The following is a 57,671-nucleotide window of genomic DNA, read 5'->3' as shown; positions in this document are numbered from 1 at the left end:
CGCCAAGAACATCGAGGAACTGGCCACCGTCGTGCGCGCCCAGCTCGAAGAGGGTGTGGTCGACGGGTTCATCCGCACGCTGCGGGCACCCGCCGCAGGTTCAGGCGGGTCGTCGTCCCGGATTCCGCTGTTCGTCTTCCACCCGGCCGGTGGATCGACGGTGGTGTACGAGCCGTTGATCAAACGGCTGCCCGCGGACACCCCGGTGTACGGCATCGAGCGTGTCGAAGGCTCCATCGAGGAGCGAGCCGCCGAGTACGTGCCGAAACTGCTTGAGGTGCATCAGGGTCCGTTCGTGTTGGCGGGTTGGTCGCTCGGTGGCGCGCTGGCCTATGCCTGCGCGATCGGCCTCAAGCAAGCCGGCGCCGATGTGCGGTTCGTCGGCCTGATCGACTGTGTGCGCCCCGGTGTGCCGATCGACCAGACCCAGGCGGGCATGCGCGCCCGCTGGGACCGTTACGCACGGTTCGCCGAGCGGACCTTCAACGTCGAGGTGCCGGCCATCCCCTACGAGGAGCTGGAGAAGCTGGACGACGAGGGCCAGGTCAAGTTCGTCCTGGACATCGTCGCGCAGAGCGGGGTGCAGATCCCGGGCGGCATCATCGAGCACCAGCGGACGTCCTATCTGGACAACCGTGCGCTGGACACCATCGAGCTCCGGCCTTACGACGGGCACGTCACCTTGTACATGGCCGACCGCTACCACGATGACGCGATCGTCTTCGAGCCCGCCTACGCCACCCGTCAGCCCGACGGCGGCTGGGGCGAAGCGGTCAAGGATCTGGAGGTGGTGCCGATCGGCGGTGAGCACATCCAGGCCATCGACGAGCCCTATATCGCCAAGGTAGGCGCGCACATGAGCGAGGCCATCAACCGTATCGAGAGCGAAGCGACGGCTAGCACAGCAGAGAAGGACGCGAACAAGTGACCGAAACCTCCAGTGTCCCAGCGGTGACCACGGCGCAGAAGCTGGCCGAGCTCCGCGAGAAGCTGGCACTGGCCGCCGACCCCGGTGATGAGAAGGCCAAGGCCCGCCGCGACAAGAAGGGCATCCCGAGCGCCCGCGCCCGCATCCACGCACTGCTCGATCCGGGCAGCTTCCTGGAGATCGGTGCGCTGGCCAAGACGCCCGGGGACCCCAACGCCTACTTCGGCGACGGCGTGGTCACCGGGCACGGCACCATCGACGGCCGCCCCGTCGGCGTGTTCAGCCACGATCAGACGGTGTTCCAGGGCTCGGTCGGTGAGATGTTCGGCCGCAAGGTCGCCAAGCTGATGGAGTGGGTGGCCATGGTCGGCTGCCCGATCATCGGTATCAACGACTCGGCCGGCGCCCGCATCCAGGACACCGCGACCTCGCTGGCCTGGTACGCCGAACTCGGCCGCCGCCATGAGATGCTGCGCGGGCTGGTCCCGGAGATCTCACTGATCTTCGGCAAGTGCGCCGGTGGCGCGGTGTACTCGCCGATCCAGACCGATCTTGTTGTGGCGGTGCGCGATCAGGGCTACATGTTCATCACCGGCCCGGATGTCATCAAGGACGTCACCGGTGAGGATGTCAGCTTCGACGAGTTGGGTGGCGCCGATGTACAGGCGCAGCGCGGCAACATCCACAAGGTCGTCGAGTCGGAGGCCGCGGCGTACCAGTACGTCCGCGACTACCTGAGCTTCTTGCCCCCCAACCACTTCGACGATGCGCCCATCGTCAACCCGGGCCTGGAGCCCGAGATCACCCCGAGTGATCTGGAGCTCGACACGATCGTGCCGGATTCGGACAACATGGCCTACGACATGCACGAGGTCCTCCTCCGGATCTTCGACGACGGTGACGTCTTCGAGATCGCCGACCAGCGCAGCCCGTCCATGATCACGGCGTTCGCCCGGGTGGATGGTCGCCCGGTCGGGGTGGTGGCCAACCAGCCCATGCACATGTCCGGTGCGGTGGGTAACGAGGCCTCCGACAAGGCCGCCGGGTTCATCCGGTTCTGCGACTCGTTCAACCTGCCCTTGGTGTTCGTCGTCGACACCCCGGGTGCGATGCCGGGTGTGGAAGAGGAGAAGGGCGGCATCATCAAGCGTGGTGGCCGCTTCTTCAACGCCATCGTGGAAGCCGATGTGCCGAAGGTGACCGTCATCGTGCGCAAGGCCTACGGCGGCGGATACGCCGTGATGGGCTCCAAGCAGTTGTCCGCGGACCTCAACTTCGCCTGGCCCACCGCCCGTATCGCGGTGATCGGCGCCGAAGGTGCGGCGCAGTTGCTGGTGAAGCGCTTCCCGGATCCGACCGCACCCGAGGTGCAGAAGATCCGTGCCGACTTCATCGAGGGCTACAACCTCAATCTGGCGACGCCGTGGATCGCCGCCGAGCGCGGCTATATCGACGGTGTCATCGAACCGCACGAGACCCGTCTGCTCCTGCGCAAGTCGCTGCATCTGTTGCGGGACAAGCAGAACATCCACAAGGTGCAGCGCAAGCACGGCCTGACCCCGCTCTAACCCAAGACAGCGGTCCCGAACCACATGCAGGCCAGCAGCGCCATCTCGGTGTCGAGGCGGTCCTCGCCCAGCGGTCGGCCGCGGCGCTGCAGTGCCCGGCCGACCCGGTACTTCACCGTGTTGTAGTGGACGGTGAGTTCCTCGGCGGCAGCGGTGTAGCTGCCGCCGTGCTTCAGGAATACCCGCAGGGTGTCGCGCAGGCCGGCGTCGGTCGTGGTGTCTGCGGCCAGCTCACCCAACGTGTCCTGCACGAATACCTTGGTCTCGTCGAGGTTTTCGCCGAGCAGGGCGGCAGCGGCCAGGCCGGGAGTACTCGCGTCGACGACGCCCGCCGCGCCGGCTGCCATCGCGATACCGCGGGCGCGCAGCGCCTGGGTGTGTGAGCGCCGAAATCCTTCCACCCCCGGAAGGGGCCTGCCCAGCGCGACATTCGGCGGGTCGGTGGCCTGGGCGTGGAACTGACGCACCCGCTGGGCCGCCTCGTCCTGATTCGCCAGCGGTATCCAGCCCCAGCCGGTCACCTGGTCGGCCGGGACGAACAGGGGTGCACTCTGGGGTGCAACGGTCTCGGTCATCCCGCGCAGGAACGATTCCAGGCGGGCCAGCCCGTCGTCGCGGCCGGTGTCGCTGCCGGGATCGGGGGGCCACCACAGGATCAGGCCGAGGTGTGTGCGACGCATCGGGTAGCGGATGGCGGTGGTGATGGCATCCACGTCGTGGCCGGCGCCTGCCAGGATCTCACGGACCCGGATCGCTCTGGTGCTGTTGCGGTTGGTCAGCCAGCGGTCCCGCTCGTCCTCGTAGACGCCGACGACCTGCTGCGAAATCCAGTCGATGTAGCCGAACGTCATCGAGGTGATCCGTCCGTACAGGGCGAGGCTGGTGCGCGGGTCCAATGCGGCCGCGCCGATCTCGTCGGCGGCGACGTCCAGCACCAGGGCATGTCCCAGCCGGTAGGCCCGAACCAGGGCGTTCATCGGAACCCCGCGCTGGGCGAGGCGCCGGGCGTATTCGAGCGCTGCTGTCGGCGCCTCGATGTTGTCCAGGGATATATCGTGGCGCAACGCGCCGAAGATGGTGTCGATGTTGCTCTCGACGCTGGCGGTCAGCAGATCGAGGATCTCGGCGTCCCCGCGCAACTCGGCGATATCGGTTGCGAGCTGCCGCTGAACGCTGTGCGCCACCTCCACCTGGCGGCGCATCAGCGCGTCGAGGACTGCTGCATTGGCGTCGGCGACCGTGGGGTCCATGGGCCGACAGCTTAATGCCGGATTGTCTCCGGGGGACAAAGCGGATTCTGATGTTCATCGGGCGACGACAGTGTGTCCCAAGGCACATATTCCTACCGTCGTGACATGCACCTCGCCGCCCTGCCCGACCGCCGCGCCGAATCGGCGCCTGATCGCATGGCCGTCTCCGACGACCACATCGCCTACACGAACGCCGGGTTCCTGGACGCGGTGCGGCGGGCCGCCGCCGCCATGGCCGGCCGCGGCGTGCGTCCCGGCGCCGTCGTCGCGGTCATGCTGCCCAATCGCGCGGCCTTCGTGGTCGCCATGTTCGCGGCCTGGCGTCTGGGCGCCGTCGTCACCCCCGTCAGTCCCACGTTGGTCGCCGCGGAGCGGGAGCACCAGATCGCGGATTCCGGGGCTGTCGTCCTGCTGGCCGAGCGGGACGTGGACACGGATATCCCGGTGCTGTCGGTGGACGATCTCGATACCGATCCATGGGTGGCCGAACCAGCCCCCAACCCCGACGACGCCCTCGCGCTGCTGATCTACACCAGTGGAACCACCGGCAGGCCCAAAGGGGTGATGCTCGACCATCGCAACGTGAATGCCATGTGCGCCATGGTGATCGAAGGATTCGATCTGACCGCGGCCGACCACAGCCTGCTGATCCTGCCGCTGTTCCACGTCAACGCCATCGTGGTGAGCACTTTGTCACCGTTGATCGCGGGCGGGCGTACCACCATCGCGGGCCGATTCGACCCGGTCGGCTTCTTCGACCGCGTCGAGGCCAGCCGGGCCAGTTACTTCTCCGCGGTCCCCACCATCTACACCATGCTCGCGGCGCTGCCGACCGAGGTGGAACCCGATACCAGCTCGATCCGGTTCGCCGTCTGCGGTGCGGCGCCCGCGAGCGTCGAACTCCTGGAGAAGTTCGAGAACCGCTATGGCATCGGGATCATCGAGGGCTACGGCCTGTCCGAGGGCTCATGCGCGAGCACCTGCAATCCGCTCGACGGCAGGCGAAAGCCGGGAACCGTCGGAATTCCGCTGCCCGGTCAGCAGATCCGCATCGTCGACGGCGCCGGCGCCGAGGTGCCTGCAGGGGGTACCGGCGAGGTGATCATCAAGGGGCCCAACGTCATGCGCGGCTATCTGAACCGCCCGGCCGACACCGCGAAGACGGTGGTCGACGGCTGGCTGCGCACCGGTGACATCGGCCGGTTCGACGAGGACGGTTACCTGGTGCTCGTCGACCGGGCGAAGGACATGATCATCCGGGGCGGGGAGAACATCTACCCCAAGGAGATCGAGACGGTCGCCTATCAGATGCCGGAGGTCGCCGAGGCGGCGGTGATCGGGCGGCCGAGTGCGCTCTACGGCGAGGAGCCGGTGCTCGTGGTGTCCCTGCATGCCGCTGTCGGCGTCGATGCCATCGATGCCCATCTGCGCGCATCGTTGTCGAAATACAAAGTCCCCGTAGAGATCACCGTGCTGTATGAGCTGCCCAAGAATCCGGTCGGCAAGATCGACAAACCAGCACTGCGAAAAACATTCGCCGCCAGTCGGATCGACGCCTAGGAGCTCATCATGGGATTCGTCAAACCCACCCTGCCCGATGTCGACCTCGAAGAATTCCTGGGCCTGCCGCTGCGCGACCGCCTCCGGATCATGTCCCTCAAATGGGTGGACCACGGTTTCGGCGCGCCCCGCATGATCCATGTCATCTACATCGTCAAACTCGTGCTCTTCTATGCCGTCCTAGGCATCTTCATCGCCACGGCGACATCGGGTCTGCCCGCCTTCTGGCACGGGATCGGCTGGTGGAACCAGCCCATCGTCTACCAGAAGATCATCCTGTGGACGATCCTGCTGGAGCTGCTCGGGCTGGCCGGGTCCTGGGGACCCCTGGCGGGCAAGACCAAACCGATGACCGGAGGGTTCCGGTTCTGGGCCAAGCTCAACACCATTCGGCTTCGGCCGTGGAAGGCGGTGCCCTTCACCGACGGTGACCGGCGAACCTGGTTCGACATCATCGTCTACCTGGCGCTGGTTGCGGGCGTCGTGGTGGCGATGGTTTCCCCTGGTGTGCGCAGCGATTCGCTGACGGCGGTGCTACCCGCGAACACCTCGGGGCTGGTGAACCCGGTATTGCTGATCGTCCCGATCGTGTTGCTGGTGCTGATCGGCCTGCGGGACAAGACCATCTTCCTGGCCGCCCGCGGCGAACAGTATCTGCCTGCGCTGCTGTTCTTCGCCGTGCTGCCGTTCACCGACATGATCATCGCCGGCAAGCTGCTGATCGGCACGGTGTGGATCTGGGCCGGGGTCTCGAAGTTCGGCCTGCATTTCACCAACGTCATCCCGCCGATGGTGAGCAACAGCCCGATGATCCCGTCCAGGTGGCTCAAACGCGCCCACTACCGGAACTATCCGGTAGATCTGCGGCCGTCGCACCTGTCCACCTTCATGGCGCACTGTCTCGGCAGCTTCGTGGAGATCGCGGCACCCCTGACCCTGCTGTTGTCCCCGTGGCCGTGGCTGACCATCACCGCCGTCGTGGTCATGGTCGGGTTCCACCTGTTCATCATCTCGACCTTTCCGCTGGCGGTCCCCGTGGAGTGGAATGTGCTCTTCGCCTACGCCACCGTGTTCCTGTTCCTCGGGTTCCCGAACTGGGACGGCTACGCGGTGGGGGACATGTCGTCACCCTGGTTGGCGGTCGCGTTGCTGGCCGGGTTGTGCTTCTTCCCGGTACTGGGCAATCTCCGGCCCGATCTGGTGTCCTTCCTGCCGGCCATGCGGCAGTACGCGGGCAACTGGGCTTCGGCAGTATGGACGTTCACCCCCGGTGCCGAGCAGAAGCTCAACAGGGTCACCCGGTCCTCGCCCAACACCGTCGACCAGTACATCGACTTCGGCTGGGACCCGGTCACCGCCGAAGTGTTCACCCAGCAGGTGACGGCCTGGCGGGCCATGCACAGTCAGGGCCGCGGGCTGTACTCGGTGCTGCTGAAATCGCTGCCCGATATCGACACCCGCACCGTCCGGGAGGGCGAGATGTCGTGCAACACCATCATCGGCTTCAATTTCGGCGACGGGCACCTGCACAATGAGGATCTGATACGGGCGATCCAGACCGAAGCCCGGTTCGAACCGGGCGAGTTCGTCATCGCCTGGGTGGAATCGCAGCCCATCCACAAGAAGACCCAGGAGTACAAGGTGATCGACGCGGCCCTCGGCGTCATCGAACGCGGCACCTGGAATGTCGCCGACCTGGTGAACGAGCAGCCCTGGCTGCCCAACGGGCCGATCCCGCTGAATGTCACCTGGCAGCGAGCCGGAGCCAGTCGATGACCAACGCGGTGGTGGTGGGCGGCGGGCCCAACGGGCTGGCCGCCGCCATCACCCTGGCCCGGGCCGGCGTCGAGGTCACCGTGCTGGAGGCCGCCGATGAGATCGGCGGGGGCGTGCGTTCCGGGGAAGCGATCGTCCCCGGCCTGGTGCACGACCACTGCGCCGCCATCCACCCGATGGCCGTCGGCTCGGCTTTTCTCGCCGACCTGGATCTGGCACGGCACGGATTCCGTTGGCGCTGGCCCGAAGTCGACTGTGCACATCCACTCGATGGTGGCGGCGCCGCGCTGCTGCACCGCAGCGTCGACGACACCGCCGCGGGGTTGGGGTCCGACGGTGCGCGCTGGCGCGCGCTGTTCGCCCGTCCCGTCGGCCGGTTCGACAGGCTGTCGCAGGACATCATGGGACCGCTGCTGCATGTCCCGAAACATCCCCTGACGCTGGCACGTTTCGGTGCGCCGACGCTGCTACCCGCCGCGGCGCTGGCCCGGGTGTTCCGCACCCCGGCGGCAGCCGCGCTGTTCGGCGGTGTCGCCGCCCACACCTTCCGTCCCCTGCACTACCCGATGACGTCGGCGATCGGGCTCGGCATCATCACCGCCGGGCACCGGCACGGCTGGGCAGTCGCCGAGGGTGGCTCGCAGTCGCTCACCGATGCCCTCGCGGCCACGCTGTCCGAGCACGGCGGCGAGGTCCGGACCGGGGTGCGCGTCACCTCGGCGGCTCAGCTGCCCGCCGCCGACGTGGTGCTCTTCGACCTGGCGCCGACCGCTGTCGCCGATATCCTGGGTGACCGGCTGCCCCGGCGCGCAAGCCGGGCCTTGAGCAAATTCCGTTATGGCCCAGGGGCTTTCAAGGTCGACTTCGCGGTGCAGGGCGGGGTTCCGTGGCGCAATCCCGACGCCGGGCGGGCCGGCACCGTGCATCTGGGCGGTGATCTCGGCGAGATCGCGGCCACCGAACGCGACATCCACGCCGGCCGCATGCCGGCGCGACCCTTCGTGCTCGTCGGCCAGCAGTATCTGGCCGACCCCGGCCGCTCGGTCGGGGACATCCATCCGGTGTACTCCTACGCCCATGTGCCGCACGGGTTCACCGGGGACGCCACCGACGCCATCATCGGTCAGTTCGAGCGGTTTGCCCCCGGATTCCGCGACCGGGTGGTCGGCATGGCGGTCCGCTCCACCACCGAGATGTCGGTACACAACCCCAATTTCGTCGGCGGCGATATCTGTACCGGCGCCAAGGACATCCGCCAGCTGGTGTTCGGACCGCGGCCCACCCTGCACCCGTACCGGCTCGGGGTGCCCGGCATGTACCTCTGCTCCGGGGCCACCCCGCCCGGCCCCGGCGCGCACGGCATGTGCGGGGCCAACGCGGCCACCGAGGCGCTGGCCCACCTGCGACGGTGATGCTCCTCGCACTGCCGGCGCACCCTCGCTGATCAGGTGCGCAGCCGCGCATATGGAGATGCGGCACACCATCTCTGATCGGCCATTACACTTCGCCCATGCCGCTCGAGGAAGGCCAGGTGATCGCCGGGTACACCGTGGTGCGGTCTCTCGGCGCCGGCGGTATGGGCGAGGTTTACCTGGCACAGCACCCGCGGCTGCCCCGGCGGGACGCGCTCAAGGTCCTCGGCGCCACGGTGTGCGCCGACTCCGAATATCGGCAGCGTTTCGAGCGTGAGGCGGATATCGCCGCCACCCTCTGGCATCCGCACATCGTGGAGGTGCACGACCGCGGCGATGTCGACGGTCAGTTGTGGATCGCCATGGACTATGTCGAGGGCACCGACGCCGGCGCGCTGCTGGCCGAGCGTTACCCGAGCGGGATGCCGGCCGATGAGGTGGTGCGCATCGTCACCGCCGTCGCCGAAGCGCTCGACTACGCCCACCAGAAAGGCCTGCTGCACCGCGACGTCAAACCGGCCAACATCCTGATCGCCAACCCGGACACCTCCGATGAACGAGTCCTGTTGGCCGACTTCGGCATCGCCCGTCGTACCGGTGAGACCAGCAATCTCACCGGCACCAACATGACCGTCGGCACCGTGGCCTACGCGGCACCCGAACAGCTGACCGGTGCCGAGATCGACGGTCGCGCCGACCAGTACGCGCTGGCGTCGAGCGCTTACCAGTTGCTCACGGGGTCCCCACCCTTCCAGCATTCCAATCCGGCCGTGGTGATCAGCCAGCACCTGACCGCCAGCCCGCCACCGATCGGGGACCGCAGGCCGGAACTCTCCGGTCTCGGACCGGTTTTCGACCGTGCCCTGGCCAAGCATCCCGCCGAGCGGTACGGCAAGTGCGTGGACTTCGCCCGCGCCCTCGAACACCGAATCGGCACCGCCGGACCCGAGGCCACCATGCTTGCCGTCACGGCCTCCGGGCCGCGGCACGCCAAGGCGCATCCCGCGCCGGCCAGGTCCCGGTCCAAGCTGGTGGTGCCCGCCGCGGCAGTGGCGCTCGTCGCCGTGATCGCGGCGGCGGTGGCGTTCGCGCTGGGCGCCTTCGGCCGGCCCGGTGGCACACCAGCACCCGCGCAGACCAAGACTTCCACCGCGACGGCAGCCCCGCCGCCACCAGCGCTTTCGTCGCCGGCGGCCTCCCAGGCGCCGGCCATACCCGTCGTCGTCATCGGGGCCACCTGTGCCACCCTGGGCGCCGCCGGCGTCGCGGAGTCGGGAGCACCCGCGTACTGCGCTGCGCTGCCGAACTCCGGCTCCACCATCTGGTCGCTGAGCCAGCAGGTCACCGAGCCGTCCGCGCCCAGCGCCACCCCCGCCGAGGGCGAGCAGACCTATGCCCCCGAAACCGAGGGCCCGGTACGGGTCTGTGTGGACCAGACGCATCAGACCCGGCTGCGCTGTCTGGAGGACATCGTGCGCGGCAACGGCGGAGCCTGATGCCCCCTGAGGCGCCGCGACCATCCGCCACGGTCGACATCGCGGCAGGTATCGCGGCCACCGCCGTCGGCGGCGCCGTCGCGGTCTATCGCGGTGCCGAACGGCTACCCCTCCTCGGCGGCCTGCTGTACCAGGCCCGCACGGGACTGGCCGCCCGCGGGGAGCGTGCCCTGGAACCGGCCAAAGCGGCGGTGGCCGGCATCGCGGTGCAGATCGTCGAACGCGTGCTCGACCAACTCGACCTCAACGAGTTGGTGCGCACGCGGGTGGATCTGGTCGGGCTGGCCAACGAGGTGGTCGACGGTATCGACCTGCAGGCCATCATCAGGCAGTCCACCGAATCCGTCACGGCAGAGGTGATGACCGATGTGCGCAGCCAGGGCGAGCGGGCCGACGACCTGGTATCGGGTTTCGTCGACCGCCTGCTGGGGCGCGACCGTGACTGAGATCCGTGCCGCCGGTGTGGTGAGCCGTGGCGTGGCCGCGGTGATCGACCTGATCATCGTCGCGACGGTGCTGGCCGCGATCTATCTCGGTCTCATCCTGACCCGGCTGATGTTTCACCCCACTGCGTTCCGCGCGCCGACCATGAGCGCTGTCTTCTCCACCGCCGTGCTGTTCGGTGTCGCGGTCTGCTACCTGACGGCATGCTGGGCGGTATCGGGCTGCACCGTCGGATCGGTGACCATGGGGTTACGGGTGATCGGCCGGCGCGGCCGCCGGCTGTCGCCGGCAGTGGCGCTGCTGCGGGCGGTGGCCTGTGTGCTGATGCCCGTCGGGCTGTTGTGGGTGGCCGTCGACCGGCACCGAAGATCCCTACAGGACATCGTGTTCGGCAGCCGGGTCGTTTACGCCCGGCCGTAGCGCAAACGGGGTTGGATGGCGGTATGTCCAATCATTTCACCGGGTTGTCCCTCGGCCCGCCGCTGGGCGATCAGCGGCTTGACCTGTGCGACCTGTACGCATTCCAGTCACCGGCCAACCCCGCCAACACCGTGCTGATCCTCAACGCCAACCCCAGTGCCGACGCCTTGCACCCCGACGCCATCTACCGGCTCGCCGTGGACAACAACGGTGACCTGCGTAACGACATCGCGTTCAGCTATGTGTTCTCCGAACCTGCCGACGGCCGCCAGACCGTCGATGTGTACCTGGCCGTCGGCGATGAAGCCGAAGAACCGGAAGCGGTGGGGGAGAAGATCTTCGAATCCGTCCCGGTGTCCTTCGGCAAGGAACCCGTCATTGCTCGCGAGGGCGACTACATGTTCTTCGCGGGGGCGCGCAGCGATGCGTTCTTCTTCGATTTCGACGGGATCAAGAACCTGTTCGACATCACCGGCGGCCGCAATTTCACCGCACCGCACCTCGGCAGCGAATCACCCTGGACCGGTGTGGATTCCAATACCGAAGCCAACGTGATGGCCTTTGTGCTGGAGCTGCCGACCGCCAGGCTGGGCGCCGCCCCGGACATCCGGATCTGGGGTCGCTGCAGCGTGCGCCGCGACGGTGAGCTGGTGCACGTGGACCGGGCCGGGCACCCGTCGGTGAGCAGCTTCTTCAACACCGATGAGACCAAGGAGGAGTACAACGCCAGCGAGCCCATCGCCGACCGTGCCCGCTGGTTGGGGCAGTTCGTCCACTTGCTCGGACACACCGGCGGCTACTCGCACGACGAGGCCGTAGAAGCGATCGACGCCGAGGGCATCCTGCCCGACATGCTCACCTTCGACCCGGCCGCACCCGCCAGATACCCGAACGGTCGGACGTTCACCGACGATGTCATCGATTACCGACTGGCCTCGCTGACCAAGGGGGACTGCCCGCCGAGCGGTCTGCGCCAGCACACCGACACCCTGGAGGTGTTCCCCTACCTCGGCACACCGCACTAGATCCGGCCCCGGGCGCCCTCGCGTCGACAACCCGTCGGGCCATTGAGTAGCCTGCTTGATGCAAATGGTAATCGTTTCCACTAGTGAGGAGTGGATCGGCGAGCGTGAGGCCGACGAGGACGACACATCCGCAACGGGGAAGGGCTGACCTGATGGTGTGGCATGCAGTGCTGACAAAAGCGGGAACGACGGTGGTGACCGGTGCGGTCGGAGCGGCCGCCTACGCGGCGATCCGCAAAGCGGCGGCGAAGGTCCCGGCGAGGGAGGCGACCGTGGCGGCCACCGCGTTGGGGCTGCGCGGCGTGCGCAAGGCGGAGGAGAGCGCCGAGCGCGCCCGGCTCGCCGTCGGCGATGTGGTGGCAGAGGCGCGGGAGCGGATCGGTGAAGAGGCTCGGCCACCAGCGGTCACCGGACACGATCACGAGCACTGAGGTGCACACGGTGCCGGCTGTTATATCGAATGCGGCCGGGCGACTCCGGTTGCAAGCCAACGACTTCCGTAACGACATGAGTCGCGCCGTGCTCATCGAGGACTCCGTGCTGCGCGTCAAGGGCGTGCGTGCTGCTCACGCCTATCCACGGACCGGCGCCGTGGTCATCTGGTTCTCGCCGGCCCGGGCCGAGGTCGAGGCCCTGGTCGCGGCGGTGACCGAAGCGCTGGCGATGCCGCCGGCGCTCGTCCCCGCCAGGACCCCGCATTCCGGGGACGTCAGCAACGGCGACGTGGTGCGAATGGGGCTCGGCGGGTTCGCGCTGGCAGCGCTTGGCGTCCGGCGGTACGTACTCGGCCGGCCGGCCATTCTGGGTCCCACCAGCCGGTTGTTCGCCACGGCGGTCACCGTCTTCACCGGGTATCCGTTCCTGCGCGGCGCGCTGCGGGCGCTCGGCGGCGGTCGGACGATGGGCACCGATGTCCTGGTGTCCGCGGCGACGATCGCCAGCCTGGTATTACGCGAGAACGTCGTCGCCCTGACGGTGCTGTGGCTGCTCAATATCGGTGAGTACCTCCAGGATCTGACATTGCGGCGGACCCGGCGTGCCATCGCAGACCTGCTGACCGGAAACCAGGACACCGCGTGGGTCCGGCTGCCGGACGGCACCGAGGTGCAGGTCGCCGTCGACACCCTCGCGGTGGGTGACGAGGTCGTCGTGCACGAACGGATCGCCGTCCCGGTGGATGGCGAGATCGTCGATGGAGACGGAGTGATCGACCAGTCGGCGATCACCGGTGAGACGCTGCCCGTCGCGGTGCGGACCGGCGATCGAGTGCATGCCGGATCGGTGGTGATGCAGGGTCGCGTCGTCGTCCGGGCCGGCGCAGTCGGCTCGGAGACCGCCATCGGCCGGATCATCGCCCGGGTCGAGGAGGCCCAGCATGACCGTGCGCCGATCCAGACCGTCGGGGAGAACTTCTCTCGTCGGTTCGTGCCGGGCTCGTTCCTCTTGGCCGGCGTGACGCTAGTGCTCACCAGGGATGTGCGCCGGGCGATGACGATGCTGCTGGTGGCGTGTCCGTGCGCGGTGGGACTGGCGACGCCCACGGCCATCAGTGCGGCGATCGGCAATGGCGCGCGGCGCGGAATCCTGGTCAAGGGTGGCTCGCATCTTGAGCTCGCCGGTCAGGTTGATGCCGTGGTGTTCGACAAGACTGGAACGTTGACGATCGGGCGTCCTGTCGTGACCAATGTGGTTGCTTTCCACAAGGATTGGCAACCGGACGAGGTGCTGGCATACGCGGCGAGCTCCGAGATCCACGCCAGGCACCCGCTGGCCCAGGCCGTGATCCGGTCGACCGAGGAGCGACACATCGTCATTCCGCCGCATGAGGAATGCGAGGTACTGGTGGGCCTCGGCATGCGCACCCGGGCGGACGGCCGCACACTACTGCTGGGCAGCCCGGTGCTGCTGCGCCAGGAGAAGGTGCGAGTCAGCAAAAAGGCGACGGAATGGGTCTCCCGGTTGCAGAGTCAGGCCGAGACGCCGCTGCTGCTGGCCGTGGACGGGGTGTTGGTCGGGTTGATCAGCCTGCGCGACGAGGTGCGACCGGAGGCGCAGGAGGTCTTGGCCGCTCTGCGGAAGGCGGGCATTGACCGGATCGTCATGCTCACCGGTGACCACCCGGAAACCGCGCGTGCGGTCGCGGAGGAACTCGGTATCACCGAGTGGCAGGCGGAGGTACTGCCGGAGGACAAGTTGGACGCGGTGCGCGCACTGCGAGAAGCCGGCCATGTGGTGGCCGTGGTGGGTGACGGTGTGAACGACGCACCGGCGCTCGCGGCCGCCGATATCGGGATCGCGATGGGACTTGGCGGCACCGATGTGGCCGTCGAGACGGCAGACATCGCGCTGGCCGGTGACGATCTCCGCCGACTCCTGGATGTGCGGATGCTCGGGGCGGGCGCTGTCACGGTCATCAAACAGAACTACGCCATGTCCATCGCGGTCAACGCGATCGGCCTGGCCGTCGGCGCGGGTGGGGCGCTGTCGCCGGTATTGGCCGCCGTGCTGCACAACATGTCCTCCGTCGCGGTGGTGGCGAACAGCTCCCGGTTGATCAGGGCTGAACTCGAGGTCTGACGGCGGGCAAGCATCCCTGCTACCGTGTCTGTAACGATCCTTACAGACACGAGGTGCCGGTGATGCGCGCACAGACCAAGCGCCAGCAGCAGGGCGAGAGCTCTCGCGGGCAGATTCTCGACGCCGCGGAGCGGCTGATGTCCACGCAGGGCTATGCGGCCACCTCGATCAGTCATATCCGTGCGGAATGCGGCCTGCCGGCGAGCTCCATCTACTGGCATTTCGGTTCCAAAGAGGGCGTGCTGGCCGCGGTCATGGAGCGCGGTGCCGAGCGGTTCTTCGCGCAGATCCCACGCAACCGGGATGTCGAGACCACCCGGGCGGCCGCGGCGAAGCTGCTCGCCGAGCATCCCGAATTCCTGAGATTGACCTACATCCTCTCGTTGGAGCGCAGTGCGGACCCCGCGGTCGGTGCGGCGGTCCGCCGGGTCCGTGACACCGCGATCGCAGGCTTCCGCGACGTGATCAGGCAGATGATTCCCACCGGGGTGGAGCACGAGCGCACCGAACGGGTGGTCGCCGAACTCGCGAGCTTTGCCACCGCGCTGTCCGACGGGGTGTTCTTCGCCGATCACCTCGAGCCGGAGTCCACCGACGTCGACCGGATGTACACCCGCATGTTTCAAGCCGTCGCGGCGCTGATTCCCATCCTCCTGGAGGAGAAATGACCACCAGATCCGTCATCATCACCGGAGCCAACGCGGGCCTCGGGCTGGAGTGCGCCCGGGCGATCCTCGCGGCCGATGAGTGCTGGCACGTCGTGCTCGCTGTACGCGACCCACAACGTGGTGCGGCGGCCGTCGCCGAACTCGGGACACCGGATCGATGCACGGTACTGCCGTGCGACCTCGCCTCGCTGCAATCGGTGCGGGCCTTCCCCGCCGTCTTCGCCGAAGCGGGTCTGCCCCCGTTGCATGCCCTCGTGTGCAACGCCGGTCTGCAGATCGTGTCCGGCTTGCAGCAGACCGCAGACGGCGTCGAGATGACCTTCGGTGTCAACCATCTCGGACATTTCGCGCTGGTCGACGGACTGCTCGAGCACCTCGTCGCGCCCGCCCGGATCGTGCTGGTGGCCAGCGGCACCCACGATCCCGAGAAGCTGACCGGGATGCCGCACCCCGCGTACACCTCGGCCGAGGAGCTGGCCCACCCGCAACCCGCTGCTCCCATCGACGGCAGGCGCAGATACACCACCTCGAAGCTGTGCAACGTGCTGTTCGCCTATGAGCTCGACCGCAGGCTCGGCCACGGTGACCGCGGCATCACGGTGACGGCGTTCGACCCGGGCTTGATGCCGGCCTCCGGACTGTCCCGCGACTACAGCCCGGCGCAGAAGGTGCTCTGGCGCATGGTGTCCCCACTGCTGCGCGTGCTGCCCAACGTCCACAGCGTCGCCACGTCGGGCGCAAACCTGGCCGCACTTGCCGTCGATCCGAGGTTCGCCCATGTCACCGGAGAGTATTTCGAGGGCGCCAAACCCATTCGTTCGTCCGCGGATTCGTATGACACCGCCAAGGCGCGCGATCTATGGGATACCAGCGAGCGGCTGGCTGCGCTGTAGTCGAGGACGGTGTCACTCAGATCGGGTCGAGGGTCAGCCAGTCATCGACCATGAAGGCATCACCACGGGCGACGATGGTCGCACCGCCGTGGCCCGGGTAGTGCGCGGGGATCACCATGGCGCGCCGGCGGGCCGCCTCGGTGAAGATGCGTTTGCGCGTGGCCACCGCTGCCGGCCCGTCGACATCGAACGCGCACGGGTCGGCGGGACGCGGAATCTGGATGGGGCAGTGGGTGAGGTCGCCGACGAACACCGCCGACTTACCCGCGTCCAGCCAGAGCACCGAGGAGCCGGGCGTATGTCCGGGCGCCGGACGCAGCCACACCGATTCGCTCAATTGATGTTCGCCGGAGAACAATTCGACCTGACCCGCCGCGTATACCGGGGCCACACTGTCGTCGAACACGATGGCTGCGGCCTCATCGGCGCCCGGGCCACCCGGCTCGAAGTGCCGGAAGTCCGCCTCGGGCAACAGATATCGGGCGTTGGGGAAGAACGGCACCCAGGCATCGGCGCTGCGCCAGGTGTTCCAGCCGACGTGATCGCTGTGCAGATGGGTGTTGATCACCACGTCCACACTCTCGGGTGGCACACCCGCGCGGGCGAGTGCGCCGGGGAAGTCGGTGTCCAGGTGGTCGAGCACCGCTACGGCGCGCCGGCGACCGTTGCCGACGCCGGTGTCGATCAGGATCCGCAGCCCGTCGACGTCGACCACCCAGGACTGCACGGTGACGCGCCAACGCTGCGTGTCCGGTTGGTAGAACGTGGGTACCAGCAGGTCGGCGTACTCACTCCAGGCTTGCGCCGGGGTATGGGCGAAGACCGCGGACGTCGGTTCGAACATCGTCTCCACCACGCGGGTGAGCACGGCGGCACCGAGGCGGACTGTGTCGGCCATACCCCGACCGTACGGTGATATCGGGTAGGTTGCGGTGAAGGCGCGCAGGAACGCCCGACGTCCGCTCGAAGGGGCTCAGCCCTCCTGCCGCAGCACCTGATCGAAGCCGACCTCTTCTCGGCCCGACTTCGCGGACACCGGGCTTGCGAGAGGAGGCCGTCATGGCCAGCACCCTGCCCGACAATCCGTCTCTGGATCGGCTCAAACGAGAGGCCCGCGCCCTGCAGCGGGCCGAGATCGCTTCTGGTCGTGAGCGCTACGCCTTGCACGAAGCCCAGTTGGCGGTGGCCCGTGGTTACGGCTTCGCCGGCTGGCCGGCGTTGGTGCGGTATCTGTTGGTCGCGGCCGGGCTGAGCGTCGACCCCGGCGCCGTCGAGGAGGACGGGCTCGCGCCGCCGGACCGGTTCTGCGCGTTGGCGTCATTGCGGTACGACGCCGACGACGCCCCGCCGCGGTGGCAGGCCGCGGCGGATCTGTTGACCGCGCGCCCCGAGTTGGTGCGCGACCACATCTGGGCCGCCGCCGCGGCCGCCGATCCGGACGCACTGCGGTACCACCTGCGCACCACCCAGCCCACCGCCAGAGGCGGACCCTATGGCTGGTCGCCGCTGATGTACCTGGCCTACAGCCGGGTGCCCGGCGACTCCGTCTCGGCTGCGCTGATCCTGCTCGACGCCGGAGCCGATCCCGACGACGGCTATCTGTGGCGCGGGATGGCCACCCCGTTCACGGTGCTCACCGGAGTGTTCGGGGAGGGCGAGCAGGGGACGCGCCGGCAGCCTCGACACCCCCACGCCGAGGAACTGGCCACCTTGTTACTGCAGCGCGGGGCGCACCCGGCGGATCAGCAGACCCTCTACAACCGGATGTTCGGCGCCGACGACGCGCACCTGCGCCTGCTGTTCGCCCATGGTCTGGCCGACGCGCCCCCGAGCCCGTGGGAACGCCGGCTCGGTGCGGCCATGGAAACCCGCGAGCAGATGTGGCGCAGACAGGTGGACTGGGCGGCCGCGCACGGATTCGCCGACCGCCTGGCGCTGCTCGGGCAGCACGGTGTCGACGTATCGACCGCCCAAGTGCAACCGGTGGGCTTCCCCGCCGACCCCAACCTGCGCGACGACGAGGGCGCCACGCCGCTGCACCACGCGGCGTGGGCCGGGAACCTCGAGCTGATCGCGCGGCTACTCCAGGCAGGCGCCGACCCGACCATCACCGACCTGAGATTCGGTGCGACACCGCTGGGCTGGGCCGAATACGCCTATCAGACCGAGGCCGCCGATCTGCTGCGCGGTACTACGGCTTGATCCGGATCTGCCCCGGCGAGTACAGCCCCGAGTGCGTCGCCGTGCCCAGTTCGACCTCGGCGGGCGCGGCATCGACGATGGTCTCGAACTTGCGCAGCGAACCCCAGTCCCGGCCCCAGTCCTTGTTCAGGTACGTCGCCATCAGGTGTGCCCGCAGCAGCAGGTCACTGATCCCCAGCAGGCCGCCGTTGATGCCGTCCTGCCAGGTGTCGGTGTCCTTCATCTTGGCGTTGTAGTCCGGCGTGATGCGGTACTTGGGCACATCGGTGACGCCGTTGGCGTGCAGCATCGGCTGCTGGCACGGGAAGGCCAGGCCGACCGCCCAGTCCATCAGCACCGGTTGCGCAGACCCGAGGTACTCCTGGATCGTCTTGACCTGCGGCACCCGCGGCGGGGTGATGGCGACCCAATCACCCTGGGACAGCGACTTGTCCTCGGCCACCACGCGAACGAACGTCGCGTCGGCCGGGATCTGGCTGCGGTCATAGCGCAGGTTGCGCCACGAGGGCAGCGGGCCGATGTCGTAGGGCACCACGCGCCCGGCGGGCACGGGAGCACCGTCGGGACCGGGGCGGCCGTACTCGAGTTCGACCGGCTGGCCCTGGGTGAGGCCGTTGAAGATGCTGTTGCCGGTGATGGTGCCTGCGGCGGTCACGACCACCAGCGGATGTCCGGCGTCCGGCGGCGGCAGCTGGTACCACGCCGAGGCCAGCCGGGCCTCCTGCTGGGCCGGGCCCTCGACGAAGCTTCCGGCCAGCGGCACCTTGGCCGGGTCCAGGCCGTAGGGCAGCGGCACGGTCGAGCCGTTGATCCCCGGGGTCTTCAGCTTGACCGGCGCATCCCAGTCGTAGTCGGTGCCGGGCATCGGTAGGGTCAGCCGGATCGCTTCGGCGACAATGTGATCCGGGACGCCGTTAGGGGTGAAGCCGACCGGCTTGACGCCGCCCAGCGGGCCGAGCGGACCGTAATCACCCGGCAGTGCCGTCAGGAATCCCTCGTTTGGATCCGGCTCGACCAACACGTTGTCGGCCAGCCCGCATCCGCCGGCGAGCGCTTCGATATTCGACGACGCGTTCGTGTAGGTGCCGTGCTGACGCACCACGCCGAACAGCATCGACGCCACGAATACCGTGACCATGAATCCGGCCGCGATCGGCACGGGTGCCGCCGTGAGCAGGCGGATCACCCTGCTCTCGCCGCGGTCGCGGGGCGCCAAATGCAGCAGGAACGCCCACACCGCGGTGATCACGAACAGCGCGAAGAAGATTGCGCTGACGGTGATTCCGCCGATCTGGGGCTTGTCGTTGTTGAACGGCACCCCGTAGCTCGACACGTACCACCAGCCGTTGGTGGTGGCGAAGCACAGCGCCAGCACGAACAACACGGCAGCCGTGAACGCCATCCGGTTCCGCGCCGAACGCAGCACCGCGCGCGAGGCGAGCACCGTCACCACCGCGGCCATGGCCGCGCCCACGGCGGCGAACAGGCCGAAGTGGTGCACCCACTTGGTGGGGGTGAACATCAGGCAGAACACCGTCGCGAAGATGATGCCCATCAGCCGCCATACCGGGCCGCGGGCCACGCCGGGAATCCGCTTGCGGCGCAACATGATGAACATCGAAGCGAACAAGCTCAACGCGGTGATCATGAAGCCGAACCGGCGCGACACCGAACCGTCCACGGTGGGCAGGATCAGGTAGTAGTAGCGCAGGTTCTCGGTGTACCACTCCTGGCTCGGCCCGATCGCGGTCCGAATCCTGGTGGCCTCCAGCACCGTTGCCAGCGTCTGGTCGGCGAACACCACGCACAGGATCACGGTGCCCGCGGCCAGCAGCGGCAGGATCAGCGGCCACAGCCCGACCCGGCGGCGGCGCTGCACCAGGATGCGTAGCACCGGCCGGCCACCGGCCAGCAGGGCCGCCACGGCGATCAGGCCGGTCGGCTGGATCCCGAGGGTGAACGCCGCGGAGATGATCGCCATGGCCGCCGGAGTGAGCCGGCCCGAGATGATCGCCCGTTCGATGAGCACGTAGGTGATCAGCGCGCCGGTGGCGATCTGGCCCTCCGGGCGCAGCCCGTTGTTGAACGGCATCCACGCGCCCATCAGCACGAAACCCGCCGCCCACAGCGCGGGCCGGCTTGCGATGACGGCGGGCCCCAGCCGGGGCAGCACCTCACGCGAGAGCAGCAGCCAGCACACCAGCGCGCACACCAGGTCCGGCAGCCGCATCCAGATGCTGGCATCGCTGACGTGGGTCATCAGGGCGAGCAGGTTGTAGAACCAGCCGAACGGATCCTCCGGGCTGCCGAACCAGCGGAAGTAGTTCGACATGTAGCCGGCATGGTCGGCGACACGGGCCATCTGCAGGATGTAGCCGTCGTCGGAGGAGTTGGCGCCGATCACGTGCCACAGCAGGAACCCACCGACCACGACACCGTCGACCGGGGTCGCGGTGCGCCAGCGGGTCGGGATGATCCGCTGCATCCGCCGGCCGTCGAGCTGATCCAGGCGCCACAACGCGAACAGCGCCACCACGGTGGCCACGATGCCGAGCACGATCGCGGCGAGCTTGAGGGCGGTGGGTTTGGTGGTGAACCGGGTGTCGATCGTCGCCGACAGCGAAAGGCCTTGCGGTGCAGGACCGGTCAGTTCGGTGAACACCCCGACTATGCCGGGGCGCAGATTCGGGTCGGCGAAGCCGCTGCGGATATCGCCGCCGGGCAACCCCACGAACGTCGCGAACGTCCCCTCCGCCGAGGAGGTGATCTCGATGCGCTGACACGCCTCGGCTTTGGCGCGCGGCACACTCGCGATCACCACGTTGCGGTCGGTGATATCGACACGCGAGCCGGTGACGTTGACGAACAAGGCGTTGAGCGCGGCCTGCTTACCCGACTTGGGGGCGGTGCCGAAGACCAGGGCCCCGGCCGGCGGCACCGACCTGATGACCTCACACGGCACGGTCGCCGTCATCTGCACCGGTGTCTGGGTGATCAACGGCGCGGTGACGCTGTTCAGCTGACCCGCCTGCGGCCAGTTCAGCGTCGCCGTGGTCTGCACCACCGGCAGCAGCGGTGTGGCCACCGCACACAGGAAACCGATGAGGCCGGCGATCATCGCGATCCATCGGGTGAGCTTCACGTCGTCTTTCAGGTCGCTCACGGCCCCGGTCATGGCAGCGCCCTGATCGGCCCGGACCTACTCCAGCCGAACACCCGCTGGGTGCCCTGGTCGATGGCGGCCACCGGCGCCTGGGCCGGCGGCACCACCGGGTCGTAGCGTTCCAGTGAGCCCCAGTCGCGGTACCAGTCGTTGTTCAGGTACGTCGGGATGGTCGACGTGCGCAACAACGCCTGGATGAACAGGAAGGGGCCACCCTTCTGGGCGGACTGCCACATGTTGGACGACACCACCACTTGTTTGACGTTGGGCAGGATGCGGTACTGCGGAAGCTCGGCTACGCCGAGGTGTTCGGAGAACGGCCGCTGGCACGGGAAGTTCGCGGCGGTGGCGATGTCCAGCATCACCGGCGTCTGCGAGCCGAGGAACTGTTGGGCGGTCTGCAGTTGCGGTACCCGCGGTGGGGTGAAACCGAACCACTGGTCGTCGGACAGGTTCGGGTCGTCGGCCACCAGGCGCGCGACGTTGGCCTCCGGCGGCGCCCACGCCAACGGGAAACGCAGGTTGCGCCATGCGTACTGGGCGAACACGTCGATGGGCTGGACCGCGTCGAGGGCCTGGTAGCTGCCGTCGGGACGGTGCACACCCCACTGCAGCTTCAGCGACTGCCCGTAGTGGAAGTCACCTTCCTCGTCGTAGTACCAGATGGCGCCGGCGGCGGCGACGGTCACCAGCGGGCGGTCCGCGGTGCGTGGCGGCAGCTGGTACCAGGCCGAGGTGGCCTTGGCGGCGGTGGAGTTCTCCTTATAGCTGCCCATCACCGGGGTGCGGGCGGGATCGAGCCCGAACGGCAGGAACACATTCGAGCCGTTCACCCCGACCGGCCCGTAGCCGCCGCCGGTGCCGGCCGCGTACGCGATCCCGACATTGGGCTTGTTGGGGGATCCGTCGGAGTTCACGGTGCCCGGGTTGGCCACCACCGGTTTCGGCGGCTCGAGGGTGTCGCTGATACCGGAGGGGGTGAAGCCGACCGGATTCTCGCCGCCGAGCGGTCCGTACTTGCCGTAGGTCTGGCCCGGAACCGGTTGCAGCATGCCGGCATTGGGGTCGGCCTCGACCAGGACGTCGTCGGCCATCCCGCAGCTGGCGCTCGACAGCCCGGAGGTCAGCGCCGACACGTTCGCCTTGGCATTGGTATAGGCCGGGTAGCGCTGCACGAATCCCTTTGCCATGGAACCGACTTCGAGCACCACCATGATGATGGCCACCACCAGCAGCGGGGTCGACGCGAGCACGCGGTTGCGCCGGGTGTCGGCCACCTCGGTGTGCCCGGCGTAGTCGATGCGGAAGTGCAGCCAGCCGGCCAACACCCCGGTGATGATCGCCAGCGCCAGGAACATCGTGGTGACCGGCTGGCCGGCCAGCACCGGCTGGCGGTCGAACCAGGGCACCCCGTAGTTGCCGGTGTAGAACCAGCCGTTGATACCGGAGGTCGCCCACGCCAGTACGAACAGCAGCGCGGTGACATACAGGGCGAGATTCCGGCGGCTGTGCAGACCCACCCGCGCGAACGTGAAGGCGGTCACCGCACCGAACGCGCCGGAGATCCCGGCGAACGCACCGAACTGCACGGCCCACTTGGTCGGTGTGAAGGTCAGCAACAGCAGGCCCACCGCGCATATCCCGATCAACCGCCACATCGGCCCGCCCGCCAGACCGGGGATCCGGCCCTTGCGCAGCAGCACCGCGATCATGCCGAACAGGCACAGCATCAACACCAGGACCGAGAACCGCCGCGTCAGGGAGCCGTCGGTGCTGTCCTCCACGGTGAGGAAGTAGTAGCGCAGGAATTCCTGGTACCAGGAGATGGTCGGGCCGACGGTGTACTTGATCCGTACCGCCTCGGCGACACTCGCCAGGGTCTGGCTCCGGAACACGATCACCGCCAGCAGCGACGCCGCGGCCGCGAACGCGGCCAGCGCGGGCAGCACCGCGCGCCGATCCCTCAGCACCGTGACGATCGCGCGCCCACCGACCAGCAGGGGGGCCAGCGCCAGGATGCCCTGCGGGGCCAGCGTCACGGTGAACACCGCGAGCACGACAGCGAGCGCCGCGGGCCACAGCCGGCGGGTGCCGATGGTGAGCTCGACGAGTGCCCACACCGCCAGGACACCGAAGGCGATCAGCGGTTCGGGGCGCAGACCGTTGTTGAACGGAAACCAGGCGGCCAGGAATACCGCAGCCGCCGTCCAGACCGCGATGCGATTGGTGGCCAGCCGGCGGCCCAACCGGGGAATGAGCCAGCGTGACAGCAGGATCCACGTCCCGATGCCGGCCAGGAGTGCGGGCAGCCGCATCCACACGCCGGCGGTGCTGAGGGCGGCGAAGTGGCTGAGCACCGACTGGTACCAGTCGAACGGGGCCTCCGAGGTGCCGAAATAGCGGTAGTAGTTGGCGACGTAGCCGGCGTCACCGGACACCCGGGCCATCGTCAGGTTGTAACCGTCATCGGAGGAGATGGCGCCGATCACGTGCCACACCAACAGTCCGCCGAGCACGGTGGCATCGGCGGCCCAGGTGGCCCAACCGACCCGCCAGAACCGTCGCCACACGTGCCGGATCCGGTGGGTGGCGCCGCGGTCCAGGACGGCCAGCATCACGATCGAGATCAGCACGCTCAGCACGCCGAGACCCATGACCGCGGCTTTGAGTGCCGTCGGTGTGGAGATGAACCGGGTGTCGATGTCCACCCGGGCGCCCAACCCCTGCTGCGGGGCCACCTTGAGATCGGTGAAGATCCCGGCGACCTGTGGCTTCTTCTCGATCGCCGCGGTACCCGCCGCGCCGGGGATCCCGATGAAATCTGCGCCGACGCCGCCGGTGTTGGCCCAGATGTGCAGCGTGCTGCAGGCGCCCGCGCTGACGGCGGCGCGCGGCGCGACCGCGGTGACGGTATCGCGGAAGGCCACGAAGACGGTGTCGGCGGTGGCGCGGGCGAACAGGCCGTTACGGGTGGCGTCGATACCCCCGGGCGGGATGGTGGCGAACACCAGACCGCCGGAGGCCGGAAGGGTGGCCACCGCCTGGCACGGGATCGAGACATCGAGGGCCAGCGGGGCACCGGACACCAGCGGCGCCGTCAGGTCCCCGACGAATCCGTCTGCGGTGGGGGCCTGGGGCCAGATGATGGTGGCGGTGGTCTGCTTGACCGGGAGGAGCGGGGTCAAGGCACACAGCAGCAGGCCGACGATGCCCGCGATGATGGCGACGAGTCGGGTAGTCCTGGCGGGCACGAGGCTCAAGAGTATGCGACGTAGCTATGGGCGCTGCCCGCCGACCCGCGGCGGTGTCCCAAGTTTTGTCCGCGCCTTATGCGCGTTGCGCGGCGGAACGGGATCGGGCGGGACCGAGCGCCGCCAGGGCGGCGTCGCCGCCGTAGTGGGCGAGCACCCGGGGGTCCATGGTCCGGCGCCACAGCGGCGTGCACCAGGCCAGCACCAGCATGGTGCCGTAGCCGTACGGCAACTGCGGTGCTTGGTCGGCGGGCCGCAGGGTCTGATACCGGCGCTGCGGATTGGTGTGATGGTCGGAATGGCGCTGCAGGTGGAACAGGAACACATTGGCGATCAGCGTGTCGCTGTTCCAGGAGTGCTGGGGCCCCACCCGCTCGTACCGGCCACTGGCCAGCCGCTGGCGGCGCAGCCCGTAGTGCTCCAGATAGTTCACCGACTCCAGCAGGCACACCCCGATGATGGCCTGACCGATCAGCCAGGGCGCGATGACGATGCCGAACCACACACTCAGCCCGAGGAACAGGGCGAGGGTCATTAGCCAGGCGTTGAGTACCTCGTTCTTGAGGATCCAGCGCAGGGACCATCTCGGTGTGCCGGCCCGGGCCAGCCGTTCGCCCTCCAGACGCCAGGCCGAGCGCACGCCGCCCAGGACCGAGCGGGGGATGAAGTGGACCAGGGGCTCGCCGAGGCGGGCGCTGGCGGGGTCCTCGACCGTCGCGACCCGGACGTGATGGCCCCGGTTGTGTTCGACGAAGAAATGTCCGTAGCCGGTCTGCGCCAGCGCGATCTTGCTGAGGCGCCGCTCAGCGGTCGCCCGACGGTGACCAAGCTCATGTGCGGCGTTGATCGAGATCCCGCCCACGATGCCGACGGTGACCATCAACCCGACTTTGTCCAGCGTGTGCATGGTGACCCAACCGCCGCCGCTCCACAGCCAACATGCGAACACCAGCGACAGATACTGGTTGGGTAGGTAGAGGTAGGTCACCCAGCGGTAGAAGGCATCGTCCTCTAGCCACTCCAGGGTCTTCTCGGACTCACGGGAATTATCGCTTCCGACCAGGTGATCGACGACAGGGATGATGATGAAGGCCATGAGCGGACCGACCCACCAGAACACCTCCTGGCCGGTCACATGGACTAGTAGCCACGCGAAAGGAACCAGGCCGGGGACAATGGCACCGAGCAACCAGAGGTATCGCTTCGCGTCACGCCAGGCCGGCGTGCGGATGCCCTCTTGATCTGCCACGTTATTCCTTGCCATTGATTCGAGTTCTTTGCTGTGGTGACTATTTAACCTGGAACTCGGCGGAACACAAACGCGCACGACGGCCAGGGAAGTATTTGCTGAGAGGGTATGTGTGACACTACCGCAAGATAAGTTGACAAGGCGTAAATTTCTGGGCGCCGCCACAGGGATCGCGCTCGGCGGCGTGGGCGCGGGTGCCTATCTCCTCTCTCGGACGGAACATCGTCCGGACTCGCGCCGGCATTACCCCGCCATCGTGATCGGCAGTGGTTATGGCGGCGGAGTGAGTGCCCTGCGCCTCGGCCAGGCCGGCGTCGAGACCCTCGTCCTGGAGCGGGGCAGGTTGTGGGACACCCCCGACGCGGACGGTAAGCGGTTCACCAAGATGCTTCCCGCCGACACCCGTGCGGGTTGGTTCTCCGACGTCCCGCCCAGCATCGTGTCGTCGTTCCGGGGAGTTTCCATCGACGCCGTCGCCGCCCATAACCCGTCCTCCCAGCCCAAGCAGGCCGGGATTTGCGAGAAGGTCACCCACGGTGCCCACCATGTGTTCCACGGCGTCGGGGTGGGCGGTGGCTCGATGGTGAACGCCGCCATCGCGGCGATCCCGACCCCGGACCAGGTGCGGGCGGCCTTCCCCGATATCGATCCCACGGAATTCCTCGGCACCTATATGGACCGCGCCAGGACGGCGCTGCGGATCAGCTACCGGAACATGGACTGGTTCGAGCAGACCCCGTACTTCCAGTACGCCAGGGTGGGTCGCGCGTACGCCCAGACCGCCGGCTACAAGGTGGACTACAACGGCAGCGCGTATTCGTTCGACTACATGATGCGTGAGGCCAACGGTGAGGTGCCGCTTTCCGCCCTGGACTGGGAGTGCCAGTTCGGCAACAACTACGGCCGCGACGGCAGTGTCGACCAGACGTATATCGCCGCGGCGATCAAGACCGGCAAGGTGACGTTGCAACCGCTGACCGAGGTCACCGGAATTCGGCGGGAGCGCTCCGGTGAGTACGTGGTGTCCACCCGGCGCATAGACCGGTGGGGCACCGAACAGTCCCGCGACGAATTCGGTTGTGACCAGCTCTATCTCGCCGCCGGTGTGCTGGGCACCAACCAGCTCCTGCTCCGCGCCCGCGATACCGGCACGCTGTCGGACCTGTCCGACGAGATCGGCCGCGGCTACGGCAACAACGGGGATCTGATGCTCGCGCACAACCTCAAGGACAGCGATCCGGCGGGCACCAAACAATCCCTGCTGGGCATGATCAATCTCGACGGCCGCGACGACCCGGTGAACCCGGTGTACGCCAGCATGTTCTCGTTGCCGCTGCCCATCGAGACGCACGCGCTGGGTTATTACGTGATGGTCAAGACCGGCGATCGCTCCGACATCACCTTCGACAAGGCGTCGGATTCCATTCGGATCGACTGGCCCCAAAGCCACACCGACCATCTGATCGAGCGGGCCAAGATCGTGTTCGACAAGCTCACCGCGGCCAACGGCGTCGACTATCGCGATGACCTATTCTCAGGAGAAGCCTTCGCCTCCAACACCGTTCACCCGCTGGGTGGGTGTGTGCGGGGTAAGGCCACCGACGCGTTCGGCCGGGTCAACGGCTATGACAATCTGTTCGTCAACGACGCGTCACTGATTCCGGGCTATATCGGCTGTAACCCGTACATGTCGATCACCGCACTGGCCGAGCGCAACATCGAGGGGATCCTGGCCGGCCGCCACTAAGGACTGGGCGGCGCCGCACCGGCTTCGGCGGGTAGCGGTGCCTCGGCGGGCGGAGGTGCCGCCTCGACCGGTGTTTCCCCTGTCGCTGCGCTCGCCCCGGTACTTCCACCCGTCGCTCCGCTCGCCCCGGTACTTCCACCCGTCGCTCCGCTCGCCCCGGTCGGCGCGCCCGGCGGCTGGTAGTACGGGCTGTCCGGCTTGGGCACGTTCACCCCGAAATGCGCATCCTCGTTCTGCCGGTCCGGACGCACACCGTCGATGATGTCGCGCAGCGGCGGCAGATTGATCGGCTTGTCGGTGACCGGCGGTACGGCCGGCAGGTCCACCGGCTGATCGGCGCGGTCCAGCGCCGGCGGGACGACTGCCTGGGCCACCTGGAAGGCGGCGTTGTTGAGCGCCGGGTCGCCCGCCGCCGGATTGGGCGGGAGGGCGCCGGGCGCCAACGCACTCAACGGGTTGACGCCGGGTGCGGTACTGCCGGGCATCGCTCCGCCGTGCAGCCCCTGGTTCAGGGCGGCGAGTTGGGGGCCGGCCACTGCGGCAAGCAGCTGCAGCGGATTGGGCGGAACGGCCGGTGCGGGCGGGGCGACGACCGTCACCGCGGCCGGGACCGCCGGTGCGACGGGTGCCGGGGGCAACTGCGGAGCGGCCGGCGGTGGTGGTGCAGCTGGTGCTGCGGCAGCGTCGGGTGCCGGGGCGGGCTGTGGAGCCGGCGCCTCCGCGGCGGCCGGGGCCACGTTGGCCGGGCGGGGCTTGGCTTCGGCGGTCTGCTCGTCGCTGGTGCGCAGCTGGCTGCCGACATACATCGACACCGCTGCGACGAACGCCAGTACGCCGCCGCCGACGACGGCGGTCAGCGTCCGCAGCTGGCGACTGTGATCGGCGGTGGTCACGGCGACGGCCGGTGCCGAGGCGGGCGTGGCGGCGGTGCCGACACCGGGGATGGCCATCAGCTTGGCGGTGCGTGGCACGAACAGGGTGGGCGCCGGCAGACTGATGCCGGACCCGCCACCTGCGGCCATCACGGACCGGGCGCCGACGACATGCAACCGGCGATGCGCGCCGGCATTGGTCAGGGCGGCGCCGCGGGCAAACGCCAACGCCGCGTTCTGCGGGATGGTCACCTGGGTGGACAGCGTCGAATTGAGTTCTCCGGCAAGCATTCCTGTGAGAACACCGGCGGAGCCGGCGGCGTACACCGCGACCTCATCGGCTTCGGCGGCGCACTCGGCGCAGGCACCGCGCACCGACAACGCCAATTGGCGGTGATCAGCGGCATCCACCACACGACTACGCATCCGGCGCACACCGCCGGCGGCGTGCATCACGGCGATATAGGCCACCGGTGCCTGAGTGCCTTCGATCAGGCACGCGGCGGCACAGCTCTCCCCGGCTGCCGAGGCCATCTGCTCGACGAAGGTCTCGGCGGCGTCACACCCTGTGATGGCAACGACATTCGGCAGCCCGACCTCGCCGAGTGCCTCTATCAGCAAATCGGCGTCCTCGGCGGCGTCGTCGGTCCACGTGACGGCGATTCGTTCGACGTGGTGCCCGTTGGCGGCGGCGACGCCGTAGGTTCCGAGCACCGCGTTGACGATATGTTCTGTGACAGTGGCACTTTCGACTCCGCCGCTGCGATCGACATCAAAGATGTCCTGATCGATGAGATCGCCGCCGCCGGATCCCTCGACCAGAACCAACCGAACGCTGTCGACCGTCAGCGCTATTCCAAGCACGACGTCCATTACCACTGATCCCTGTCTCATCTGTCTGTAAGCGTGGTGCGTGACGTCGTTGTCAGCAAACGTTGTCAGCAAATCAACCGACGCACCAGAAGTGCGGTCCTCACTCCACGATAGCGGGCAAGGCGGAGTGCGGCAGTTTCCTTATTGACCGCTTAAGGCGAGATAAGAAGACTGCCAAGGAAATACATGCCCGCGTCGGCCTAGGACGGTCGCAGGGGCGCCGGACTCCACAGTCCGCTGCGGGTCGCGGTACCCAGGTCGATGCGTGCCGCAACGGCATTGGGATAGAACGGCGTCAGTTGCTGCAGCGATCCCCAGTCGCGGAACCAGTCGTCCTTCAGGTACGTCGGCACAGGGTTGGCACGCAGCAGCAATTCCGTGATGCCGAGCGGCCCGCCGCCGAGATAGTCCATCACGGGGGAGTTTGCCTCGGCGCCGAAACGATCCGGCAGGATGCGCCACTTGGGCACCTCGGTCACGCCGTACTGATGCCCGAACGGGCGCTGGCAGGGGAACGCCAGACCGACCAGCCAGTCGAGCAGCACCGGGTCCGAGGAACCGACAACGTCCTGCAAACTCCGCAAGGTCGGGATCCGGGGCGGGGTGACCGCGATCCAGTGCTGTGGTGCCAGATCGTCATCTGTGGCAACCAGGCGCACCTGGGTGGCCTCCGGCGGAATCGCCGACATCGGGGCACGCAGATTGCGCCACGCCGGTGCCGCGCCGACATCCGCGAAGCCGAGGCTGCCGCCGGCGGTGCCCTTGGCGGCCTGCTCGTCGGTGGCCCACTGCACCACGACCTCGCCCGGATCGAACCGGCCCGCGGCGGCGACCACCAGCAGAGGGCCGCGCTCGCCGCGGGGCGGGAGCCGGTACCAGGAGGAGCGCAGCGCGGCCGGCTGCTGGGCGCCGGCGCGCCAGCTGCCCATCACCGGTGTGCGGGTCGGGTCGAGGTTGTAGGGCAGCCGCGCCCGCGATCCGTTCACGCCGGCCGCGGCGGTGGTGCCGCCTTCGGTGCCGGGTTCACTGCCGGTGACGGGGCCGGTGTCGTTATCGGCGAAGTTCGTGCCGCCTGGTTGTTCCATCACCGGGTCGGCGGACACGTCGGCGGGGATCCCGCTCGGGCTGAAGTTCTGCGCGGTCACCCCGCCCAGCGCTTCGCCGACCGGCTTGTCGACAGGAACGAGCAGGCCGACGTTCGGATCCTGTTCGACCATCACGTCATCGGCCAGGCCGCAGGTTTTGCCGGTGAGGGCGTCCAGGTTCGACCGCCCCACCGACCATGCCGGGTACTGCTGGGTGACGCCCAGTGTCAGGGACAGCACCTCGAAGATCACCACCGCCCAGGCCGCCACGGCCAGCGGAGCTTGGGTGAACCGGGCCCATGGCCGGGGCCGGTCCCGGCCGGAGAAGTGCAGCCACGCTGCGACCAACAGGGTGAGCACGGACAGCCCGAGCAGCATGGTGGTGAAGCCGAAGTGCCACTCCGGGAACTGATTCGACCACGGCACGCCGAAGTTCGAGACGTACCACCAGCCGTTCACGGTGGCGAAGGACAGCGCCGTCATGAACAGCACCACGGCGGTGAAGATCGTCCGGTTGCGTTTGGAGCGCATGGCGGTGGCGGTCACCGCGACCGCGGCGAGCGCGCCCAGCGAACCGGCCAATCCGGCGAACACGCCGAAATGGTGCGTCCACTTCGTCGGGGTGAACATCATCGCCAGGAACGAGATGATGGTGATACCGATGATGCGCCGCGCCGGTCCCATGGCGGTACCGGGAATCCTGCCCTTGCGCAAGGACATCGCGACCGAGATGACCAGTGCCAGAAGAAGAGTCAGCACGGCGAAGCGCCGGGCCACCGAGCCGTCAGGGCTGGTGGTGAACAACCGCTCGTACCTGATGTGCTCGTCGAACCAGCTCAGGCTGGGACCGACCAGGGACTTGAAGGTGCTGGCCTGGATCTCACCGGCCATCGTCTGGTCGCGGAAGATCAGCACGATCGTCACCGTGGCCGCGGCGGCGATCGGGGCCAGCAGGGCCCAGTGCCCGAAACGTGACGTGTGGGCAGCCACGATGGTTCGCAGCGGGCCGACCGCCACCAGCAGGGCGCCCACCGCGGCGATGCCGGTGGGGCCGGAGAACAGGGTCAGCGCGCCGATGATGATCGCGATGGCGACCGGCAGCAGCCGGCTGGTGGCCACCCCGCGTTCCACCGAACACCACGTCAGCAGGATGCCCAGGGCGATGATCGGTTCCGGCCGCAAGCCGTTGTTCAGCGGCAGCCAGAACGCCAGGAACATCGCCGCCGCCGTCCACGCGGCGGGCCGACTGTGCTTGACCGCGTGGCCGAGGCGGGGGATCACCTCGCGGCTGATCAGCCACCAGCAGGCCAGTGCCATCAGTAGGGTCGGCAGCCGCACCCAGACGCTGGCCGTGGAGACGTGCGTCCACAGCGCGAGCAGGTCGTAATACCAGCCGAAGGGCGCCTCCGGGGTGCCGAACCAGCGGTAGTAGTTCGCCATGTAGCCGGCATGCTCGGAGACCCGGGCCATGGTGAGGATGTAGCCGTCGTCGGAGGTGTTGGCGCCGACGAAATGCCACCACACCAGGAGCGCGCCGACAAGGCCGTCCAGCGCGGTCAGCGACCACCAGCGCTGCGGCAGGAACCGTCGGGTGGGTCTGCCGTCGGCGATGTCGAGGCGGTGCAGTGCGATCAGGGAGATCGCCGTCAGGGCCACCGCCATGATCATCGCAAGCATCTTCACCCAGGTCGGGGAGCTGCTGTAGCGGGAGTCGATGGTGGCCGAGAACGTCAGCCCAGGCGGGGCGGGGCCGGACAGGTCGGTGAAGACGCCGACGATCTGCGGACGGAAGTCATAGCCGCCCCGTTCGCCGCGCAGGGGTGCGCCCGGTTTGGCCGATCCTTCCTCGTCGGGTTCCTTTCGCAGGCCCACGAACTCTCCGGTGACCTTGTCGGCATGCGCGGTGAAGGTGATCCGCTCGCAGGCCGGGCTGAGGACCTGGGTCAGCGGTGCGCTGACGACGGGCGTGTTGCGCACGATCATCAGCAGCTCGTCGCCGACCCGCTCGATGAGCAAGCCGCGGTCGACCGCCTTGGGTGCCTGCTTGGGCACCGTCGACAGCAGGATGTTGCGGCTGCCGGTCAGGCCTTCGGCCGCGCTGCAGGGGATCGAGATGAACAGGTCGGTGGCGACGTACCCGATCAGCGGGGCGTCGACGCTGGTGAGCGTGCCGTTCTGGGGCCAATTGAGCTGCGCGGTGGTCTGGGTGACGGGCAGAAAGGGTGTCGCCACCGCGAGCACGGTGCCCAGCAAGCCCGCAACGATGGCCACCAGCCGCGTAGATCGGTGGTTGGTCACGGATGGTGATGCTAACGGCACGGTCCCTGCGGCCATCACCGTCGGATCGCCAGCGTGAACGGTCCGGCCGTCGAGACGTCCCAGCGTGGATCGTCGAACAGGGCCGAGTTCAGCTCGACCTGGTAGCGCTTGACGTTGGGCTGATTCGGGTAGACATCGGCCGCCAGCCGCAGGGTGTAGCTGTCCGGACCGCCGTGGCGCATCAGGAACACCGTGGGCGGTGTCCAGGGCAGTTGGTCGAGCGCACCGATCAACTGATCCGGCTTGGTGAACAACGCCCAGCTCTCGATGGCCGCCGAACGCTCCTTGAACTGTGCCAGCGGATTCGCGTAGTGCGAGGTGAGGCCCTGGAACCCGTAGTAGGGGTAGTACGACAGGAAGCTGTAGTCGGCGGTCAGCACCACGGTGTCGTGCGGGGGCCGGCCGGTGACCTGCTGGATGCGCGCGTCGATCTGGCGGTAGTACTGCTCGGAGCCGGGCGGCCGACGGTCGGCGCGCTGGCCGTAGCCGTCGGTGTCGGTGTAGGCAACATTGATGTCCGAGCGCAGCACATCCGGAACGTCCTGGGTGAAGGTGATCGCGCCGATCGCGCCGATGGTCGCGGCGATGGCCACCACATGCCGGCCGGGATGCTGGTAGCGCGCGGCGGCGGCCTGGGTCGCCGCGATGAACCCGAACGCGCCCGCCGCAGCGAGCAGCACGCTCAGGGTGGGCTGCAGCCGGAACGACAACAGTGTGGTGCCCACCAGGGTGGTGAGCATCGACAGCAGTGACCATGCGTACACCGCGAGCACCGCGATGGTCAGTGCTGGGGCTGCATTCTCTTCGCGCAAGGGCTCATCGCCAGCCCGCGTCGAGCTGCGGGCGTACATCACCAGCCACACGGTGCCGAGCAGGCACAACGCCCCCAGCAGGGTGGTCTGGAACATCGGGAATGTCAGGACGGCAGCATCATTGGGTAGATAGTGCTGCGCGGTGCCCTTGTCGGCGGGCGTGCCTTTGGCGGCCGCCAGCAGGTACGGCGCCCAGCCGGCGAGGGCGATCGCGCCGGAGATGACGGCGATGACCGCCAAGCGCAGCAGAGGTTCGAGGGTGCGCCTGGAGATGGCCAGCAACAGCGCCATCAACGTGACGGTGAACGCGGCGTAACCCAGCAGCAGGGCGTAGCTGAGCGCCGCGGCGCCCAGCACGATCCCGACGCCGAGGACAGCGCCCCATCCGTCGTTTCTGCTACGGCCGCCCAGTCCATTCCCCGGGTCGCTTCGCTCCAGCCCGCCGAGCCCGATCCACGCAAGCACGAACGCGGGCGGCAACAGCACGGTGATGACGGCGGCGTAGGGCTCGGTGGAGGTGTAAGCGAGCGTGACGACCGCGGTGGCGGTGGTGACCACCAGCGCCGCCTCGAACCGGATCATCGCTTTCCACAGCACGAAGGCGACCGCGATCGCGGCGGTGATGGAGAGGATCGACCACGGCTTGTACATCTCCCAGGCCGGGGTGCCGGTGAGGGCGGCCAGGCGGCCGCCGATCCAGAACCAGCCGGGCGGGTAGAACGGCGGCAGCCCCTGATAGGTCATATCGTGCAAGGCCGGGCTGTCGGCCAGCCGGGTCAGGTATTCGGTGCGGAACTGCTGATCGACCGAGATGCCGAAGAGGTACAGCTTGGTGGCCCCCAGTGGCATCGCCAGGGTGACCGCCGACAGCGCGGAGAGCATGAACACGGCTGTGATCCGGGCCAGCACCCGCCGGCCCCGCCGCCACAGCAGGCCGGCGCCGAAGATCCCGGCCAGGCTGATGACCTGGCCCACGGTGGTCAGGGCGTGCAGTTGGTTCGACGAGTTGTACGCCGGCCATTCGACGCGTTTGATCGCGATGAGGGCGACACCCGTCACCGTGGCCGACAGGATGACCGCGACCACCATCTGGCCGATCACCCGGGCCGGGCCGGCCAACATGCTGGGTTTCATCTCCCGGGTCGCTTCGCTCTCCCCCGCAAGCGGGCGGTGCCCCCTGCCCTCCGGACTCATTTCCCGGGTCGCTTCGCTCCTGCCCTCCGAAACATCAGAACGGCAGCTTGCGGAAGATCGGGCGCGGGATATGGCGCAGCACCGACATCAGCACGCGCACCTGTCCCGGTGCCCACACCAGGTCCTTGCCCTTGGCTGCCGAGGTCACCGCCAGGTCGGCGACAAATTCCTTGTCGACTGTGAACGGGGCCTCCTTGGCGCCGGTGGCCTTCCAGTGCTCCAGCGTGGTGGTGGTGCGCACCTGTCCGGGCCGGATCACCAACACGTGAACACCGAACTCGCGCAGGGCTTCTCCCAGTCCCAGGTAGAAGCCGTCCAATCCGGCCTTGGTGGAGCCGTACACGAAGTTGGAGCGGCGCACCCGCTCGCCGGCCACCGACGACATGGCGATGATCTGCCCGAAGCCCTGTGCGCGCATCTTCTCGGCGATCAGCACACCCACCGACACCGCGGCGACATAGTTGATCTGGGCGGTCAGCACGGCCTTTGCCTGGTTCTGCCACAGCTCCTCGGCATCGCCGAGCACCCCGAAGGCGACCACCGCGACGTCGACATCGCCTTGGGCCCAAGCTGATTCGATCACCGCGGGATGTGATGCGGTGTCCAGGGCATCGAAGTCGAGGTACTCGACCGACTTGGCCCCGGCGGCCTCCAGTTGCGCGATCGCGGCGTCGCGCTTCGGGGCGTTGGGCAGATCGGCCAGGATGATCCGGGCCTTCGCATTGCGCAGGTAGCGCTCGGCGATGGCCAGGGCGATCTCGGACGTTCCGCCCAGCAGCAGAACGGTCTGCGGGTTACCGGTGGCGTCGATCATGTTCGCGGGGTGTGCCTTTCTACAGCAGTTCGAGACGGCGGGCCATATCGGAGGCGAAGACGCCCTGCGGATCTGCCTTGCGGCGCACGGCGATCCATTCGTCGACCCGGGGATACATCTTGTGGAAGTTCTCCGCGCTGACCCGGGAGTCCTTGGCGGTGTAGACGCGGCCGCCGAATTCCATGACGCGACTGTCGAGTTCGTTGAGGAATTCGTTGACGCCGGGTTTGTTGGGGAAGTCCATGGCCACGTTCCAGCCGGCCATCGGGAAGCTCAGCGGTGCCTTGTTGCCCGGGCCGAACAGCTTGAACACGTTCAGTGCCGAGTAATGGCCCTGGGTCTGGATCCACCGGATGATCGCCTTGAAATCGTCCAGGGCGTTCGGGGGCACCAGGAACTGGTGCTGGGCGAAACCTGCTGGGCCATAAGCCTTTTGCCATCCAGTGGTGATGTCCAGCATATGGTAGAACTGCGTCAGGTTGACGATCTTGTTCTGGTAGTTGCCGCTCACCCGGTAGAACGCCTCGCCGACCATGCTCAGCGTGAACTTGTTCATCACACTGACCGGGAACAGGTTCGGTACCGCGGGCAGCTTCGGCGCGGTGAACTGCAGCGGGTTCGCGGCCAGCTTGGGCGGCAGTTGATCCAGCTTGGCCAGACTGCCGCGGCTGACCGCCGCGCGGCCGAGCTTCGGCGGCGGATTGATCAGGTCGAACCACGCGCTGGAGTAGGTGTAGTTGTCCTCGCTGCCGTCCTGGTGCACCGCCACGGTCTCGTCGAGGTCCGCCGTGGCGATCCCGTCGGCGATGAAATAGGCGGTCTCGGTCCTGGTCATCGCGATGCGCGCGCGGATGACGATGCCGGTCAAGCCGTTTCCGCCGATGGTGGCCCAGAACAGCGACCCGTCTTCGTCGCCGGGGCTGCCGGTGGGGGTCAGCGTGTGCACCTCACCGTCGGCCATCAACAGGTCGAGGGACAGCACGTGGTTGCCGAAGCTGCCCGCGCTGTGATGGTTCTTGCCGTGGATGTCCGAGCCGATGGCGCCACCGACCGTGACCTGCCGGGTACCCGGCAGCACCGGCACCCACAGGCCGAACGGCAGGGCGGCCTTCATCAGCTGGTCCAGGCTCACCCCGGCGTCCACGTCGGCGATCGCGGTCTCGGCGGACAGCGAGTGGATGCGGTTCACCCGCGTCATGTCGACGACGATGCCGCCGCCGTTGCAGGAGTGGTCGCCATAGGACCGGCCCAGGCCTCGGGCCACGATCCCGCGGCGCAGGTGGGACGGACTGGCGGACGAAGCGTCGGCCACCTGCCGCACGGCGGCGGCAATCACCTCGACGTCGGGGGTGGTCAGTACCTGCGCCACACTGGGCGCGGTCTGGCCGAACCCGGTGAGGGATCGCCGCGTGAGGGGGAGTTCGGTAGACATATCAGTGCCAGACGATACCGGTCCGGGCTACCGGGGCGGATTTACCTCAACCGGAATATCACCGCGCGCTGCACCGCGAAGTTGATCACGGTGGCGGTGCCCTGCGCGATGACGAATGCCACCGGGACCTGCCACGGCTGCCCGGCGAACTTCATATAGAACAGGTAGTTGATACCGACCTGCACCGCGTAGGTCAGCGCGTACAGGGCGATCACCGCGATGAATCGCGCCGTGCTCGGCGGGGCTTGGAAGGTCCACCGGCGGTTGATCAGGTACGCCGTGGTGGTCCCTGCGATGAAGCTCAGCGTCTTGGCCACATTGACCTGCAGTCCCAGCTTGAGGAACAGCACGTAGAGCCCGAAGTCGACACAGGCCGACAGCCCACCGGTGACCAGGAATCGCCAGGCCTGGGTGAGCAGGCTCAAAGGTGCGCCGCCCTGGACGGATCCGTCGGCTGTCTCGGCCACCCGGGCAGCTTAGCGGCAGCACCTGGGGCCGCCCGCTCACGCCGGCGCGGGCGGTGCACCATGGTGAGGTGACAGATCTCCTCGAGGCGTGGCGCGCCGTGCTTACGCGCCATACCGCGTCACCGGATGTGGAGGCCGTGGGGGCGGCACTGCTGGCACGGTGGACCGAACCACACCGTCGCTACCACGATCTGTCGCATCTGCGCGGGGTGCTCGAGGCCATCGAGGAACTGACCAGTGGAGCCGACGCCGCAGATGTCGATGTGGATGCCGTGCGACTGGCCGCCTGGTATCACGACGCCGTGTACGCCGGTCAGCCCGATGACGAGGAGAACAGCGCGCTGTTGGCCGAATCGGATCTCACCGCGCTGGGGGCGGCGCCGGAGTTCGTGGCGGAGGTGGCCCGGTTGGTGCGGATGACCGTCGAGCATGATCCCGCGCCCCAGGACCGCAACGGGCAGGTGCTCTCCGATGCCGACCTGGCCGTGCTGGGCCTTCCCCCGGCGGATTACCGGCGCAACACCGCCAAGGTGCGCGCCGAGTACGGCCACGTCACCGACGGGGATTTTCGGGCCAGGCGGGTACACGTCATCGGGTCGCTGCTGTCGGCGCCGTCGCTCTTCCGCACCGAGCTGGGCCGCCGGCTGTGGGAGGACGCCGCGCGGGCCAACATGTCCGCCGAACTGCGTGCGCTCAGCGACTGATCCCGGCGAGTACCCGGCACAGCGCCTCGACCGCGGGTGCAAAGGCATGCTCGGCAGGGGTGCCGAAACTGACCACCACACCGTCCCGCTCGGGGGTGCCCGGCCCGGCGTCGGGATGGCGCAGCATGGCCAGCCCGGACAGCGCGATACCGGCCTCCCCAGCGCGGCGCACCACCTCGGCCTCGGTGCCCTCGGGCAGGGTGAGCAACAGATGCAGCCCCGCCGACAGGCCGCTCACCCCCACCGCGAGCGGTTCCAGCGCGGCCACCAGGCGGTCCCGGCGGCGCCGGTACATCAGCCGCATCCGCCGAATGTGTTTGTCGTAGCTGCCATGTGTGATGAAGTCGGCCATCGTCAGGGTGGTGAGCCCGTTGACGTAGAACTGGTCACCGCCCATCGCCGCGAGCACGGCGTCGAGCAGATCGCCGGGGACCACCATCCAGCCCAGTCGCAGCACGGGGGCCAGGCTCTTGCTGGTGGAGCCGAGGTAGACCACCCGGTCGGGATCGCGGCCCTGTACGGCGCCGATCGGCTGACGGTCGTAGCGGAATTCCCCGTCGTAGTCGTCCTCCACGAGGTAGCCACCGGTGCGGTGCGCCCAGTCCAGTGCGGCAGTGCGCCGGGCCGGGTGCAACGGCACCCCGTGCGGGAAGTGGTGGGCCGGGGTCAGCAGTGCGGCGCGGGCGTCACCCGGTAGCGTGTCGACGGCCGCACCGCGTTCGTCGACGTCGATCGGTACGGTCGATATGCCTTGTGCGGCAAGGGCGTCACGGAACAGGAACAGGCCGTAGGCTTCGACGGCGAACGGTCCACCGAGGGCGCGCGCGAGGATCTCCACCGCATGCCGGGTCCCGGCGCAGATGACGATCTCGTCCGGGGTGGTGCGTACGCCGCGCACCCGGGCGAGGTATTCGGCCAGGGCCGTACGCAGTTCGATGCGCCCGCGTGGATCACCCATCCGCAGAGCATCATTGGGGGCGGTGGCCATCATCCGGCGGGTGGACGCCAGCCAGGCGGCGCGGGGGAACTCCGCGACATCGGGTGAGCCGGGCATCAGGTTGTGCAGCGGGGTGCCGGGCGCGCCGCGCGGCCGGGTGGGCAGGGGAGTGGCGGCCCCGGTGTTGACCACCCAGGTGCCGGCGCCCTGCCGGGAGGCCAGCCAGCCCTCGGCCACCAGTTCGGCGTAGGTGTCGGCGACGGTGTTCCGGGCCAGGCCCAAGTCGGCGGCCAGGGTCCGTGATGGTGGCAGCATCGTGCCCGCGGACAGCCGGCCGGAACGCACGGCGTCGCGCAGTGCGCTCAGCAGCAGTTCCCGTGCCCCGCGAGCGCCCGGTGTGATGACCTCACGTAGGTCCAGATGGAGGTCCCGCGATCCCGGATCTGCCGGCTCAGAATTGGCCGGCTCGGAATTGGACCATGAACTCACTAACGGATTGAACCATGTAGGTGGGTCTTTATGGACCTAGCGTGGACGGCATGACACAGACACTCGAACACCCCACCGCCATCGACCGCGTGCAGATCTACAAGGTCTCCCCCGAGCTCTACGACGCCATGATGAAACTGTCCGGCGCATCCGCCAAGGATGTCGACCCGACCATCGGCGAGCTCATCAAGATCCGCGCCAGCCAGCTCAACCACTGCGCCTTCTGCCTGGACATGCACGTCGCGGACGCCCGCAAACAGGGCGAGACCGAGCAGCGGCTGGCGCTCATCGCGGCGTGGGAAGAAGCGGGCAACCTGTTCACCGAACGGGAGCGCGCCGCCCTCGAACTGACCGAGGCGATCACCGAACTGCACCACGGCCACGTGGCCGACGAGGTGTACGCGAAGGCCGCCGCCGTCTTCAGCGAGAAGGAGCTCGCCCAGGTCATCGCGATGGCTGTCACCATCAACGCGTGGAATCGGTTCAACGTCGCGACCCGACTGAAGGCGCCGCGGCGCTGACCACCCGGACCGCCCGTGCAGGGGCCCACCGGCACAGCAGTCAGCTCCCCGGCGGTGCCGAGGAGCTGAGCCGGTGCGGGCACGACGCCCACACCCGGAGGTGGCTGTGGGGGGGTTAGGCGATCGCGTCGCGGATGGCCTGGCGCGCTGTCGAGACCCGGGCCTCGACGGCGTCACGCGCGGCCACCGCGGTGGCGTTGAACTCGCTCCACTCCTGATCGATGGCGTCGCGTACATCGCCGCCCTTGCTGGCGACGGTGGCGACGCTGAAGGCGCCGTCGACGGCGGCGACCGCCAGGGAACCCTGGGCGCGTACCAGCGAGCCCGCCACCTCGGCGGCGCCGGTGATGACGGCGTTGGGCAGGGTCGACTGCTGGCCGACGTACTGGCCGACGGCGGTGCGGATCCGGGTACCCGCCTCGCTCACGGCGACCTGCACGGCGTCGCCCGTCTCGCCGAACGCGGCGGGCAGGGTGGCGCCGTCGCGGACGGCGGCGATCACCTTGGCGGGGGCCTCGACCAGGGCCGCGGTGGCGTCGGTGGTGGCCGTGACCAGCTCGCCGGACAGGCTGTGTCCGGCGACGAGCTGACGCTCCAGCACCTCGCGCACCTCCAGGACGCGGTGCTTCACCGCCGCTTCGGCCTCGAGTGCGGCGGCTTCGGCTTGATTGAGCACCGGCACGATCTCGGCTTCGACGAAGCTCTCCGGGGCCGGTGTGGTGGTTTCGCCGTTGATGACGTCGGTCATGGCAACTCCTGGGAATCTGGAAAAGTCAGATGTGGGATGCGCACCATTCAACGCGGCGCAGCCGAATCGTCGATTGCGTGAAGGTGAACGGTCGAACTACACCCAGTACGGCACGCGGGCCCGGTACTGCCGCATGGCGATGGCCGCCATCATCCAGCCCAGCACGGTGAACACCAGCACCACGATCCAGTGCCGCAGCTCTTGGTCGGCGCCCAGCAGCGGCGCCCGGACGATGTCGACATAGTGCAGAAGCGGATTGAATTCGATGATCTTGGCCCAGCCGCCGGCGCCCTGATCGCGCAGTGTCTGGTCGTTCCAGATGATCGGCGTCATGTAGAACAACAGCTGCACCAGGCTGAAGAGCAGTGGGCTGATATCGCGGTATCGGGTGGCCAGGATGCCGAAACACAGTGCCACCCATACGCAATTGGCCACCAGCAGTGCCAGGGCCGGGATGAATGTCAGATCGGTCCACTTCCACGGCTGCGGGAAGATGATCGCGATGATCACGAAGATGATGATGTTGTGTGCGAACAGCAGGACCTGGCGCCACACCAGTCGGTAGACGTGCACGCTCAGCGGGGTGGGCAGCTGTTTGATCAGGCCCTCGTTGGCGACGAACACGTCGGCGCCCTCGATGATCGCGGCGTTGATCATGTTCCAGATGATCAGGCCGAGCGTGACGTAGGGCAGATGCTCGGCCAGCTTCAGGTGGAACAACTGTGAGTACAACCCGCCCAGTGCCACGGCCATGGTGCCGGTGGCGATGGTGATCCAGAACGGGCCGAGCACGCTGCGCCGGTAGCGCTGCTTGATGTCCTGCCAGCCCAGGTGCAGCCACAGCTCCCGCTTCCCGAAGCCGACCACCAGATCGGACCAGGCGCGGCCGAAGGTCTTGGATTGTGCCGCCGCGTCGGTGAATGTCATCGGTTGCCTCTCCCGTCGCGTCCCTCGCCCAGGTTCTCGAACCTTGCGAACCTCTCCCGGCGGCCCAACCGCCGCAGTCGCCACCACTCCCGCAGTCCCGCCGGGTCGCGCCGGGTCACCAGGAAGTACCAGCCGAACCGCACCCACTCCTGGGGGATCAGCCGTCGCTGACCCCGTTGGGACTGCACGTAGCCGCGGTTGCGGTAGGTGTAGAAGCGTTTGACGTCGTTGTCCGGATATTGGGTGTGCATGCGCCCACCGAGGATCGGCTTGAACTCGTCGGTGCCATAGGGGTGCAGGTACCTCGCCTCCAGGCAGGTGCCGAACGCCAGCCCGGACAGGGCCAGCCGCCGGTGCAGGTCTACCTCGTCGCCCCGGATGAACAGCCGAAGATCGGGCACCCCAACGGTTTCCACGGCCGCCGCGGAGAACAGTGCACCGTTGAACAGCGAGGCGATACCGGGCAGCAGATCACCGGGACCTTCACGCAACTCCGAAACCCGCCGTCGCCACACCAGCCCCCGGCGCAGCGGGAAGGCCAGTCGTTCCGGTGCGTCCATATCGCACACCATCGGGGACACCTCGTCCAGGGAATGCGTTGCGGCACAGTCGAGTAGCGTGCCGAGCACGGAGGGGTCGGCCGGCCTGCCGTCATCGTCGGCGAGCCAGATCCAGTCCGCGCCCAGGGCCAGCGCGTGCAGCATGCCCAGGGCGAAACCGCCTGCACCGCCCAGGTTTCGGTGCGAACCCAGATACGTCGCCGGTACCGGCTGGCTGTCGACCACCGTGCGGACGCGGTCGTCGGCGTCGTTGTCGACGACGATCAGATGATCCGGCGCGCGGTCCTGGCCGCACACCGCGGCCAGGGACGTGGCCAAGGTGTCGACCCGGCGGTGCGTGACGACCACCGCGACGACTACCTCAGCCATCGGCGCGGGCATTCTCCTCGAGCACCTCACGCACATGCCGCGCGGCGTCTGGGCCTTCGTAGGCGCCGACGACCTCTTCGATACCGCCGGTCATCTTGATGGTGCCGTGGTCCACCCACATCGCCGTGTCGCACAACTGGGCCAGGAATTCGTTGGAATGGCTGGCAAAAACCAGGATTCCGGAGCGCGCCACCAGGTCTTGGAGGCGTTTGCGCGCCTTGTGCATGAACTCGGCATCCACCGCGCCGATACCCTCGTCCAGCAACAGGATCTCGGGGTCGATGCTGGTGACCACACCCATCGCCAGCCGCACCCGCATACCGGTCGAGTAGGTGCGCAGCGGCATGGACAGGTAGTCGCCGAGCTCGGTGAACTCCGCGATCTCATCGACCTTGGCCATCATCTGCTTGCGCGTCTGACCCAGGAACAACCCACGGATGATGATGTTCTCGAAACCCGAGATCTCCGGATCCATACCGACGCCGAGGTCGAATACCGGCGCCACGCGCCCGGTGACGGTCGCCGCGCCGCGCGTCGGTTCGTAGATCCCCGACAACAGCCGCAGCAGCGTCGATTTGCCCGCGCCGTTGTGCCCGACCAACCCCACCCGATCGCCCATCTTCAGCGACAGCGTGATGTCCCGCAGGGCCTCGATGACCACGACGTTGGATTCGTTGCGCCCGATCGCACCACCGGCCTTGCCGAGGAACGCCTTCTTCAGTGAGCGCGACTTGGCGTCGAAGATCGGGAACTCGACCCACGCGTTGCGGGTCTCGATATGCGGATTGCTCATGCGATGAGGGCTACAGGTACTGCCCGGTGCCGGGGTGTCCGGGACCGCGCTGCTGGCCGGCCATTCCCGGCGGCAGTTGACGCATCTGCTCGAGCTGCGCCCGCGCGGCCATCTGCTGGGCGAACAGGGCGGTCTGGATGCCGTGGAACAGCCCCTCCAGCCAGCCGACCAGCTGAGCCTGCGCGATGCGCAGCTCGGCGTCCGAGGGCACCGAGTCATCGGTGAACGGCAGCGTCAGCCGCTCCAGCTCCTCGCGAAGTTCGGGGGCCAGACCGTCTTCGAGCTCACGGATGCTGCTCTTGTGGATCTGCAGCAGCTTGGTGCGGCTGGCATCGTCGAGAGGTGCGGCGCGTACCTCTTCGAGAAGCTGCTTGATCATGGTGCCGATCCGCATGACCTTGGCGGGCTGCTCGATGAGGTCGGTCAGGGACTTGTCGTCCTCGGCGGTACCCGTGCTCGGGTCGCCCGCCAGGATCTCGATGTTGTCGTCGTCGGGATTGATCGTCATGGCCTTCCTGATACCCGTCCTCACCCGTTGGTCGGTGTCGATGGGGTGTCACCGCGCCACTCGTAGATGCGGGACTCCCCGTTGTCGTAGATCTTGGCCCACGACTTCGACTTGTCCAGTGACACTAGTCCGTCGGGCATCACGAACCCGCGCACGACCGGGGTGCTGGTCAGCACGTAGCGGATATTGAGCGCGTGCACGGCCTCGGCCACCCGCGGGTCGTGATCGGCGTCATCGGCGTAGGCCCAGAAGATGAACCGGTAGTAGCCGGGCCCCTGCTGCTGGGGATAGTCGTAGTGCGTCCACAGCGGATGCAGCCCCGCCACGGCGTACATCCAGGCGGTGCCGTCGGTGTTGGCATCCCCGATCATGGTGTCGCGCGCCCCGGGCAGCGCGGCCAGATACGACATGGCCTCGAGGTCCTTGTCGTCGATGATCACGTGGTCGTACTTGTCGCCGATCAGGAAGCGATGCCGCGGGAAGTAGTGCCAGGCACTGGTGAGTGCCACGGCGACCAATACCGCGGCGGTCACCCCGTGCCACACCCGGGGTGTGCCGCGGTGGGCGAACCGGCGGACGGTGGCCACCGCCAGGGCGACCACCGTGAACAACCCGATGCCGGCCGTGGCGGTGAGCAGCATCGTCACCACGGCAGAAAGCCGGCGCGGGTCGCTGTAGAAGAGGTCGCTGAACCGCCCGGTGAGGGTGCCGATGATGCCGCCGAACGGGGCTGACGAATGCACGATCGACACCACCAGCAGGCACCAGACCGCGAGCGGCCACCAGATCCGGCGGTACACCAGGACGCCGGCGCCGACGGCCGCGGCGAGGACGAGGAACCACTGGATCGGGAAGTCGTTGAGGTGGCGGGTGTGCTGCACGACGGCGTCGATGAGGCCGCGCTTCTTGCCCTCGTGGGTGACGAACGCGTGCCCGACGATGATCTCGGCCTGCTGCAGCACTCCGACGAACTGGGGAAGAAGCAGAACGAGTGCAGGCAGGCCGACGGCCAGCAGGGTGAGGAAATCGCCGAGCCGGCCGCGCACGGGGCGCAACAGGCCGTCGAACAACCACCACGCGGCGACCAACAGCACGGCCACCACGCCACCGGTGATGTGGACGGAGAACACACCGATCACGGCGAGGACCGCCAGCGGGATCCGGTCGCGATGCCGCAGCGCCGAGATGGTCAGTGCCGCCGTGGGTACGGCCACGCCGTATGCGGCCAGATTGGGCATGGACGCGGTGTCGAATTCGACGTAAGGGACCGCGGTGAAGGATGCCGACAGGGCGGCCGCGGTGGCCGCGCACCCGGCGGTGCGCCATTGCGTGGTCGTTCGGCGCAGTATCAGCCAGGTGAGACTGGCCGCGCTGACCGGGAACAGCCAGATCGAGGCGACGAGCGAGTTGATCGTGTACGCGGTGGTCGCCGCGGCGCCGCTGACCTGGCTGTAGATCGCGGCGAGCGCATGAAAGGTGGACGGGTAGTACAGCGCGTCGTGGGTCTCGACGTTGCGCAGTTCCCCCATATGCGTCGGTGAGGCCTGACCGGTGTCGAGAATCCAGCGGATGGTGTTGGCGTGCCAGACGGAGTCCCAGTTGCTGGGAATCGACTGCCAGTTCGGGAGGCCGCGCACCGCGGCGAACCAGATGAGCAGGGCGCCCAACACCACCCCGGCCGCCGCCACCAGCGCAGGTCCGCGCTCTGCGGCGCGTTCCTCGGCGTCCCGATCACCGAATCGGATGAGGAGCCGGCGCAAACCGAAAGTGATGCCGATCACAAGGATTAGCGCCGCCAGGGCCGTCCAGACCATCCAGGGGATGCCGACGGCGCCCATCGGCACGATGGCCAGTGCCACAACGCCATACGTCACCGCGGGACCCACCGCCACGGCAGTCGGCCAGGTCAGGCCCGCCGTTCGTCCGACGATTGCTCCCGGGCACACCAGCAAAAGCAGGGCAATCAGCACCCCGAACGACAAGCCCACTGCACTAGTATGGCTGCCGAAGTGATCCGGCCCAGGACCCCGGCCCAAGACGCCGTGGTGCTACCGGGCACTTACCGCAACTGTGTCCGTCTGCACGAATTGCAGACGCTCTAAGGTGGCTTGCATGGCTTATGACGTCGCCCGGGTGCGCGGATTGCACCCGTCACTTGGCGACGGCTGGGTGCATTTCGACGCACCGGACGGGATGCTGCTGCCCGATTCCGTGTCCACCACGGTGTCGACGGCCTTCCGTGGCTCCATGCCGATCGCATCCGGCCCGCATCCGTCCGCGCGACGCAGTGCCACTGTGCTGGCCGCCGCCCGCCAGGCCATCGCGGATCTGGTCGGGGCGAGTCCGGACGGGGTGGTGCTGGGTGCCGACCGGTCCGTGCTGTTGACCCTGTTGTCGGATGCGGCTTCGTCCCGGGTGGGGCTGGGGTACGAGGTGGTGCTGACGCGCCTGGACGACGAGGCGAACATCTCACCGTGGTTGCGCGCGGCGAACCGGTATGGCGCCAAGGTCAAATGGGCCGAGGTCGATGTCGAGACCGGTGAGCTGCCCGGATGGCAGTGGGAGAACCTGATCACCAAGCCGACCCGGTTGGTGGCCATCACGTCGGCGTCCTCGACGCTGGGCACCCTCACCGACCTGGAACCGGTCACCAAGCTGGTGCACGCCAACAACGGGCTGGTCATCGTCGACCACTCCGCGGCCGCGCCGTACCGGCTGATCGACATCGACGATATCGATGCCGACGTCCTGGCCCTGAACGCCGTCGCCTGGGGCGGACCGCCGATCGGCGCGTTGGTGTTCCGCGATCCGTCGGTGATCGACATGTTCAGCTCGGTGTCGCTGGATCCGCACGCCACGGGCCCGGCTCGGCTGGAGATGGGCAACCACCAGTTCGGGTTGCTCGCCGGCGTGGTGGCCAGCATCGAGTACCTGGCCTCGCTCGACGAGGCCGCGCAGGGCACCAGGCGCGAAAGACTCGGGGTGTCAATGGAGTCTGCGGCGGCCTACATGGACCGGCTGTTCGGCTATCTGCTGGCGTCGTTGCGCTCACTGCCGCTGGTGATGGTGCTGGGCAGTCCGGCCGAGCGCATCCCCGTGCTCAGCTTCGCGGTGCAGGGCGTGCCCGCGGAGCGTGTGCTGCAGCGGCTCGCCGATAACGGCGTGCTGGCGTCGATCGATCCGAACTCGCGCGTGCTCGACCTCATCGGGGTGAGCGACGTCGGTGGTGCGGTCACCGTCGGACTGGCCCCGTACACGACGACGGCCGAGGTCGACCAGTTGGTCCGGGCGCTCGCCTCCCTGGGCTAAGACACCCGCAGCAACACCTTTCCGTGCACCTCGCCGGCGGCCAGCAGCGCATGGGCCCGTGCGGCCTCTTCGATCGGCAACTCGGCGCCGACGATCGGCTTGACCTTGCCCGCGCTGATCAACGGCCACACGTTGGCGACCACCGCATCGACGATCGCGCCCTTGCCGTCGGGCCCGTCGACCGGCCGGGACCGCAGCGCGGTCGCGATCACCCCGGCCCGCTTGCTCAGCAGCTTGCCGAGGTTCAGCTCGGCCTTGATCCCGCCCTGCATGCCGATGACGACGAGCCGGCCGCCGTCGGCGAGGGCGTCGATGTTCCGGTCCAGGTACTTCGCCCCCATGATGTCGAGGATCACCTCGGCTCCGCCGGCGGCGCGCACCCGCTCGACGAAATCCTCCTCGCGGTAGTTGATGGTGATGTCGGCCCCGAGGTCGGCGCACACCGCCAGCTTCTCCGCGGAGCCGGCGGTGACGGCGACATGGCTGCCCAATGCGTGGGCAACCTGGATGGCGTGCGTGCCGATACCGCTGGCGCCGCCGTGCACGAGCAGTAGCCGACCCGGATCGAGATGCGCCGTCATCATCAGATTCGACCAGACTGTGCACGCCACCTCCGGAAGTGCGGCGGCCTCGTGCAGCCCGACGCCGTCGGGAACCGGCATCACCTGCTCGGCCGGAACCGCCACATACTCGGCATAGCCGCCGCCTGCCAGCAACGCACATACCGGTTGCCCGACGGACCACTCGGTGACTTCGCTGCCCACTTCGGCGATGGTCCCGGAAACCTCGAGCCCGAGTATGTCGCTGGCGCCGGGAGGGGGCGGGTAGTTACCGGCAGCCTGCAGAAGATCGGCCCGATTCACGCCGGCGGCGGCCACGCGGATCACAACTTGACGGGTGTGAGCTGCGGCGTCGGGAACTACTTGCATTGTCATACGTTCGGTTGAAACTGCAACGATGGCGCGCATTCGGACAACGTTACTTGTGCCGAGAGCCTTACGATGGCGCGATGGAAGGCACAATCGCCGGGCGGACAGCCAGCACGATGCCGGGTCTGGATATCGCTGAGCAGAGATCCTGGCAAAACTTCCTGGACTCCGCGCTCCGGCTGTACGCGACGCTGAATCGTTCCCTGGTGGACGCGCATCGGCTGACGCTCAACGATGTTCGTCTTCTCGACATCCTGGACCGTTCGATGACGGGTTCCGCGCGGATGGGCGATCTGGCGGAGAACCTGATGTCACTGCCCAGCAGGGTCACCCGGCAGATCCACCGTCTGGAGAAGCTCAAACTGGTCCAGCGGGTGGCCAGCCCGGAAGACGGCCGAGGGGTGCTCGCCACGATCACCGACGACGGGCGGGCGCTGCTCAAGGAAGCGCTGGAAACCTACGGTGACGGGGTGCGCACCCATTACCTGGGCCGGCTGTCGCGGCCGCAGATGGCTGCGGTGGGGGAGAACTGCCGCCGGATAAGTGCCGGTCTGCAGTCGGATGCGCCGCCCGCGAGGCTCGGCCGGGTCTAGACCCTTTACGCTTATCGGCGGTGGCGTGGCAGAGCGGCCTAATGCACTCGCCTTGAAAGCGAGAGTCGGCTAACACCGACCGGGGGTTCAAATCCCTCCGCCACCGCCAAAATCTGCGGATCTACCGCCGTCTTGTCGTGCCACTGGCCGCGAACGGCGCAGGCACAGAAATCGAAAGCACTCGGCCGGTGTGCGATAGCCCAGGGCCGAGTGCGGTGTCGGTGGTTGTGTTCGGTCTTGAAGTCGCCGCTGACTGCGCGGGCCTCGAACAGGGTGTTCCAGTGGTTGCGGTTGAGGGACTCCTTGCTTGGTCGGATATTCGACGATTCGATGTAGCCGTCGTCCCACGGACACCCCGACGGGATGCAGACCATTACGGTGTTGTTCTCGCAGAACCGTTGCAGCGCTGCGGAAACCATCTCCGGCCCGTTATCCATGCGCGGCACCTTCGGCGGACCGCCGACCGCGGCACACACTTTGGTCAGTTCCTCGACCAGCCCCTGCTTGCCGGCGAATCAACGGCGTTGCGTGGACCGCGATGGTGCTCGGGTGGATGCTTCCCGGCGTGGACAGAGGGGCCACCGGCAGCGGGACTGTGTCACGCGGCAAAGGGCATCGTGGAATAATGAAACGCGCGTCAATTAGTAGGCGATAATCGCGGCGTGTCCAAGATAATTGCAGCGACCCTGCTCAGCATTGCCGCCCTGTCCGCAGTGCCCGCGGCGGTCGCCCCCATTGCCCAAGCCGACGTGTGCGGCGACGTCGGAGGCCGGCACGTCAGCGTCGGTGGCTGCACCCCGGGCATCGCCGGTGACGCCGTCGGTGCCGCGGTGGCCGTGGGAACGGCCGACGCAGTGGCGGGCGATTGGGCCCGCTACGGCTTCCCGGAGGGCTACGCGTACTCGCTGGTTCCCTCGTTCCCGGGAGAGGAGCCCTGCATCTCCCCGACTGGCCTGCAGTACTACACGCCCGGTGCTGAGCCCTGCTACATGCCCTAGTGGTGGTTCCCGGCCAGGTTGCGAACGCGTAGGCGTCCGACGGATATGAGGCCGCCGATCCAGGTGTGGAAGTGGTGGGTGAAAAGCTCTGACGGATAACAGGATTCCGTAGTCTGTCAGAGCTTGTCTCTCAGCTCATCACAGCGCTCTGGCGTCTGCCGGTCCCGAGGGGTCTATCCGACCGCATGGTGCCCCGGAGCGGCCTCCTGGCGCCGCAGGGTGTCGGCGTAGCAGATCCATTCGGACAGAGAGTCTTCGGAGAGTCCGAGCGCACGGGACGTGACAAATCGGACGTTCTCATTGCGCATGTGCAGCAGCCAGGTGAGTTCCTCGTCGACCTTCTGGAAGTACCTGTCATCGGTGAAGTAAGCGACGCTGACTCGGAAGAATTGAGCGATCGCCTCCATCATTTCAGCAGACGGATTCGTGCGCTGACCAGTGCGTAATTGCGACAGATAGGGCGCTGAAATCCTTATCCCCTCGCCGCGCAATTCCTTGACCACTTCATGAGAAGTGTGAGGGCCGCGCCCGGGTGGGTAGACGGCCTCGAACAGTTTGTTGAGACGGGCGGCGAAAGTTGTATTCATACCGTCCTGCCAACCTCCACGTCTCATGTGATGGCGGCCGTTCGGTGCGAACGGCCGGGCTTCGGCTCCGCCTCATCCGCCGCGTGGCAGTAGTAGCCAGCGGAGCGTGTGGCGACGTTGCCTCGGCTGACCACGACCGACGATTCCGATACCGAAACGAGTACCACGCCGCGAGTGTGTGCCGGGCCATATTGACGCGATCGTTACGCGCGTGACATGTTCCTTGGGAACGATCTTGATGTATGCACAGCAATATCGGACGGCAGTTCGAGCCGAACAATGTTACAGGTAGAACCATTGGAAGGACGCTCGGGTATGCAGCCAGCAATATTTGATGGATTGCCGCTGGTCATGTCAGCTATTTCGGTGGGGGCTCTCCTGGTCAGTGCCGTGACATCCAAGCACCGACGTGCCGCCGGCACACGAAGAGCCGGCGAGGTGTCACGCACACACCTCGGCGCCGAAGCTGTGAGTTACTGTCGGTGCACCCGTGATGATTGCTCGATGTGTCCGGCGCGTTGGTCGCTTTGAGCCGCGGCGCAGTCGCAACCGTGCGCCGGCAGACCGTGTGTCGATTGGCTCGATGACGCGGATCGGCCAGAAACAGTGGCTGCGGGTCATCGTGGCGAGGAATGTTCACCACATCGCTGACCCTGTACATATTCTGCCGCGGCATACGGCGAATGCCGTGAACCCCTAGGGCATAAAAGTGATATGCGTGCGCCACGGTGCTCACGGTATGGATTGCGATAAAAGTCGAATCCAGACTCGGTATTCGGCCGAGCTCCGAATTTTGCGGACCTGAGCCCAGCCGGTCCGACAGTCGTCTCGGTTGACGATCAACTCATTCACAGGCAAGTTGGCGTCATGTATCGCCTGAGCTCGGTCGCCGGGGCCGGTATCGGCGTCGGGCGCAAGCAGCGAGTGCGGCTGTTGCGAATCTATTTGAGCGCCACGACGTTTCTGTACCTGTACGGAGTCGTGTTCACCTTGTTTCCGGTGCGCAGCGACATCGCCTACGGCAATCCGACCGGCGGCATCATCGCCATCATTCTCGGGATGGCGGCACTCGCGCAGCTCGCGATCCGGCCGGAGCGCGTCATGTTCCCCACCGTGGCTGCGATCGCGGCCACCCCTGTGGTGATGGCTTTTCACGTCTCGATCACCGCCGAGTACGTCTGCCTTATCGGCCCGATGTTCTTGGCGATGTATCTGCGTGCCTTCCATCCGCCCTACCAGGCGTGGATGCTGATCACGGCGCTCACCGTGGCCTGTGTGGTCGCGGTCGCCCTCGCCCCCGCACGGCACGTCGGCGTCATCACGTTTCTCATCATCGTCGTCGCAATCACGGCAGCAGCCGAGTCTTTCGGTCTACTCATGCGCGCGATGTTCACCGCCGCATGTACCGACCCGATGACGGGCCTTCTGAATCGCGCCGGGTGGGAGATCGGAACCTCCGATCTGCTCAGGCATCTCCGGCCGACCACGTCGGTCTCGGTAGTTGTCGTCGCGCTGGATATCGATGGCCTGAAGACCCTCAACGACACGCAGGGCCATCAAGCCGGAGACCGCCGCATCACCGACTATGCCCACCAGTGGAAACAGCTGGTACCCGGGCGTGCCGTGTTGGCCCGCCTCGGCGGCGACGAGTTCGCCGTCTGCATCGCGGGTGAAGATCCCGGGATCGTCAGGGATTTCCTCGACAGCGTCCGGACAAAGACACCGTCGGTCAGCCTCGGAACGGCCACTGCGAACTTGTCCGGCGCCAACATCGCCACCCTGTATGCGCAAGCCGATGCCGCGCTGTACCAGAGCCGCGGTCGTCGCCTCCAAGGCCCTGACACCGTCGCGAACGGCTAGTCGAAAGCCCGGGCAGTCGGGGCGAATGCAGCACCAAATGACGCACTCACAGTGATAATTCCGTTCATGGTGGAAGTGCGGGACGCGGTCCCGGCCGATGCGCTGGCCGTGGCAGAGACGCACGTCCGTTCCTGGCAAGTGGGCTACGCGGGACTGATCTCGCAGAAGTACCTCGACCGGATGCGCCCCGAGGACAGGGCCAGTCGCTACAAGTTCGAACGGATGGACCCCGTCAACGGGCCCTACACGCTGGTAGCCGTCGACGAGGGTGTTGTATGCGGGCATGTCACGCTCGGGCGATCACGGGAACGTGAGCACGAAGAGTTCGGCGAGATCTGGTCGCTCTATGTGGATCCCGCGCACTGGGGATCAGGTGTGGGCAGCACCCTGCTGGCGGCCGCGTGCCGGCAGTTGAGCCAGGCCGGATATGGCTTGGCCTATTTGTGGGTGCTGTCGACGAACACCCGTGCACGACGCTTCTATGCCCGTGCCGGCTGGACCATCGAAGGATCCGAGCGAACCGATTTCGTGGGTGGCAAGTACATCTGCGAGATCAAGTACGAATTGCGGGTCGACAGTCGCGAAACGACCCACTCCGCAGTCTGATCCGATGCGTCGGGGCTACGTCGCGACGGGAACGTGTCGCCGGAGGAAATCCAGGTAGTCCGAGACCGCGCGGTCGAAGTGCTCGCCGAAATAGATGTCGAAATGGCCGACCGGATATGTGCGCACTTCCGCAGCGGATGCCCGGGACGTCTGCCGCTCGGCGGTGCGGTTGGGGGCCACGGTATCCGGGTCGCAGAGCGCGACGTAGACCGGGCAGCGGATGTCTCTGGTGTGCCGGCCGGGTGCGTAGCGAAGCACATCGAACGCCGAGCGTGCGGTGATCCTGTTGTCGAAGTCGGCGTCCTCGGCACCCAGCGCCGTGATGCCGGGCAGCGCGTCATGCGCACTCATGAACGACGGGGTGCCTGGTCGTGCCGCCGAAGGCAGGTAGCGCGGCGCCGCGCCGCGGGCGGCACCGATGAGGTCCCGTACGGCGGCGAACGTGACCCGGGCGCTGGTCAACGGATTGACAGCCAGGGCGGAGGCCAGGCCGTCGGTGAACGGGCATTGGGCGATCGCGGCGGCGAGGCGGTGGTCGCGCGCGGCCATGGTCAGCGAATGCCCGCCGCCGAAGCTGGTTCCCCAGGTGACCACCCGGCCGGCATCGATACCGGGTAACGACCGGGCGAACGCGATCGCCGCCTCCCAGTCGGCCAGCTGTCGGGGTACCGACAGCAATTGCCGTGGCAAGCCGGCACTGTCGCCGAAGTGGCGGTAGTCGAACACCAAGCATGCGTAGCCTGCGGCGGTGAAGCGCTGGGCGTAGGCGTCCAGGTGCATGGCCTTCGTGCCACCGAGGCCGTGGGCCATCACGATGACGGGTATCGGCGCGCCGTCACCGTCTGACTGCGGCCGGTAAAGCCATGCGTCGCAACGTTCGCCGCCGCTGGAAAACTCCGTGTTCTCACGCATTCGCCATCACCGATCCCGGATCTCCCGCCGCCCGACAGTCTTCGACGGCACAATACTTGCCGTGCACAACAAGCAGGCCCTGCGGCCGCCTTTGGTGATCGCCGCGCTCGGCGTGGTGTTCGGCGATATCGGTACCAGCCCCATCTACACCCTCCAGACGGTCTTCAACCCCGGCGACCCGCATCCGGTACCGATCAGTGAGACACATGTCTACGGCGTGGTGTCGTTGATCTTCTGGTCGGTGATGCTCATCGTCACCCTCACCTACGTCAGTCTGGTGATGCGCGCCGACAATGACGGTGAGGGCGGCGTCATGGCGCTGATCACGCTGGTGCGCCGGTGCTGCCCGGCCGGGCATGAACGCAAGGCCGCGGTGCTGTCGGGGCTTGGCCTGTTCGGCGCCGCACTGTTCTTCGGTGACAGCATGATCACCCCGGCCATCTCGGTGTTGTCGTCCATCGAAGGCCTGAAAGTGATTGAGCCCGACCTGGATAGGTGGGTCATCCCACTCACGGTGGTCATCATCGTGGCGTTGTTCTCGGTGCAGCGGCGCGGCACCGCCACCATCGGACGGTTCTTCGGTCCGGTGATGATCGCCTGGTTCGTCGGGATCGGGGCGTGCGGGATTAGTGGAATAGTCGCTCATCCCGACATCCTGCGGGCGTTGTCGCCCACCTATGCCCTGGGGTTCATGGCCGGGCATTTCCACATCGCCTTCTTTGCACTGGCGGCCGTGGTGCTCTCGGTCACCGGCGCCGAGGCGCTGTATGCCGATATGGGCCACTTCGGCCGACCCGCCATCGTCACGGCTTGGCTGGCGCTGGTGCTACCCGCCTGTGTGCTGAGCTACTTCGGTCAGGGCGCGTTGTTGTTGGGTGACGAAAACGCCGTCAGCGCACCGTTTTTCCTCCTCACTCCGGAATGGGCGCGGATCCCGATGGTCGTGTTGGCTACCGCGGCGACGGTCATCGCCTCCCAGGCGGTGATCACCGGCGCGTTCTCGGTGGCCGCGCAGGCCGCCCAACTCGGCTACCTGCCGCGACTGCGCATCGCCCACACGTCCGCAAAAGCCATGGGGCAGATCTATGTGCCGTGGATCAACGGGGTGCTGATGGTGGCGGTGCTGACGCTGGTGCTGGCGTTCCGCAGCTCGGCGGCCCTGGCGTATGCGTTCGGCATGGCGGTGACCGGGACGATCACCATCACCACGCTGCTGTTCCTCTACCAGGCCCGGGCCCGCTGGCATACGCCGCTGTGGATCGTCGTGGTGGGTGGGGGCGCGCTGCTGGTCGTCGACCTGATGTTCTTCGCCGCGAACCTCACCAAGCTGGTGCACGGCGCATGGCTGCCACTGCTGATCGCGATCGCCGCGTTCACGGTGATGGTGACCTGGCAGCGCGGCCGAGATGTGGTGACCAAGGCCCGTGAAGAGGCCGAGGGACCGCTGCAGGACTTCGTCGACAAGCTTGCCGCGGACCCGGCGGCGACGGTGCGCATCCCCGGCACCGCGGTGTTTCTCAACCGAGGCGGCGAAACCGCCCCACTTTCCATGCGCGCCAACGTCGAACACAATCACGTGCTGCACGAGCACGCCGTCATCATGTCGCTGGACGTCCAGCCCGTGCCCCGTGTCCCCGATGATCAGCGCATCACGCTGGATAATCTGGGTTACACCGATGACGGGATCAGCTTCGTCAGCGCCAAGTTCGGCTATATGGAACGGCCGGATGTGCCTGCGGCACTGAGACTGGTCGAAGAACATCCGTCGATGGAAGCGCCGCTGTCGGTCGACGATGCGACGTACTTCTTATCGAAGCTGGAACTGACCCCCGGTGATGCGCCGACCATGGCGCCCTGGCGTAAGCGCCTGTTCATCGCGACCTCGTACATCACCTCCGATGCGGCGGGCCATTTCGGGCTTCCGCTGGACCGCACGGTGATCATCGGCTCGCGTATCGAGGTGTGACGGTCGACGGTGCGGCTGAATCTGCCGTGCCCGCAACGGGTTACGGCAGCACCGTCCGCATCAGCATCACGTTGTAGTCCGACCACAGGGAAAGGTTGTAGTACAACACTTTTCCGGTCGACCAGGGATGCAGGAACGGAGCGTAGATACCGCCGGGGAATTCCGAGTGCGACACCAGCATGGCCTCCGGACCCCACGGCCCCTGCGGAGCGGGCGCCGTACGCATCACCACATCGTTGAGCCCGTTGCAGTAGAGCGCCACGTACTGCTTGAGGTACGTGTTGTACTGCGCCGACATCTCGCCCAGCGGACCCGGGATCACCACGGTGGCCGCCCCCGGATTCCCCGGCACCCAGGAATTGCTGTCGGAGTTCCAGTATTCGTACTTCGTCACGTCCGGCACGTTGGCCGGTTGCACCCGGGCCACATACGCCGAACCACCGCGGCCCGGCGGGGTGCCGAACGAGTAGAGGTAACCGTCGCCGGGTCCGGGCTTCATGAAGGCGCCCATCTGGAAGTTCTCGTTGCCGGGGGTGTAGGCGACGCGATCGGTGCTGTCCGGTGCGGCGGGGCGGATGCTGGTGGGATACACACCCCAGTGCTCGCCGTTGTCCGGTGAGACCGCGACGCCGGAGAAGTTCGTCGACCACCGGCCGTCGGCATCCCAGTTCTTGATCGACATGAAGTTGACGTACTGGTTGTTTCCGACCGAGATGCCGGCGGTCGGGATGATGCCCTTCTCCACGGGTGCCCAGTCGATGCTGTTGATGATCTGCTTGGCCAGCCCCGGCCGCCACGATGGTGCACTGGACGCCGCGACGGAGTCGGTCAGGGACGTGTCCTGGCTGCGCATCAACACGTTGTAGCGCCACTGCTTCTGGGGTGTGCTGCAGTAGCCGTACGTATCACCGAAGGCCATCAGCACCTGGTGGTTGGCGGCGTTGCCGTTGTCCCACATGATCCCGAGATCGGTTCCGGTGATCGAGTACTTGGCAATGGTGTTGTTGGAACTCTCCGGACCGGTCACCCACCCGATCAGCGAAGTGCCCGGTGCCGGCATCGGCGCCGCCGCGGGTGCCGGGGTGGCGGCGGGCGCGGGCGTGGCCGTCGGTTTCGGGGTGGGGACCACCGCAGCCTGCTGTTGGATCTGCTGAGCCGGTGTCAGCGCGCTGAGGAGGGACCGCGTCAACTTGCCCAGACGCGGCAGTGGGGCGTTGTCGTTGGCGCCGGCGGGTCTGTGCCCCATCGGCGGCCCGCCTGCACCGGGGCTGGGCAGGGCAGCCGTGCCCGCGGGAGGCTGCGCTGCAGCCGCGGCTCCCGTACAGGGCTCGGCCGAGACCGGTGCGGCCACGCCGATCGCCACACACAGCCCGGCGGTGGTCACGGTGGCCACCGAGAGGGAGGCAATTCGACGACGCCGCGACATGTCACACCTTTCAGGGGCGGACGCCGAGTAGACGTCAGCACTTGTACAGCTGCGACGCTAGTGTCCTGTGGTGCTCATGTGGCTACCGGTGCGCGGATGGATACCTATCCGTGACCGTGTCGCGACTCACGTCGGTGTAATTCGCCGACGCACGCGAAAGGTGTTCACTCGCCGGTGAATTGGGGCGGCCGCTTCTGGAACATCGCGGTGACCGCCTCGGCCAGGTCCTTTGACGGGAGGAAGGCAGAGTTCCACGCCGCTACGTATCGGAGGCTCTCCGAGACCCGCGCGATGCGCTGCTGATCGAGGACGTCCTTGACCCCGGCCACGGTCAGCGGCGGGTTGGCGGCGATCTCGGCGGCGGTGGCGTGCGCGGCGGCCAGGGACGCCTCGGCGTCCTCGTACACATCGTTGACCAAGCCGATCTTCTCT

At 67.5% G+C, this 57,671-nt stretch carries 46 protein-coding genes and 1 tRNA gene (2 of these 47 only partly in view); 24 read left to right on the top strand and 23 right to left on the bottom strand.

Going from position 1 to position 57,671, the window contains the following annotated elements:
- Both pks13 and QN239_RS01365 read left to right on the top strand, forming a co-directional pair.
- Positions 1-928: the 3' portion of a polyketide synthase Pks13 gene (gene pks13 / locus QN239_RS01370; RefSeq protein ID WP_499016487.1), read on the top strand. It extends 4,418 nt beyond the left edge of the window; the window shows 928 of its 5,346 coding nt (coding positions 4,419-5,346); the start codon falls outside the window, past its left edge; it ends in the stop codon at positions 926-928.
- The gene (locus tag QN239_RS01365; RefSeq protein ID WP_499007801.1) at positions 925-2,496 is read left to right on the top strand and encodes an acyl-CoA carboxylase subunit beta; all 1,572 of its coding nucleotides are present in this window, start codon (positions 925-927) and stop codon (positions 2,494-2,496) included. The genes pks13 and QN239_RS01365 overlap by 4 nt, the downstream gene beginning before the upstream one ends.
- Here the strand turns inward: QN239_RS01365 and QN239_RS01360 are convergent.
- On the bottom strand, positions 2,493-3,746 hold the full coding sequence (locus QN239_RS01360; protein ID WP_499007799.1) for a PucR family transcriptional regulator: 1,254 nt from the start codon (positions 3,744-3,746) through the stop codon (positions 2,493-2,495). The genes QN239_RS01365 and QN239_RS01360 overlap by 4 nt on opposite strands.
- A 105-nt stretch (positions 3,747-3,851) precedes the next feature.
- Here QN239_RS01360 and QN239_RS01355 point away from each other — a divergent pair, with 105 nt between their 5' ends.
- From QN239_RS01355 to QN239_RS01305, 11 genes are all read left to right on the top strand, one after another.
- Positions 3,852-5,306, top strand: a complete 1,455-nt coding sequence (locus QN239_RS01355; RefSeq protein WP_499007798.1) for a class I adenylate-forming enzyme family protein — start codon at positions 3,852-3,854, stop codon at positions 5,304-5,306.
- Between the two features lie 9 nt (positions 5,307-5,315).
- Positions 5,316-7,082, top strand: coding sequence for a DUF3556 domain-containing protein (locus QN239_RS01350; protein ID WP_499007796.1), 1,767 nt, complete (start codon positions 5,316-5,318; stop codon positions 7,080-7,082).
- Complete coding sequence (locus tag QN239_RS01345; protein WP_499007794.1) at positions 7,079-8,494, top strand: phytoene desaturase family protein; 1,416 nt, start codon at positions 7,079-7,081, stop codon at positions 8,492-8,494. Before QN239_RS01350 ends, QN239_RS01345 begins: the two co-directional genes overlap by 4 nt.
- Before the next feature lie 98 nt (positions 8,495-8,592).
- On the top strand, positions 8,593-9,990 hold the full coding sequence (locus QN239_RS01340) for a serine/threonine-protein kinase (RefSeq protein WP_499007792.1): 1,398 nt from the start codon (positions 8,593-8,595) through the stop codon (positions 9,988-9,990).
- Positions 9,990-10,436, top strand: coding sequence for a hypothetical protein (locus QN239_RS01335; protein WP_499007791.1), 447 nt, complete (start codon positions 9,990-9,992; stop codon positions 10,434-10,436). The genes QN239_RS01340 and QN239_RS01335 overlap by 1 nt, the downstream gene beginning before the upstream one ends.
- Positions 10,429-10,854, top strand: coding sequence for an RDD family protein (locus tag QN239_RS01330; protein WP_499007790.1), 426 nt, complete (start codon positions 10,429-10,431; stop codon positions 10,852-10,854). The genes QN239_RS01335 and QN239_RS01330 overlap by 8 nt, the downstream gene beginning before the upstream one ends.
- Positions 10,855-10,877: 23 nt before the next feature.
- Positions 10,878-11,879 carry a DUF4331 family protein gene (locus tag QN239_RS01325; protein WP_499007788.1) on the top strand — a complete coding sequence of 334 codons (1,002 nt, stop codon included), beginning with the start codon at positions 10,878-10,880 and terminating at the stop codon, positions 11,877-11,879.
- Between the two features lie 152 nt (positions 11,880-12,031).
- Positions 12,032-12,310 (top strand): DUF1490 family protein, encoded by a 279-nt coding sequence (locus QN239_RS01320; RefSeq protein WP_499007787.1) that lies wholly within the window; start codon positions 12,032-12,034, stop codon positions 12,308-12,310.
- Positions 12,297-14,456: a heavy metal translocating P-type ATPase gene (locus tag QN239_RS01315; protein WP_499016485.1), complete on the top strand. Its 2,160-nt coding sequence runs from the start codon at positions 12,297-12,299 to the stop codon at positions 14,454-14,456. The genes QN239_RS01320 and QN239_RS01315 overlap by 14 nt, the downstream gene beginning before the upstream one ends.
- Positions 14,457-14,518: 62 nt before the next feature.
- The gene (locus tag QN239_RS01310; protein ID WP_499007786.1) at positions 14,519-15,124 is read left to right on the top strand and encodes a TetR/AcrR family transcriptional regulator; all 606 of its coding nucleotides are present in this window, start codon (positions 14,519-14,521) and stop codon (positions 15,122-15,124) included.
- Positions 15,121-16,017, top strand: coding sequence for an SDR family NAD(P)-dependent oxidoreductase (locus QN239_RS01305; protein WP_499007785.1), 897 nt, complete (start codon positions 15,121-15,123; stop codon positions 16,015-16,017). The genes QN239_RS01310 and QN239_RS01305 overlap by 4 nt, the downstream gene beginning before the upstream one ends.
- 16 nt (positions 16,018-16,033) lie before the next feature.
- Here the strand turns inward: QN239_RS01305 and QN239_RS01300 are convergent, their stop codons facing one another.
- On the bottom strand, positions 16,034-16,915 hold the full coding sequence (locus QN239_RS01300) for an MBL fold metallo-hydrolase (RefSeq protein ID WP_499007784.1): 882 nt from the start codon (positions 16,913-16,915) through the stop codon (positions 16,034-16,036).
- 161 nt (positions 16,916-17,076) lie between these two features.
- Between QN239_RS01300 and QN239_RS01295 the strand changes: the two genes are divergently transcribed.
- Positions 17,077-18,219, top strand: a complete 1,143-nt coding sequence (locus QN239_RS01295; protein WP_499007783.1) for an ankyrin repeat domain-containing protein — start codon at positions 17,077-17,079, stop codon at positions 18,217-18,219.
- Here the strand turns inward: QN239_RS01295 and QN239_RS01290 are convergent.
- The 3 genes from QN239_RS01290 to QN239_RS01280 all read right to left on the bottom strand — a co-directional run bounded on the left by QN239_RS01290 (position 18,209) and on the right by QN239_RS01280 (position 25,897).
- Positions 18,209-21,394, bottom strand: coding sequence for an arabinosyltransferase domain-containing protein (locus QN239_RS01290; RefSeq protein WP_499007782.1), 3,186 nt, complete (start codon positions 21,392-21,394; stop codon positions 18,209-18,211). The two genes, QN239_RS01295 and QN239_RS01290, sit on opposite strands and share 11 nt — an antisense overlap.
- Positions 21,391-24,633, bottom strand: coding sequence for an arabinosyltransferase domain-containing protein (locus QN239_RS01285; protein WP_499007780.1), 3,243 nt, complete (start codon positions 24,631-24,633; stop codon positions 21,391-21,393). Before QN239_RS01285 ends, QN239_RS01290 begins: the two co-directional genes overlap by 4 nt.
- Before the next feature lie 76 nt (positions 24,634-24,709).
- Positions 24,710-25,897: an alkane 1-monooxygenase gene (locus tag QN239_RS01280; RefSeq protein ID WP_499007778.1), complete on the bottom strand. Its 1,188-nt coding sequence runs from the start codon at positions 25,895-25,897 to the stop codon at positions 24,710-24,712.
- A gap of 241 nt (positions 25,898-26,138) precedes the next feature.
- Between QN239_RS01280 and QN239_RS01275 the strand changes: the two genes are divergently transcribed.
- Positions 26,139-27,629, top strand: coding sequence for a GMC oxidoreductase (locus QN239_RS01275; protein WP_499007776.1), 1,491 nt, complete (start codon positions 26,139-26,141; stop codon positions 27,627-27,629).
- On the opposite strand, the gene QN239_RS01270 is transcribed toward QN239_RS01275, so the two are convergent.
- From QN239_RS01270 to QN239_RS01245, 6 genes are all read right to left on the bottom strand, one after another.
- Positions 27,626-29,374 carry a DUF7159 family protein gene (locus QN239_RS01270; RefSeq protein WP_499007774.1) on the bottom strand — a complete coding sequence of 583 codons (1,749 nt, stop codon included), beginning with the start codon at positions 29,372-29,374 and terminating at the stop codon, positions 27,626-27,628. The two genes, QN239_RS01275 and QN239_RS01270, sit on opposite strands and share 4 nt — an antisense overlap.
- A 200-nt stretch (positions 29,375-29,574) precedes the next feature.
- The gene (locus tag QN239_RS01265; RefSeq protein WP_499007773.1) at positions 29,575-32,793 is read right to left on the bottom strand and encodes an arabinosyltransferase domain-containing protein; all 3,219 of its coding nucleotides are present in this window, start codon (positions 32,791-32,793) and stop codon (positions 29,575-29,577) included.
- Positions 32,793-34,724 (bottom strand): galactan 5-O-arabinofuranosyltransferase, encoded by a 1,932-nt coding sequence (locus QN239_RS01260; RefSeq protein WP_499007772.1) that lies wholly within the window; start codon positions 34,722-34,724, stop codon positions 32,793-32,795. Before QN239_RS01260 ends, QN239_RS01265 begins: the two co-directional genes overlap by 1 nt.
- Positions 34,725-34,818: 94 nt before the next feature.
- A complete protein-coding gene (dprE2, locus tag QN239_RS01255; RefSeq protein ID WP_499007771.1) occupies positions 34,819-35,598 on the bottom strand; it encodes a decaprenylphospho-beta-D-erythro-pentofuranosid-2-ulose 2-reductase in 780 nt (259 codons plus the stop codon).
- A gap of 19 nt (positions 35,599-35,617) precedes the next feature.
- Positions 35,618-37,030 (bottom strand): decaprenylphosphoryl-beta-D-ribose oxidase, encoded by a 1,413-nt coding sequence (gene dprE1, locus QN239_RS01250; RefSeq protein WP_090361885.1) that lies wholly within the window; start codon positions 37,028-37,030, stop codon positions 35,618-35,620.
- A 41-nt stretch (positions 37,031-37,071) separates the two neighbouring features.
- Positions 37,072-37,497, bottom strand: coding sequence for a GtrA family protein (locus QN239_RS01245; protein ID WP_090361882.1), 426 nt, complete (start codon positions 37,495-37,497; stop codon positions 37,072-37,074).
- A gap of 68 nt (positions 37,498-37,565) precedes the next feature.
- Here QN239_RS01245 and QN239_RS01240 point away from each other — a divergent pair, with 68 nt between their 5' ends.
- Positions 37,566-38,201, top strand: coding sequence for an HD domain-containing protein (locus QN239_RS01240; protein ID WP_499007770.1), 636 nt, complete (start codon positions 37,566-37,568; stop codon positions 38,199-38,201).
- Here QN239_RS01240 and pdxR read toward each other — a convergent pair.
- A complete protein-coding gene (gene pdxR / locus QN239_RS01235; RefSeq protein ID WP_499007769.1) occupies positions 38,191-39,627 on the bottom strand; it encodes a MocR-like pyridoxine biosynthesis transcription factor PdxR in 1,437 nt (478 codons plus the stop codon). The two genes, QN239_RS01240 and pdxR, sit on opposite strands and share 11 nt — an antisense overlap.
- Positions 39,628-39,677: 50 nt before the next feature.
- Here pdxR and QN239_RS01230 point away from each other — a divergent pair, with 50 nt between their 5' ends.
- Positions 39,678-40,148, top strand: coding sequence for a carboxymuconolactone decarboxylase family protein (locus tag QN239_RS01230; protein WP_499007768.1), 471 nt, complete (start codon positions 39,678-39,680; stop codon positions 40,146-40,148).
- A gap of 115 nt (positions 40,149-40,263) precedes the next feature.
- Here QN239_RS01230 and QN239_RS01225 read toward each other — a convergent pair whose 3' ends face one another.
- The 6 genes from QN239_RS01225 to QN239_RS01200 all read right to left on the bottom strand — a co-directional run bounded on the left by QN239_RS01225 (position 40,264) and on the right by QN239_RS01200 (position 46,041).
- Positions 40,264-40,896, bottom strand: a complete 633-nt coding sequence (locus QN239_RS01225) for a hypothetical protein (protein WP_090361875.1) — start codon at positions 40,894-40,896, stop codon at positions 40,264-40,266.
- A gap of 96 nt (positions 40,897-40,992) precedes the next feature.
- Entirely contained in the window at positions 40,993-41,823 is an 831-nt protein-coding gene (gene wzm / locus QN239_RS01220) for a galactan export ABC transporter permease subunit Wzm/RfbD (RefSeq protein WP_499007767.1), read from the bottom strand.
- The gene (gene glfT1, locus QN239_RS01215) at positions 41,820-42,752 is read right to left on the bottom strand and encodes a galactofuranosyltransferase GlfT1 (protein WP_499007766.1); all 933 of its coding nucleotides are present in this window, start codon (positions 42,750-42,752) and stop codon (positions 41,820-41,822) included. The genes wzm and glfT1 overlap by 4 nt, the downstream gene beginning before the upstream one ends.
- Entirely contained in the window at positions 42,745-43,545 is an 801-nt protein-coding gene (gene wzt, locus QN239_RS01210) for a galactan export ABC transporter ATP-binding subunit Wzt/RfbE (protein ID WP_499007765.1), read from the bottom strand. Before wzt ends, glfT1 begins: the two co-directional genes overlap by 8 nt.
- Before the next feature lie 10 nt (positions 43,546-43,555).
- Positions 43,556-44,053 (bottom strand): bacterial proteasome activator family protein, encoded by a 498-nt coding sequence (locus QN239_RS01205; protein WP_090361865.1) that lies wholly within the window; start codon positions 44,051-44,053, stop codon positions 43,556-43,558.
- A 20-nt stretch (positions 44,054-44,073) separates the two neighbouring features.
- On the bottom strand, positions 44,074-46,041 hold the full coding sequence (locus QN239_RS01200) for a DUF6541 family protein (RefSeq protein WP_499007764.1): 1,968 nt from the start codon (positions 46,039-46,041) through the stop codon (positions 44,074-44,076).
- A gap of 124 nt (positions 46,042-46,165) precedes the next feature.
- Here QN239_RS01200 and QN239_RS01195 point away from each other — a divergent pair, with 124 nt between their 5' ends.
- Positions 46,166-47,362, top strand: a complete 1,197-nt coding sequence (locus QN239_RS01195) for a cysteine desulfurase-like protein (RefSeq protein WP_090361858.1) — start codon at positions 46,166-46,168, stop codon at positions 47,360-47,362.
- Here QN239_RS01195 and QN239_RS01190 read toward each other — a convergent pair.
- Positions 47,359-48,330 (bottom strand): NAD(P)H-quinone oxidoreductase, encoded by a 972-nt coding sequence (locus QN239_RS01190; RefSeq protein WP_499007763.1) that lies wholly within the window; start codon positions 48,328-48,330, stop codon positions 47,359-47,361. The two genes, QN239_RS01195 and QN239_RS01190, sit on opposite strands and share 4 nt — an antisense overlap.
- Before the next feature lie 41 nt (positions 48,331-48,371).
- Here QN239_RS01190 and QN239_RS01185 point away from each other — a divergent pair, with 41 nt between their 5' ends.
- From QN239_RS01185 to QN239_RS01175, 3 genes are all read left to right on the top strand, one after another.
- The gene (locus tag QN239_RS01185) at positions 48,372-48,884 is read left to right on the top strand and encodes a MarR family winged helix-turn-helix transcriptional regulator (protein ID WP_090361852.1); all 513 of its coding nucleotides are present in this window, start codon (positions 48,372-48,374) and stop codon (positions 48,882-48,884) included.
- A 19-nt stretch (positions 48,885-48,903) separates the two neighbouring features.
- Positions 48,904-48,993, top strand: a tRNA-Ser gene (locus QN239_RS01180).
- A gap of 553 nt (positions 48,994-49,546) precedes the next feature.
- Positions 49,547-49,882, top strand: coding sequence for a hypothetical protein (locus QN239_RS01175; RefSeq protein WP_499007762.1), 336 nt, complete (start codon positions 49,547-49,549; stop codon positions 49,880-49,882).
- A 173-nt stretch (positions 49,883-50,055) separates the two neighbouring features.
- Here QN239_RS01175 and QN239_RS01170 read toward each other — a convergent pair whose 3' ends face one another.
- Positions 50,056-50,469 carry a helix-turn-helix domain-containing protein gene (locus QN239_RS01170; protein WP_499007760.1) on the bottom strand — a complete coding sequence of 138 codons (414 nt, stop codon included), beginning with the start codon at positions 50,467-50,469 and terminating at the stop codon, positions 50,056-50,058.
- Between the two features lie 867 nt (positions 50,470-51,336).
- Between QN239_RS01170 and QN239_RS01165 the strand changes: the two genes are divergently transcribed.
- On the top strand, positions 51,337-52,329 hold the full coding sequence (locus QN239_RS01165) for a GGDEF domain-containing protein (RefSeq protein WP_499007759.1): 993 nt from the start codon (positions 51,337-51,339) through the stop codon (positions 52,327-52,329).
- A 66-nt stretch (positions 52,330-52,395) separates the two neighbouring features.
- Complete coding sequence (locus QN239_RS01160) at positions 52,396-52,935, top strand: GNAT family N-acetyltransferase (protein WP_499007758.1); 540 nt, start codon at positions 52,396-52,398, stop codon at positions 52,933-52,935.
- 15 nt (positions 52,936-52,950) lie between these two features.
- Here QN239_RS01160 and QN239_RS01155 read toward each other — a convergent pair whose 3' ends face one another.
- Positions 52,951-53,847: an alpha/beta hydrolase gene (locus tag QN239_RS01155; RefSeq protein WP_499007756.1), complete on the bottom strand. Its 897-nt coding sequence runs from the start codon at positions 53,845-53,847 to the stop codon at positions 52,951-52,953.
- Between the two features lie 61 nt (positions 53,848-53,908).
- Between QN239_RS01155 and QN239_RS01150 the strand changes: the two genes are divergently transcribed.
- On the top strand, positions 53,909-55,813 hold the full coding sequence (locus QN239_RS01150) for a potassium transporter Kup (protein WP_499007754.1): 1,905 nt from the start codon (positions 53,909-53,911) through the stop codon (positions 55,811-55,813).
- Between the two features lie 40 nt (positions 55,814-55,853).
- Here the strand turns inward: QN239_RS01150 and QN239_RS01145 are convergent, their stop codons facing one another.
- The gene (locus QN239_RS01145) at positions 55,854-57,239 is read right to left on the bottom strand and encodes a glycoside hydrolase family 183 protein (protein ID WP_499007753.1); all 1,386 of its coding nucleotides are present in this window, start codon (positions 57,237-57,239) and stop codon (positions 55,854-55,856) included.
- 164 nt (positions 57,240-57,403) lie between these two features.
- Positions 57,404-57,671, bottom strand: partial view of a crotonase/enoyl-CoA hydratase family protein gene (locus tag QN239_RS01140; RefSeq protein WP_090361834.1) — the end only. It continues 548 nt past the right edge of the window; 268 of the gene's 816 nt are visible here — the last part of the coding sequence; its start codon lies off the right edge, out of view; the stop codon is at positions 57,404-57,406.

This window comes from Mycolicibacterium sp. Y3 (assembly GCF_051188035.1).
Taxonomy (GTDB): Bacteria; Actinomycetota; Actinomycetes; order Mycobacteriales; family Mycobacteriaceae; genus Mycobacterium; species Mycobacterium fluoranthenivorans.
The sequence above is the reverse complement of the archived record's forward strand: the minus strand, read 5'-3'. Positions and strand labels throughout refer to the sequence as shown.

Bases quoted from the DNA above. Each gene is read 5' to 3' on its own strand.
- QN239_RS01360 (WP_499007799.1), bottom strand. From the start codon at position 3,746: ATGGACCCCACGGTCGCCGACGCCAATGCAGCAGTCCTCGACGCGCTG.
- QN239_RS01355 (WP_499007798.1), top strand. From the start codon at position 3,852: ATGCACCTCGCCGCCCTGCCCGACCGCCGCGCCGAATCGGCGCCTGAT.
- QN239_RS01350 (WP_499007796.1), top strand. From the start codon at position 5,316: ATGGGATTCGTCAAACCCACCCTGCCCGATGTCGACCTCGAAGAATTC.
- QN239_RS01345 (WP_499007794.1), top strand. From the start codon at position 7,079: ATGACCAACGCGGTGGTGGTGGGCGGCGGGCCCAACGGGCTGGCCGCC.
- QN239_RS01340 (WP_499007792.1), top strand. From the start codon at position 8,593: ATGCCGCTCGAGGAAGGCCAGGTGATCGCCGGGTACACCGTGGTGCGG.
- QN239_RS01335 (WP_499007791.1), top strand. From the start codon at position 9,990: ATGCCCCCTGAGGCGCCGCGACCATCCGCCACGGTCGACATCGCGGCA.
- QN239_RS01325 (WP_499007788.1), top strand. From the start codon at position 10,878: ATGTCCAATCATTTCACCGGGTTGTCCCTCGGCCCGCCGCTGGGCGAT.
- QN239_RS01320 (WP_499007787.1), top strand. From the start codon at position 12,032: ATGGTGTGGCATGCAGTGCTGACAAAAGCGGGAACGACGGTGGTGACC.
- QN239_RS01310 (WP_499007786.1), top strand. From the start codon at position 14,519: ATGCGCGCACAGACCAAGCGCCAGCAGCAGGGCGAGAGCTCTCGCGGG.
- QN239_RS01305 (WP_499007785.1), top strand. From the start codon at position 15,121: ATGACCACCAGATCCGTCATCATCACCGGAGCCAACGCGGGCCTCGGG.
- QN239_RS01300 (WP_499007784.1), bottom strand. From the start codon at position 16,915: ATGGCCGACACAGTCCGCCTCGGTGCCGCCGTGCTCACCCGCGTGGTG.
- QN239_RS01295 (WP_499007783.1), top strand. From the start codon at position 17,077: ATGGCCAGCACCCTGCCCGACAATCCGTCTCTGGATCGGCTCAAACGA.
- QN239_RS01290 (WP_499007782.1), bottom strand. From the start codon at position 21,394: ATGACCGGGGCCGTGAGCGACCTGAAAGACGACGTGAAGCTCACCCGA.
- QN239_RS01280 (WP_499007778.1), bottom strand. From the start codon at position 25,897: ATGGCAAGGAATAACGTGGCAGATCAAGAGGGCATCCGCACGCCGGCC.
- QN239_RS01270 (WP_499007774.1), bottom strand. From the start codon at position 29,374: ATGGACGTCGTGCTTGGAATAGCGCTGACGGTCGACAGCGTTCGGTTG.
- QN239_RS01265 (WP_499007773.1), bottom strand. From the start codon at position 32,793: ATGGCCGCAGGGACCGTGCCGTTAGCATCACCATCCGTGACCAACCAC.
- QN239_RS01260 (WP_499007772.1), bottom strand. From the start codon at position 34,724: ATGAAACCCAGCATGTTGGCCGGCCCGGCCCGGGTGATCGGCCAGATG.
- dprE2 (WP_499007771.1), bottom strand. From the start codon at position 35,598: ATGATCGACGCCACCGGTAACCCGCAGACCGTTCTGCTGCTGGGCGGA.
- dprE1 (WP_090361885.1), bottom strand. From the start codon at position 37,030: ATGTCTACCGAACTCCCCCTCACGCGGCGATCCCTCACCGGGTTCGGC.
- QN239_RS01230 (WP_499007768.1), top strand. From the start codon at position 39,678: ATGACACAGACACTCGAACACCCCACCGCCATCGACCGCGTGCAGATC.
- QN239_RS01225 (WP_090361875.1), bottom strand. From the start codon at position 40,896: ATGACCGACGTCATCAACGGCGAAACCACCACACCGGCCCCGGAGAGC.
- wzm (WP_499007767.1), bottom strand. From the start codon at position 41,823: ATGACATTCACCGACGCGGCGGCACAATCCAAGACCTTCGGCCGCGCC.
- glfT1 (WP_499007766.1), bottom strand. From the start codon at position 42,752: ATGGCTGAGGTAGTCGTCGCGGTGGTCGTCACGCACCGCCGGGTCGAC.
- wzt (WP_499007765.1), bottom strand. From the start codon at position 43,545: ATGAGCAATCCGCATATCGAGACCCGCAACGCGTGGGTCGAGTTCCCG.
- QN239_RS01205 (WP_090361865.1), bottom strand. From the start codon at position 44,053: ATGACGATCAATCCCGACGACGACAACATCGAGATCCTGGCGGGCGAC.
- QN239_RS01195 (WP_090361858.1), top strand. From the start codon at position 46,166: ATGGCTTATGACGTCGCCCGGGTGCGCGGATTGCACCCGTCACTTGGC.
- QN239_RS01190 (WP_499007763.1), bottom strand. From the start codon at position 48,330: ATGCGCGCCATCGTTGCAGTTTCAACCGAACGTATGACAATGCAAGTA.
- QN239_RS01185 (WP_090361852.1), top strand. From the start codon at position 48,372: ATGGAAGGCACAATCGCCGGGCGGACAGCCAGCACGATGCCGGGTCTG.
- QN239_RS01170 (WP_499007760.1), bottom strand. From the start codon at position 50,469: ATGAATACAACTTTCGCCGCCCGTCTCAACAAACTGTTCGAGGCCGTC.
- QN239_RS01165 (WP_499007759.1), top strand. From the start codon at position 51,337: ATGTATCGCCTGAGCTCGGTCGCCGGGGCCGGTATCGGCGTCGGGCGC.
- QN239_RS01160 (WP_499007758.1), top strand. From the start codon at position 52,396: ATGGTGGAAGTGCGGGACGCGGTCCCGGCCGATGCGCTGGCCGTGGCA.
- QN239_RS01155 (WP_499007756.1), bottom strand. From the start codon at position 53,847: ATGCGTGAGAACACGGAGTTTTCCAGCGGCGGCGAACGTTGCGACGCA.
- QN239_RS01145 (WP_499007753.1), bottom strand. From the start codon at position 57,239: ATGTCGCGGCGTCGTCGAATTGCCTCCCTCTCGGTGGCCACCGTGACC.